The following is a 57,671-nucleotide window of genomic DNA, read 5'->3' on the forward strand; positions in this document are numbered from 1 at the left end:
TAGACACAAACTTTTATTTCTAATACATTGTGATTGGGTCAGCCAACTTTTATTTATAGCTTACAAAGTAGCTAAGGACATCCGTTTGAACACCACAAACTTGACGACATTCGTTACCGTTATGCACACTGGCAGCATCTCAGGCGCAGCCGAAAAGCTGTTTATCACTCAGCCTGCAGTCAGTAAACGTATCAAAAATTTGGAAGATGAGTTTAACATCACTTTGTTCGATACTGTCGGACGCGGTATTGTACCCACGCAAGCGGCGACCGAAATGCTGCCGCATGCCAAACGCTGGCTTGAAGATTATGAAAACTTCAAGATAAACCTGCAGCACTCCCAGCATATTGTCTCAGGTAAGCTGATCATCGGTACCAGCCATCATATTGGCCTACACCATTTAGCGCCTGTCCTCAAACACTTTATCCAAGCGTATCCTGCCGTCCAGCTAGAAGTGCATTTTGTCGATTCAGAGGCGGCACACAAAGCAGTATTAGATGGTGACTTGTCACTGGCGTTTGTCACTTTGCCACCTGTCTACGACAAGCGGCTAACCTACCATACGCTTTGGTCTGACCCTTTATACTTTATGACAGGCACTTTGTCACCATTGGCGACCAAATCCAATGTGACGCTCGAGCAGTTGGCTCGCTATCCTGCGATTTTACCGTCGGCCAATACCTTTACCAGTCAGATTACGCTGGCTGAGTTTGCCAAGCATAACCTCAAGCCTTATGCGACCATGAGCACCAACCCATTAGAGTCTATTCGTATGCTGGTCTCTGTCGGTCTTGGCTGGTCGGTACTGCCGCAGACCATGATCAGTCAAGACTTAGAGCGTATCGATATGGCGGACAATATCGAGTTACAGCGTTATTTGGGCGTGGTCATCAATCCAAAGCTGACTCAATCTAGCAGTGTGACGGCGCTATTGGATCTACTATCTCCTATCGATTAATAAAGTGATTCATACTATATAGCATCAGTCAAGGCGCATAATTCTTGTGCCTTACTACTAGCAGACACGCCATTCGCATTTGTAGTAGTCATACGTTATAATACGCTTGACGTTGTTTTTATAACAAAAATTTACCATATGAACACTGATAGTCATATATTGAACACTTCGAGTAATATATGATAGGTGTCAGTAGGTTTAATGGTTTTAAATGATTGGTTATATTGGCGACCAATATAGTTATATAACTATAGGTATATAACTGGCAAATGCGATAAAGCGAAGCATCGACTTTTTGATTTGCTCCTTATTGAATGACAATCTTTATTGACTACGCCATGTGCTATTTATGAGCGAATGATTTTGTCAATAATCGCAGTGTCATGATCTATATACCTTCGCCCTAGAGCAACGCCAATCATATAAAACTAACAGCAGATATTGAATCAAAGCCATTATGTCCTACTTAATGGCTTTTTTTGTCTTTAGATATTGTTTTGGACAACGTCTTGTAACACTTACTCTTTATAGTTAAAAATAATTACCGCCAACGCAGTTGGTTAAGGACAATTTATATGAACGGAGTTTCTAGTGGCGTGCTGATATCGCTTGCCGCCTATTTCTTAGTGATGATTGGGATTGGCATTTATGCTTACTTTAAGCAGGCCAATGACACAGAAGGCTATATGCTCGGTGGCCGTAATCTCAGCCCAGCAGTAACGGCACTCTCAGCAGGTGCCTCAGATATGTCAGGCTGGCTATTGCTTGGATTACCAGGCGCTATGTATGCCGATGGCGTGGTCAGTGCTTGGATTGCCATCGGTCTGACATTGGGTGCTTTTTTAAACTATATCATCGTGGCACCCCGCCTTCGTGTGTACACCGAAGTAGCTGACAACGCTATTACCCTACCCGATTACTTCGCCAACCGCTTTGAAGACAAGTCGCACATGCTACGTGTCATCTCAGCCGTTGTCATCATTCTATTCTTTACCGTCTATACCGCTGCAAGTCTTGTAGGGGGTGGTAAACTGTTTGAAAGCTCATTAAATCTATCTTATAGCACAGGCCTATGGGTCACCGCTGGTGTGGTCGTCATTTATACCTTGTTTGGTGGTTTCCTTGCCGTGTCGATGACGGACTTTGTACAGGGTGTCATCATGCTGTTTGCCATGGTGATCGTCCCTATCGTTGCCTTGACAGATCTGGGCGGCGTGTCAGCCACGACTGATGCCATCAGAACCATCGATCCTAGTATGCTCGATATCACAAGCGGCATGACAGCACTTGGTATCATCTCGCTACTCGCTTGGGGATTAGGCTATTTTGGTCAACCGCATATCATTGTGCGCTTTATGGCGATTCGCTCAGTGCGAGATGTTCCAACAGCGCGTAACATCGGTATGAGCTGGATGATTATCAGCCTGATCGGTGCTTGTGTGACGGGTATCGCCGGTCGCGCTTACGTACAAAGAACCGCGATGACTCTAGATGATCCTGAGACCATCTTTTTGGTATTCACGCAGTTTTTATTCCATCCATTGGTTTCAGGCTTCTTATTAGCGGCCATCTTGGCAGCGATCATGAGTACCATCTCATCTCAGCTATTGGTGGTATCAAGCTCATTGACGAAAGATGTGTATAAGCTGTTTTTTGATAAAGAAGCACCAGAGGCGCGCCAAGTACTGGTCGGCCGTATTTCTGTGATTGTCGTCGCTGTCATCGCTATCTTATTAGCGTCGAACCCAGACAGCTCAGTACTGAACCTCGTTTCTAACGCTTGGGCAGGATTTGGCGCGGCATTTGGCCCGCTCGTTATCTTTAGTCTGACATGGCGCGGTATGAACCGTAACGGTGCTGTCGCCGGTATGGTCGTCGGTGCCTTGACAGTCATCCTATGGGTCTATGGTCCATTTGAGATGAATGGCGTACCACTAAATAGTTGGTTATACGCCATCGTTCCAGGCTTTATCTTGAGCACCATTGCTATCTTTGCAGTGAGTATCATGACTGGCGGTCCAAGACCTTCGGTATCTGCCAAATATAAAGAGATGGAGCTGAATTTAAACAAATAAGTTCATAAACTATCGAACACTAAAAAACCCTCGCTATCTCGGATAGCGAGGGTTTTATTTGGCTAATACAAAACTGATAAGATACTTAGAAAGTCTTGGTTAATAATACCGTCGCTGATTTTTCATCACGATCATCATAATAACCAAAGTTACTAGAGGTCGTTTCATAGTCAAACACCAGTCTTGGAGTCAGACCAAGCACTGTGATATCGCGCTTCCAGACTTGTAGACCTAGTGAGGTGGTTTTATCCTCGCGTTTTGTACCCGGCTTACCGCCCACTGCATTATAGTAGCCCAACCATGCACCACTACCAGCTGGATAGGCATCTGCAGGATCTTCGTACTCTTTGATACCATAGCCTGCTGTCGCAAGGGTAGATATACCGTGCTTCCATTCACGCCCCCAACCGACATTGACAGAATTGCGATCGTAGCTGATGATGCTTGATTTGGGGACATCGTTTTGATAATTACCCAATCCACCATAGAAGTATTCTTTGGCATCTTTGATATAAAATGCGTTTAGGCCAAGAAACTGACCATCGGTTTCTCGGTTTTTATTGTCGTCATCCTCAAACGTTTCATTGGACAAAATACCGGTGGCCGTCAATTTCAACTTTGGTTTTACCCAGCGTGAGCCGCTGACCGTGACCCCTTTACGTAGGCTATAATCTTCTTCATCGTAATACCGCTTGGTCACAAACGGCGTGAGTGAGACATCATTTTTGGCATCATCATAACCAATACCAGCAGAAGCGGTCAGCAGATAATCGTTATAATCCGTTTCATCCCAGTAGCCTTTTAGTGAAGCATTTCCGCCTACGGTTGCATAAAAATTCTCAGGTAAATTAAAGCGCTTATTGGCACTGCCAGACACCTGAATACCGTTGGCCGTTTTTTGTTCGATTGAACGCCCCAGACTAGATTGAATAGACTTAGACGGCGCGTCATTGATATTGCTATCTCTGACATAGCTGGCAGAGACATTAAACTGCCATTTTTCTGAACTATTTATTTGAGCCAACGAGTTTTGAACTCTCGCCATCACAGGCGCTGGTAAATCAACCGACTGTAGCTTTAAAAACTGCTCTTTTGCGGCGGCATACTGCTTATCTGCTTGCATAGCAATCGCCATATTTAGGCGTACAGGGTGAAAATCTGGATCTGCTGCGAGCATCTCACGGTAAATGGCGATGGCTTGCTTGTTTTTGGCTTCACTGCGATATATTAAGGCGTCAGCGAATTTGATGAGCATGGGATCATTGGTTTTAAGTGCTTTATAATGCGGCAATACTTCTTTTACCGTGACCATATCTTGCGCGGCTAACGCATCATTTAAAAACTTACTAAACGCCGCTGGGTTGGCTTTTAACGCCGCCAAATTGTATGTCGTGGCGGCAGCAAGTTGCTGACGACTTTTGATGGCACGCTGCGCCTCTGTATCAGAAACCGCGGTAGATGGCGCTGTGGGATCTGACACTGCTGTTTGATTTTCACGTTTGAGCAGCTCAGTTGCCTGATCAAGCTCCGGCCCTATGTCTGGTGGCGTATCTTCTGCCATGACGGGGACAGAATAAGCCATCATTAGTGAAACACAGAGCGTAAGAGGTTTGAGCATATATTGATTATTCATGGGTATCCTTACCTAAGTATGATCATTAATCTTCCAAACTTAATCATCCTAAGGGATTTTAAACGTTTAAGCGAGAAAAAAAGCGTCCTAAGACGCTTTTTCGTTTGGGTTGTGCAGTCATATTCCTTTATTGCTTTTCGGCGCCAAAGGTTCCTTGAAAGGTCGTGCCTGTTCCTGGTGTGGTACCTGTTCCTGCTACATTACCAGGTTGAGCTTCTTGATAAATGCCTCCTAGGAACTTTGCACCATCACCATAAAAACCACCTGATGTCGCAATATTGTCCTTACTACCAGCGAAAGTATTTCCGGTAATATTAGCACTGATACCAATGTTTTTATTAATACCAGCAAATGTCAGCTCACCTGTCATAGAATCATTGACGAAATCCACATTAAATGTCGATGTGCCATTGACCACTGGGTCTTTGATAGCGCCTGAGCCTAAATGTAAATTGTCCATATAGGTGGCCACGCCAGCATATTGAACATTACCATCAGTTGGCATATTCTCAGTTGCTTGGCCCATAACGTAAACATTGGTATAGCGTGATTTCACCCCACTACCGATACCACTTTCTTTAACAAGATCGCCGTAGACATGGCCTATCTGCATCTGTGTGTCAAAGTTTCTATACACAGAGTCGTAATTATATTTTAAATCAATGTCACCAATGATAGATCCTACGTTTTTAAAAGTAGCAACGTTCTTATCCTTAGATTTCATGAAACCACTATCAGCATCAAAGGCGACATCATTATTTCTAACGGTTGTAATCATAGCAGGTTGCTTGAATTTGTTAGGTTTAACAATATCAAGACGGGCTGCAAACTTATCATAGCTTGGCAGATTATCTACAGCACTATCATCAACTATGTCCGGTGTCGTGTCTTCACCTTCACCCGTTGTAGTGGTAAAGGTTTGATTATCTGTCACAAACTGACGATAACCAATCGCGTCATCGGTGCCTAAGCCTGATACGCTACTGATGGTATTGCTCATCACACCTGTTATGGCTTTAGGTTCTGGTACTGGCTCTGCGCTTGGGTCCACCTTAGTAGCGCCATACGTTCCCTTTCCGCCAGAGACTTGATAGACACCGCCTAAAAGCTTGGCATCTTCTCCAAAGAAGCCGCCTTTTGTGTCAACACCATTCCAACTGCCAGCAAAACTATTACCATCAATCTCAGCTTTGATAACCTTCTCGCTAACGCTAGAGCCATCAAAGGATAACGTCCCATCGACTTGGCTATCAACAAAATCAACTTTGAATTCTGAAGTACCAATGATTGGATCTTTTCCAATGATCTCACTTTTACTATTGCCGATATAACTGGCTACACCGTTATAGTCAACTTTACCATCATTGATGCCATTGTCGATATTGTACTGTGATAGCTCTTTCATGTACTGCATATCGGTATTATCTGTACTGTTACCTTGCACATAAGTATTAGACAAGGTATCTAATCGAATACCATTATTAGAAGTCTTGAGATCGCCGTATAAATGACCAACCTGCATCTGATCATCATAGTTCTTATAAACTGAAGTATATTTAAAACGTCTGTTCAAATACCCTGCTCCTAACGAATACAGAGAGCTCTTTTTAAACCCTTCTCCGTAGTCTTCATCAGTTGCGTCTCGTAACTGGAAGCCAGTAGTGGTATTTGAATCGTAACGTCCAGACCCAGTTGCTATTAAATCAACGTTGAGCTCATCGTAGTTAGAAGAAGTATTGGTATTAATAGCACTATTGTCACTGCCCGAAATGGTATTTTGGAAACCAGAGACAGTAGCATTCGCAGCTACAACTGGGTTGTTTGGCGCTGGTGGCAATTGTTGTGCGGCGGCCAAAGCATCTTCTGCTGCTTTTGCTCTAGCCTCAGCCTCTAATTTTGCCGTTTCAGCCGCATCAGCGCGTGCATTCGCTTCTAGCTGTGCTTGTTCAGCATCGGCTGCTTGTTGCTTGGCTTCGGCTACTTTCTGTGCAGCCTCTGCTTTGGCATCACCGATGGCAGCTTGAGCTGCAGCTTCAGCTTGGATCACAGCATCTTCTGCTGCAGCTCTGGCATTCTCAGCGGCTAGTCTTGCGGCTTCTGCTGTCGCTGCGGCTTCTAGAGCAGCGGCTTCGGCAGCTTCTGCTGCGGCCGCGCGCTCTAGGGCAGCAGCAAGCAGGTCTTCACCATTACCGGCGTTTGCTAAGTTTTCTTCTGCTTTTGCTAGGGCTTCTTGTGCTTTAATAGCGTCTGCTTGCGCTTTTTCTGCAGCAGCTTGGGCAGCGTCGGCTTGCGCTTGAACACCTGCGATAGCTGCATTGGCTGCATCCGCATCTGCTTGTGCTTTTATCGCTGCTTGTTCGGCAGCAGTTTGCTGGTCGCTCTTAGCGCCATAGGTACCTTGAGCGCCATTGCCTTCGTAGACACCGCCTAGATACTGAGCATCTCCACCAAAGAATCCACCATCGGCTTTATAACCCTCTTTGCTACCTGAGAACTGATTGCCTGCAATTGTGGCTTCTAAACCAATCTTCTTATCACCAAAATCTAGATCGCCTTTTAGATTTTTGGCGACAAAGTCAGCGGTAAAGACTGATGTGCCAAATTGAATATTTTTGTCTAAACCAGTCTCGCGGTAAGTGGCATCCCCTGTATAGCCGACTTTACCTTCGGTTGGCATGTTAGCAGTTTGGGTGGCATTACCAACGACAGCCACACCATTGACAGGTAATAGGCCAGCAGCGGCACCGTCAATATGAGCCACTCTTAAGTCATCACTAAAGTCTTTGTATGTTGAGGTGTAGACAAGGTCCTGTTCACCCAGTGAAGCAGTAACCACTTTGGTGGTGTTTTCAAATGAGTTGAATCCACTAGATCCTGCTACTACTGTATCATTGTCACCACTGACTTGAAGCGCTACAGGATCAGAGACTAATCCTCTAGAGGCGATATCTGCCCGTGCTTGTACTTGCGTCTCATCCGTAATGCCAAAGTCACGAGTCGTGGTTGTCAACATACCTTGATTTAGTCCAGTGGCATCGATACTGATATGCTGCACACCGGATTTAGCAGTTTCAGGTGCGTTTTTGGTTTGAGAAGCAGCTAAGGCGTCGGCTGCTGCTTGAGTGGCTTGCTGAGCGGCTGCAATTTGCGCTTCTGCTGCGGCAGTCGCTGCGGCTTGTGCCTGCTGAGCGGCGGCCGCTTTCGCATTTGCTGCATCAAGTGCCGCTTGGCGGCGATCTACTTCTGCTTGTAGGGCTTCGGTATTGCCGCCACCTGAAGCTAGAGCATCCGCTAGTGCTTGTTCTACTTCAGCCAGTTCTTGTTGTGCAGTTACCAGCTCACTCTTGGCTTGATCCGCTTCCGCTTGAGCTGTTTCAGCCTTTTGTTTCTCAGCTTGCGCTAATGCTTGTGCTGCACTTGCTTGTTGGTTGGCTTGATCGGCTTTGGCGTTAGCAGCAGCAATCGCTGTTTCAGCTTGCGCTTTAGCGGTGTTAGCTTCAGTTATGGCTTTAGCTTCGGCGGCTTCTGCTGCATCAGCTCGTGTTTTAGCCGCTTCAGCTTCGGCCTTAGCATTTGCTGCTTGTTGCTTGGCTTCTGCTACTTTCTGATTAGCCTCTGCTTTGGCATCACCAATGGCTTTGTCGGCTGCTTGTTGCGCTTTTATAGCTGCATCTTCTGCTGCAGCTCTGGCATTCTCAGCAGCTAGTCTTGCGGCTTCTGCTGTCGCTGCGGCTTCTAGAGCAGCGGCTTCAGCAGCTTCGGCGGCATCGGCGCGTGCTATTGCATCTTTTAGGACCGCTTCACTATCACCTGCATTGTCTGCAGCTTCCTGAGCTTTAGCAGCGGCAGCTTGAGCCTTAATAGCATCTTCTTTAGCCTTATTAGCTTCAGCAGCTGACGCAGCGGCTTGCGCTTGAGCATCTTTTAGTGCTTTATTAGCAGCAGTGGCTTGCGCTTGGGCGTCTTGAGCGGCTTGTTCAGCGGCAGTTTGCTTGTCGCTCTTAGCGCCATAGGTACCTTGAGCACCGTTACCTTCATAAACACCGCCTAGATACTGAGCATCTCCACCAAAGAATCCACCTTCAGTATTGTAACCAGCATTGTCAGCAGCAGTACCTGAGAACTGGTTACCGTTGATATCAGCAGTAAGACCAATTTTACCAGCATTATCAAAGGTAAGATCGCCTTTCACATTTTTGGCAACAAAGTCAGCGGTAAAAACTGATTTACCAAATTCGATATCATTCCCAATACCCAGCTTGCGGTAAGTAGCATCCCCTGTATAGCCGACTTTGCCTTCGGTTGGCATGTTCGCAGTTTGGGTTGCATTACCAATTACGGCGACACCATTGACTGGTAGGGTTTTGTTCAACAAAGTGACTTCAGCAGATCCGTCGATGTGACCGATGCGCATGTCATCGCCGAAGTCTTTATAGGTCGAGTTGTAAGTTAAAGGAAGTGTTTGACCAATGGCGGCGACCACTATATCTGTTTTATCTTTATGGCTTTTAAAGCCATTAGCCACCTCGGTGTCACCTTCACCAGAGATAGTGACTGGCACCAATGGTAGTAAACCTGCTGTGCCATCTTCTTTTTGAGAAGCAATGTCGGCACGGGCGTCAATTGCAGATCCATCTTCATTTACTGCAAAGTCGCGGGTGGTCGTATTAAACAAGCCTAGTGTACCAGCATTGATGTTTAATGACTGAACGCCAGACTTAGTCGCTTCAGGCGCATGGTTAATATTGGCTGCTGCTAGGGCATCTTCTGCTGCTTTTTTAGCAGCCAATGCGAGTGCTGTTTGTGCTTCTGCTGCTTGTTTGGCTACTTGTGCAGCGGCTTGAGCGCTTTCTGCCTGGGCTTGTGCCTGTTGGGCGAGTTTGGCTTTGCGCTCAGCCTCTTTTTGTAGTGCGTCGGAACCACCACCATTGGCTAGCACATCTTCTAATGCTTTCTCAGCAGCTTGTTGTGCTTTAATGGCCTCTGCTTTCGCTTTTTCAGCAGCGGCCAACGTTGTTTCTGCCTTTTCTTTGGCCTCTTTGGCACTGTTCGCGGCCGCCAAAGCCGCAGCTTGCTTTTTCGCAGCCTCTGCAGCCTTTTTAGCTTCTAACTTAGCTTTTGCCTCAGCGGCTTCTTTGGCAGCTGTTTCTGATGCCAACAAATCTTGTAGCTCTTTAGCTTTGGCTTCTGCCGTATTTGCACGGGCCTCAGCAGCTTTTGCGTTAGCTTCAGCAACTTTCACTTTAGCTACGGCTTCTTTAGCTGCCGCCTCTTTAGCAGCTTTTATCTTACCTTCAGCCTCTTGTGCCGCCGCTTCAATCTTTGCAACTGCTTCTACCCTAGCGGCCTCTGCTGCGGCTTTCGCTTTTGCTGCCTCTGATCTTGCTGCATCAATCGCTTTTTGTGACGCTTCTGCCGCCTTTTGTGACTCGACACCAAATTTCATCTCAGCAGCTTTAAGTGCGTCTTCTGCAGCCTTCGTTTTGGCCTTTGCCTGTTTTAAGGCATCTTCTGCAGCTTTTGTTTTGGCTTCTGCGGCTTTGATCGCAGCCTCTGCTTGCGCATTACTGCCAGTATCAACGCCGCTACCCTCAGTTTCTGATCCTCCTGCAGTTCCACTGTCATTTTTAGGTATTGTAGGGGATGGCTTGGGCGTGGTGCTGTCTCCACCATCACTAGCGCATGATGCTAGGATTACAGTGGTTAAAATAACGACGCTAGCTTTCAGCGGCGTTTTTAGTTTTTTTGCTGTCGCTACAGCAGATATTGAATGACGGTTAAGTGACATTCGTCTTCCTCCATGAAGAATTGATAACAGTCCATTATTTATCCATACTAGGCACAACAAATATCTAGTACCACGCATAGATAAACAAATCACTTATAAAAAGTCAATAAATATATCTACAATTATGAATAATGTAACCTTTGGTTACCAATTAATTTCATACTTCTTTTAAACGATATGTTTTGAATCGGTTTTTATTTAAATTTAATGAAATACTCATTCCTGATAGACCCAATAATAGTAATTTAAATATTACATATCAACATCATTCATCATTTATTAGTTACAATATTTATAAAAACATATTAATTAAAAATATAGCAAAATCAACACTTTGGGATAAATTAAGAAAATTTTTCATATTAACCATAAATATATTATATAAAATATATAATCAATATTTTTAATAAAAAATAAGCCTATTAAGAACTCACCTATTTATTAATTTCTACCCAATTATTTTAAAAGCAGAAAATAAAATCTCTACAGGCAATAATACTAAGTTAAATTTACCGCAATACTTAAAAATTATTACCACCATTATGATTAATACGGTGTATTAGATACTTTATAAAATCAAATAAAAATATAAACCTAAGTTTACTATTAAGCAGTACTTTTATGGTTTTTATAAACAAAAAAAAGCGCCCGAAGGCGCTTTTTTTATTCTGAGCTAATAGGCTAATTTATTGCTTTTCTGCACCAAAGGTGCCTTGGAAGGTCGTACCTGTTCCAGCTTCTGTTCCTGAACCACCTGGTGCTAATGCTTCTTGGTATATACCACCTAAGAATTTAGCATCTTCGCCATAAAAACCACCTGAGGTCTGCACATTACCAGCTGTGCCAGCAAAGGTGTTACCACTAATATCAGCACTAATATCGATATTCTTATTGATATCAGCAAACGCTAAGTTACCTGTCAGAGAGTCATTAACAAAGTCTACATCGAAGTTTGAAACACCATTAACGTTTACACCTGGACGTGGGTTTAGATCATTAAAATGCAAGTTCTCCATATAGGTAGCATTACCTGTATATTGAACAATTCCATCGCCACCGTTATCCATGTTAAACTGAGCTAAGTCTTTCATATACGCCATGTCTTCAGCAGCAGTCAGTTTACCCTGTACATAAACACTAGATACACGTGCAGAACGACCTAAGATTGAATCTGCCTCACCATATATATGACCGATCTGCATTTGACGATCGAAGTTCTTATAAACAGATTTATAAGGCAGTGTCAAGTTAGTAGAAATAGGCTTTACGACACTGACAGTAGCTGAGCCATTATACTCTTTGAAACCATTCGTATTATCAGCATAAGCGCCATCATTAGCGGAGGCAATTGTTGCGGTAACTGAGTTACTCACTGTATCAGGCTTTGTTAAGTCAGCACGAGCAGTTAAGGTATCAAAGTCAGTAAAGTTGTCGCCGTCTCTAGTGTTAGTAAAGGTGTCGCTTCTGTCATCACTTGCTTTATTATCTTTATCGTCCCAGAATGATCTGAAACCAATCGCAGTACCGTTCGATAACGTAAAGCTCTGCAGTCCTGTCATTTCAGTATCTGCCGCTACATCTGGATTGGTAGGTGCTACTGGCTCTGGTTCAGGAGTAGGTTCTGGTTCAGGAGTAGGCTCTGGCTCAGGAGTAGGCTCTGGCTCAGGAGTAGGCTCTGGCTCAGGAGTAGGTTCTGGCTCAGGAGTAGGCTCTGGCTCAGGAGTAGGCTCTGGCTCAGGAGTAGGCTCTGGCTCAGGAGTAGGCTCTGGTTCAGGAGTAGGCTCTGGCTCAGGAGTAGGCTCTGGTTCAGGAGTAGGCTCTGGTTCAGGAGTAGGCTCTGGCTCTGGTTCTGGCGTTACGTCTTGGTTCTTCTCAGCACCATAAGTACCTTGAGCACCATTACCTTCATAGATACCACCGATGTACTCAGCGTCACCGCCGTAAAATCCACCTTCAGTATTGTAGCCATTATTATCTTCGGCACTACCTGAGAACTGGTTGCCATTGATGCCAGCAGTTAAATCAATTTTACCTGCATTAGCAAAAGTCAGAGCCCCTTCTAGGTTTTTTGCAACGAAGTCAGCTGTAAATACTGAAGTACCAAACTCAATATCTTTGTCTAATCCCAATTCACGATAAGTTGCATCACCTGTATAGTTAACTGTGCCATCTGTCGGCATATTGTCAACCTGAGTGGCATTTCCCGTCACAATGACACCATTTACTGGCAATGTTGAATTTAAGAGCGCAACTTCTGCTTTACCATCAATATGACCAATACGCATCTCATCGCCAAAATCTTTATATGTTGACGTGTAATCTAACGGTAAAGTTTGGCCAAGGCTAGCTACAACGATCTCTGTGCTATCCTCATGGGTTTTAAAGCCGTTTTGAGTATCAGTATCGTTTGCTCCTGACGTATTGATAGCAACCTTTGGTAATAAACCAGGTTGGTCTGGCGTATTGGGGTTTTGTGAAGCTATATCCGCGCGAGCATCAACAGTAGAGCCATCTTCATTGATATCAAACTCACGAGTGGTTTTATTAAATACCCCGAGTGACCCAGCATTGATATTTAGCGATTGAACACCTGTTCTATCCGCTTCCGGTGTCGGTGTCGGTGTCGGTGTAGGTGTAGGTGTAGGTTCTGGCTCTGGCTCTGGTTCAGGAGTAGGCTCTGGTTCAGGAGTAGGCTCTGGCGCAGGAATGGTTGGACTGCTACCATCAAAGATATCACTCATATTATAAGAGTCACTACCACTACTTCCGCAGGCTGCTAAGATGACAGAGGTCAACATAACTACACTGGCTTTTAAAGGGGTTTTTAACTTGTTTGCTGATAGGTCAGCTGAGATTGAATGACGATTAGGTGACATTCTTCTTCCTCCATGGATGATTGATAGATAGTCCTTTACCTATTCGTACGACATATGATGGGTCTGTACGATATATAGATAATCAAATTTAGTTTGCAAAGTCAATTTGTTGCAGCGAGTACCTGCTGATAAAACATGACGCAAACGTTCATTTATTAAAAATTAAATACATGTATCGACGTGATCAGGCTTATCTGGCTCATAAGCTAGATAAGCCGTTATAGTTAGATTTCAGATAGTGAGATATCACAATTTATTGGCTCTGATAAGACAGTTTGACACCAGCAATATAACCATCGTTGTCTTCAGCTTTGCTGACGATACTACCGTTAGGTAGTTGTCCAGTCGCATCGCCAAACTTCAGATATTTACCACCCACAGATACCGCCCATTCAGGAGTGACATTGTATTTCACGCCACCACCGATACTATAGAACCCTTCAATAGTACCAAGCGAGCTCACCGGATCACCAGCACCAGAGTCATAACCAACCACGACCGAACCCGCCAGCTTTTCATTGAAACGTTTGGCTAGACCCACGTCGACTTTCCATTGGTCTTTGTCATAAGACAATAATGGCAAGCCTTCTGGAACAGCAGCCTTAGAGTAAGCATTGTATAATGGTGGTACGATGGTAAAATCACTCCATGGTACCCAGCGTACATCTAATGTACCTAATAGCTGATACTTTTCACTTAGACCTGTTTGAATATTTAAGTTCACAGACTCAGGCGTTGTGACTGTCGCATCAGTGGTGGCGTATTCGCCAACAGACTGACCTAACTCAGAATTTGGATCAATCCCAAGTTTGCCTAGTGCAATATCTCGTAGAGGTGACCCTAATAGAGGTATTCTCTCTCCCACTGGGGTTTTATGGTCAATCTCTGAGCGATACGTTAAGGCAGCATTTAAGGCGATTTCAGGCTTGCTATACGCCAAGCCTGCTACCCAACCATAGTCAGTGTCACTATTCACATTAGCATCGTAGCCTGTCAACGGACCGTATGCTTGACCGCGCAAGTGCACATCTGCTTTTACCTTTTGCATCACAGGACCGCCATAGACTTGAAAGCCATTGGACTTATAACCGATCAAACCTGTCCAGGATTCAGAGTGCACACTGACGTTGGTATTTTTGTCGTAATCTGGGTCTAGTACCGAAGAGTTGATAACTTCGTTTGGAACGGATGTCCCAGTTGACGAGTCGGCAATAGTATCCTTACCTGCTTGAGAGACAAACGTGCTATCGCCAGAGTACTCTACTTCTGCACCAAATGGTTCGTCATAAAACACACCAATACTGAAGTTCTCATTGATGTCGGTTTTGACGCCATAGCGCATAAAACTATATGTATCTGGAGTTGCATTACCAGTTGACTTACCTTTTCTATAAGCCTCTTCTGTCGAAGTAATGCCATTATTAATATCACCAGTTGGAGTAGTGATAGCACCAGCATTATCATGGGCTGAAACATCAGTATCAATGTAAGCGTAATCAATCTCGGCATAAGTACCAGGATTAAAAAAGCCTTTGATGTCTTGACCAGAACGGTCGAGGCCAGCAGCTTGCGTCAATGAAGCAGCCGATAGCGTGATCAGAGCGAGGGTAAGTTTAGAGATAGGAAAATTTTGAGACACTTAGATATCCTCCATGAATAAAATAACTGGCAAGTAGCTCGGATACTATACAGACTAGTGACCTGTACTAGTAACGTCAGCCGATGCTATGCAATCCTTTGCCAAACGACTTAACTGTCGAAAGTAACGATGATTTACGCAACCTTACTTTCGTTGTTATCAGACATTACCGCTATGTAAGACAACGTAACTGATTTCAGTATCATAATTAAACTTCTATACTATAGCAATACTCTTTTAGAGATTTTACAAAGATGCATTTATGTTAATAGAATATTCACCACTGTTTCATTGAGCCAATAATGTGGCATTTTTTACCTCACAAACGCTTTCTTATCGTCTATATGCCATCTTATATGATTCACTATATCTCATTGATTATAAAAGATATATTTTATAAAAATTTTTTTGTAAAAAAAGTCAGCGGTTTTAGGCCGTCATTTTTATAAAGAATAGCAAAACAAAGTATTAAAACAATCGTTCACTGACTGATAAGTATTAACTAGCTATTTGACATTATGATTAAGCAGAAATCTCATCTATGGTCGACTCTAAATAAAAGAATCATATGTTTATTCACCAGTAAGGTTAACCATATTATTTGTTTTTGCCAAAAAAAAGCGACCCATAATGGATCGCTTTTTTAGCATTTATCTCAGTTTAAAACTCAACTGATTTAGTGCTTATTTTGCTTGATAAGACAGCTTCACACCCAGCGCAAAACCGTCGTTGTCTTCAAACTTGCTAACAACTTGCTTTGATGGAATTTGACCATCAGCATCGCCGAACCGTAGGTATTTACCACCTGCAGACACCGCCCAGTTTTCTGTGATGTCGTATTTACCACCTAGACCGACACTATAATAGCCTTCGATAGGGCCTAGTGAAGTGACAGGGTTGCCAGCGCCACTGTCCCAACCAACGGTACCACTAACGGCAAACTTTGGTGCTAGACGTTTGGCAAGACCTAACTCTACCTGCCACTGGTCTTTATCATAGCTTACTAATGCCAAGCCTTTATCATCTTTCGTAGCAACTTTACTCACATCGTTGTATAACGACGGTACGATAGCAAAGTCGCTCCACGGTACCCAGCGCACTTTAGCAGTGGCTAATGTGGTTGGATTGATACCCGTTTGGAAATCAAAGTTAACTGACTCTGGTGTGTTAATTTCGATATCAGCATGTCTAGTCGTTGATAATGGAACGCCGATAGTGGCACCAGCAGCGGTGGCCAAAGGGAAAGATTCAAACGCTTTTGCGCTATGCTTGATCTCAGAGCGATATGTCAACGCCGCTTTTAGCGCAATCTCAGGCTTGCTATATGCCATACCAGCAATCCAACCATAGTCTTGGTCATTGCTAATATGCGTGGTATAGCCTTTTGCTGAGCTGTATGCATCGCCACGCAGCTTCACGTCCGCTCTTACACGCTGAGCAACGGGACCACCATATGCTTGGAACTCTTTGTTTTGACCAAACTTCATTCCAAGAATACCCGTGATACTTTCGGTACGTACTTCAACTTGTGTCTCTTCGCCTGCAACTGCTGCTAGACCTTTAGCGGCTTCTAGACCGATTAGCTGAGCCTGTGCCTCTTTTAGTTGCTCAGCTGTCAAACCGCCTGGGTTACCTGGCGCGAGCGCGCCTTGCAACTGCGGTATCAACACATCATCAACATAATCTTCGGTAACATTAGGGTTGCCTGTAAAATCTTGGATGATAGCATCGGCATCAGTATTGGTAATGAAGTCATTTTTACCAGTATAGTCGGCTGCGGCGCCAAATGGCTCATCATATAAGACACCGATACTAAAGGTGTCATTGATATCTGTTTTTACGCCATAACGGAAAAAGTCGTAATCTTCTGCGATGTCATCAATTTTATTGCCTGATGAGTCTTTACCACTTACATCGGCGTCGATATAAGTATAGACGGTCTCTGCATAAGTGCCATCTTGTAAGAATGCGGTGATGTCTTGACCTGAACGATCAAGACCAGCAGCACTAGCAGCGCTAGCGACAGATAGAGCAGCAACAGCTACTGCGAGAGTTTTTAAATGAAAAGTTGCGCGCATTGTATATCTCCAAACATCCGCATTGTTTCACTACTTAACCCGACTTTTATGAGTAAGCAGCATCCGAGGGTGAAGATAGTAAAGATTTTGGCACACGAAAACAACTGCAAAAACACATTATTTCTTGTTTATGACTAAACAGTATCTTCATCTAATAATGTGCATATAAAATAATCAAACAAAAAATATCCAGTCCTGCATCAGATATTGGATTAGAAATCAGTAATGTGGCGGTCTATCTTCCATCACATCAAATGGGGCAATACCACTCTCTGAGTCTTGATTTTCTATTTGCTTATAAATGAGCTGTAACTGACGCTGCAATGTATGAATATCCCTATCTTGTCGCGTGATGACGTCATTTAACCTTTCGACAGTGACCTCAAGATGCGCTAGGCTCGTTTGTAAATCGATTACTTGGGCTTGCAAGTCATCTTGCATACCAAACCCGTCCTCTTTATCTTTGAATTGATTCATGTTGTTCTCTAAATAATGGTAAGTAGAAGGTCAAATAGACTCGGCAGCAGCATATTTGCAGCAGCGTCAATAGTAGCCAGTCACCTTTGATAACAGGCATTAAATCGCCGCCACTATGCAAAGTAATAAATAGTGTTGATAAAACCACTTACGCGCACTACAGTGATGTGGTGGCATGTTATACTGCTGGCAATTTTGCAACAACCCCTACCTCACTATTATATAAGCTTAAGATACTCTATGGCACTGATACATCTAAAAGACATTCACTTAGCCTTTGGCGTCGCCCCCATTCTCGATGGTATTGATTTTTCGATCAATGCAGGCGAGCGTGTGTGCTTAATCGGCCGCAATGGCGAAGGTAAATCTACTCTATTTAAACTGATCAATGGCTCGCTGCAGCCAGATAGTGGTGAGATCATCACCAATAGTAGCATGCGCGTTGCGATGCTCGAGCAAGACGTCCCCGAGTCGAGCGGACGCATACTTGATATCGTCATGGGCGGTAGCCGCCGCACAGCTGAGCTGCTGATCAATTATAATAAGCAAGTGGAGATGTGCGCCAATGGCGACATGGACGCTTGCGAGCACATGGCGACCTTGCAGCATGATATCGACGCCGTCCATGGCTGGGACTTAGAGCGCGATGCCACCCGTCTAATTACCACCATGGGGCTTGACCCAGAGGACGACCTCTCCTCGCTATCTGGAGGCCGTAAGCGCCGCGTTTTGCTCGCGCGTGCGCTGGTCACCAAACCTGACGTATTGTTATTAGATGAGCCGACCAACCATCTAGACGTTGATAGTATTGAGTGGTTAGAGCGCTTCTTGCTTGATTGGCAAGGACTGACTTTGTTATTTGTCACGCACGATAGAGCATTCGTTGATAAACTTGCGACTCGTATTGTAGAGCTTGACCGTGGCCAATTGACCAGCTATGACGTCACCCAAGGCGCCAAAGGCTACGCTCGTTATCAAGAGCTAAAAGAGCAGCAGCTACTTGCTGAGGAAAAAAACAATGCCAATTTTGATAAAAAACTGGCGCAAGAAGAAGTGTGGATTCGTCAAGGCATCAAAGCCCGTCGTACCCGTAACGAAGGCCGCGTCCGTGAGCTAAAAGCCCTGCGCGAAGAGCGAAAAAACCGCCGCGAGCAAGTCGGCAACGTCAACATCACCATGGGTGAAGGCGAAAAAAGCGGCAAGCTGGTCTGTAAAGTCAAAAACCTGCACCTTGAATATGAGGGTAATGTACTGGTTGACAACTTTACGACCACTATTATGCGCGGCGACAAAATCGGTATTGTCGGCCCTAACGGCGCAGGCAAAACCACATTAATCAAAGCCCTACTCGATATGTCGGATGACGAGGTCACCAAGACCGGCAGCGTCACGCTTGGCACCAATTTGCAAATTGCCTTTTTTGATCAGCTGCGTGATCAGCTCGACCTTGAGGCAAGCGTCGCGCAAAACGTCTCAGAAGGCTCGGATTTTGTCGAAGTGGGCGGCCGAAAAACCCATATCATGAGCTATTTGCAAGACTTCTTATTTGCGCCGGAGCGCGCGCGTACACCTGTCAAAGCTTTATCGGGTGGTGAGCGCAACCGCGTATTACTTGCCAAGCAATTATTAAAACCTGCCAACATATTAGTACTTGATGAGCCGACCAACGATTTGGATATGGCCACCCTTGAGCTATTAGAAGAGTCGGTCAGCAGCTTTAACGGCACCATCTTGCTGATCAGTCATGACCGCTCATTTATGGACAATGTGGTCACCTCCACTTGGGTATTTGACACGGATGAAAATGGCAATGGCATCGTCAAAAAGTATGTTGGCGGTTATCAAGAGTACTTGATACAAAAAAACCGCGAGGAAGCCGCGCGCGCCGCAAAAGCACCCGTTAGCAATACTAAAGCGTCAAAATCAGCCAATAAAGCTGACGCTGGAAAGCCAAATAAAGCCGCCAAAAAGCTCAACTTCAATGAGCAGCGCGAGCTAGATAGCTTACCCAAAGAAATCGCGGCGCTAGAAGCCGAACAAAAAACGCTAGAAGACAAGCTGGCTGATGGTTCATGGTTTACCACCGACTTTGATGCCGCGACGGCCGCCAGTGAGCGCTTGTTGGCTATCGAAGAGGAGATGATGAGCAAGCTTGAACGCTGGAGTGAGCTTGAAGGCTAATCGCCTAAAGACGCGTTTAGGATAATAAAAGATCACCGCTTTTGTCGCTAAAGTGGTGATTGTTGATTGACGATGAGAGACATAACGCTTAAGTACTGAAAGTTAGTGAACATTGCCTGAATTTCAAGTATCATTCGCTATTGTTGAATATCCTTATTGATTATAAGGTCATCACGTGACCATCGTTTGCAAAACCGTTGAAGCGCCTTTGCGTCCTTTATCGAAACAAAACGGATGTTAGACGTTGATAATCCAGCTTTTTTGTATGGGTTACCCTGTTCAACCTTATACTGTGTTCTCTCAAGGTTGCTTTATTTTTAACGCAATAATTTATTTTATCACCGAAATAGCTTAGAATAGCAACAATTAGCAAAATTAGGCACAGCTAAAGTGGCTTGATATTGTATATTTTCTAAGCCACAAACCCAGTGTGGGATAATCCCATTTCATTCACCTGGAGGAAGTATTAATGAGCCAAGCCGAAGGCGTTAACGTACAACGCCGTAGAGTTCTTATTGCCTCAACTGCCGCAATTGGTGCAGCTGGGGTAGCTGCTGTGGCAACACCTTTTGTCCGCTCTTGGTACCCAAGCGCCAAAGCTGAGGCTGCAGGGGCTGCAGTCACCCAAGACATCAGCTCTATTGAAGCGGGACAGATGATTGTCGTCAAATATCGCGGTAAACCGATCTTTGTGGTAAAACGTACCGAAGACATGTTGAGCACGCTTGAGTCAGTTAAGCCATTACTATCTGACCCTAATTCAGAAGCATCGCTACAACCAGAGTATTGCCAAAACCCAGAGCGTTCTTTGACACCAGAAGTCTTGGTGGTCGAAGGCGTGTGTACGCATTTAGGCTGTGCACCGAACTACCGTCCTGATGTGGGCGCAACCGATTTGGGTGGTAACGACTGGTACGGCGGCTTTTTTTGCCCCTGTCACGGATCAAAATATGACTTAGCAGGCCGTGTCTATAGTGGCGTTCCTGCACCGCTGAATTTACCTGTTCCAGAATATAGCATGGAAGGTACCATCTTGACGGTTGGGGAGGCTTAATATGAGTATGGGTAAAAAGTTAATGCATTGGGTGGACGCGCGTTTCCCAGCGACTGAAACCTATGAATACCACATGTCAAAGTACTATGCACCAAAGAACTTTAACTTTTGGTACTTCTTTGGCGTATTGTCAATGGTCGTATTGGTCAACCAGTTGGTGACCGGTATTTGGCTGACGATGATGTACAACCCTAGTGCCGAGGGCGCATTTGCGTCTGTAGAATACATCATGCGTGATGTCAAAGGCGGTTGGCTCATCCGTTATATGCACTCGACTGGCGCCTCAGCGTTCTTTGTCGTGGTGTATTTGCATATGTTTAGAGCACTGCTCTACGGCTCATATCAAAAACCTCGTGAGCTTATTTGGCTCATCGGCATGGGCATCTATTTGGCTCTTATGGCCGAAGGTTTCTTTGGATACCTACTCCCTTGGGGCAACATGTCATTTTGGGGTGCTCAGGTTATCTTAAACCTTCCTGCAGCGCTGCCGGTAATTGGTGACGGTCTTGCTGAGTGGGTACGTGGTGACTATATCATCTCAGGTATCACCCTAAACCGCTTCTTTGCGCTACACGTTGTCGCTATTCCATTGGTCCTTGTGGGCTTGGTCTTCATGCACATTGTCGCATTGCACCATGTAGGTTCTAACAACCCTGATGGTATCGATATTAAGAAGCTAAAAGACAAAAATGGCGTACCATTAGACGGTATCGAATTCCATCCATACTACACTGTGCATGATATGGTGGGTATCGTAGTATTCTTTATCTGTTTCTTTGCGGTGGTGTTCTTCTTCCCTGAAGGCGGCGGTTATTTCCTTGAGCCACCTAACTTTGAAGCAGCGAACTCACTGAAAACACCAGCACACATTGCACCAGTATGGTACTACACACCGTTCTATGCCATCTTGCGTGCGGTTCCAAGTAAGCTGGGCGGGGTCATCGCCATGGGTGCGGCCATCGCTGTACTATTCTTGATACCGTGGCTCGACAGATCACCTGTACGCTCAATACGCTACAAAGGTATCTTGTCTAAGATTGCACTAACTGTCTTTGCTATTAGCTTTATCGTACTTGGCTATTTAGGTGCAACACCTGCGACGCCAACTGCGACTATTATGGCTCGTGTCTTCACGATTCTATATTTCTTGTTCTTCTTGTTGATGCCGTTTTACACTGCCATCGAGAAGTGTAAACAGCCACCAGAACGCGTTACCGGAGGTCACTAATGAGCACGCTAATCAAATCCCTAGCTGGTCTAGGCTTAGGCGCGGCATTGAGTTTGACTGCTGGTAGTGCGCTGGCAGCAGGCGGCGGATGTGGTACTTTTACCAATGCCGACGGCGTGGTAGAACATTTGGCTTGTAGTGAAGCCCCCATTGACTTTACCAATAAAGGCTCGCTACAAAACGGTGCAAAAATCTTTATGAACTACTGTGCTGGTTGTCATTCTGCACAGTACGTTCGTCATTCACGCATCGCCAAAGACTTGGATATTCCACCTGAGCTGGTCGAAAAATACCTAATGGTCACCACCGATCAAATCGGTGACCATATCACAGCGGAGATTGACCCTGAGGTTCAAGCCGCATGGTTTGGTGCGGCGCCACCAGACCTGTCGCTTGAAACCAGACTACGCGGTGATGACTGGGTTTATACTTATCTATTGTCATTTTATGAAGATCCAAGCCGTCCTTGGGGCTCAAACAACTTAGTGCTGGCAAACGCGGCGATGCCGCACGTATTGCATAACATGCAAGAAGAGCTTAGTGCTGAAGAGTTTGAATCTGAAGTTGGTGACTTGGTCAACTTTATGGCGTGGATGGCAGAACCTGCCCGTCATGACCGTCAAGTGATTGGCTTCTTTGTAATTTTATTCTTGTTAGTATTACTGATCCCAGTTTACTTACTCAATAAAGAGTTCTGGAAAGACGTAAAGTAACAGCATCATAAACATAGCCTATCGCTATAAAAAATTGGTCATAATAGACACAAAAAGGCACTACTTGGGTAGTGCCTTTTTTCATTTTGCCGCACCGTATTTTGTACGTGCTACTATATAGTTTGATCCAAGTAAATCAGATACATGGCTATCAAGTCGCTCAATGAAACGTTTTTATATCGAATCGAGGATAGCGTAGATAATAGAGACTGATAAGATAATAAAGACTGACAATAGAACAAACACCTATCCATACGGCATCCACCCATCACGCTTACGTACACCGGCTTGATAATCAGCTCTACTTTGTTTACGATGACACCCTTTACTATGAACATTAGGCTTTCATGATTGATGCAAACGACATTCCAAGTAGTCAGCTAATCTTATATGCTGATGACGGCTACGACAGTCATGTGGTGCGGCTATTACTTGAAGAAAAAAAGCTCGATTATTATTTGTCACGTTTGCACTCTGAGCGCCCCGAGGACTTGACTGAGCTAAACCCTTATCATACCCTGCCTGTGTTGCAGCAGCGTGATATTGCCCTTTATGAAATCAACGTGATTTTTGAATACTTAGAAGAGCGCTACCATACCAATAAGCTGCTCCCTGAAGCCCCGCAAGAGCGCGCACAGTTTCGCCAATTGGCATGGCGCATCCAGCATGATTGGCTGGTGCTCGGCAAGCAGCTACTGACACATCCTGATAGTTTTAATAAAGCGAAAGCTGTCATTGCCAAAAAACAGCTCAGTGATTCTTTAATCACGCTTGCGCCTTTGTTTGCGCATAAGCCTTATTTTATGGCAGATGACTTTGGCTGGTGTGACGTGTTATTAGCGCCTTTACTGTGGCGACTAGAAGACATGGGCATAGCGCTACCGCGTGCGATCAGTCGGCCTTTATTGGACTATCAGCAGCGTATCTTTGAGCGCGAGAGCTTCCAAAGAAGTGTGCGCTAATTAGACAACGCTCGATGTCTGTCTTAGAATAAAAAGTGTAAAAAGGATAAAAACCAAACAGACAGTAACAACGCAAAGATCAGTCCCGCCATACTTGTCTGTTGCAAACAATGTATTATTTAAAATAGTAGACTGTTGTCAAAGATGACCGTTTATCTCATAACCCATATTTAGTATAGGAAATCATTAGATGAGCGATACCACTTCTCTCACCCCAACTCGTCCATATATGGTACGCGCCCTTTATCAATGGATAGAGGACAATGCGCTGACGCCCTATCTGATGGTCGATGCGACGGCCAAAAACGTTCAGGTACCAACCGAACATGTACAAGATGGCCGTATTGTGCTCAATATTGCCAGCCGTGCGACAGGCAATATGCGCATGGACAATGACTATATCCAGTTCAGCGCTCGTTTTGGTGGCGTTTCACAAGAGATTTGGGTGCCATTGACGGCGGTGATGGGTATCTATGCCAAAGAAAACTCGCAAGGCATGTTTTTTGATCCAAACGAGTATGACAATTATGTGCCAGAAGAGCAGTACACGACGCCCAAGGCGGACAAGCCTAAACCCAAACGCGATAACAAAGCGGGTCTAAAAGTCTTAAAGTAACAAAAACCTCTAACACCTTAGTTTTTAGCCCACAAAAAAGCCAGTCGTATGAACCATGACTGGCTTTTTGCTTATTTAACACTCTATAACTTTACTCTATAAGGCTAAAGACCTAAGCTAGCGCCAAACAGCAATAACTGAGCGGCTGCCGACTACGTTCTTGGCAGCGTGACACCGCGTTGACCTTGGTACTTGCCGCCACGGTCTTTATAGCTGGTTTCACAAACATCATCGCTATCACTTTGGAAAAACAGCATCTGTGCAACCCCTTCACCTGCATAAATGCGCGCAGGTAGATTGGTGGTATTACTAAACTCAAGCGTTACATGCCCTTCCCACTCAGGCTCAAGTGGTGTGACGTTGACGATGATGCCGCAGCGTGCATAAGTAGATTTACCAAGACAAATAGTCAGGACATCGCGTGGTATACGAAAGTACTCAACGGTACGCGCCAGCGCAAATGAGTTGGGCGGAATGATGCACTCATCACCAACGATATCGATAAAGCTTTTATCATCGAAGTTTTTGGGATCGACCACCACAGAGTGTACATTGGTAAAAACTTTAAACTCAGGGGCACAGCGTACATCGTATCCGTAGCTTGATGTGCCGTAGCTGACCAAACGCTCGCCTGCATCGTTGAAACGTACTTGACCCGCCTCAAATGGCTCAATCATGCCATGTTCTTCAGCCATTTTGCGAATCCAGCGGTCAGATTTGATAGACATTTTTGTTCCTTAACAAATAATAATATAGGGGTTGGGCGCTGACGATAACGCATCAATGCTCCAGAGGCTGTCATGATTGTCACCCTCTAAGAGACACGCTTCGTATATTGGTAGCGGTGATTATACGGAATTGAGCGCTGAATTTATAGAGCTGTCACTATTTATCATGCAAACCATTTAATAGCCAAACCCTTAACACCCAAACTACTTGACAACCAAACTTTTAACATCCGAGTCAACCGAGTCACTTTATAAAAAGCAGGCAGGACCTCTAGGCTACCATTTGGCAAAATGGTCTTCTGCCAATCCCATGACATGATCAAGCCTGATGACGGTATCGCCCAGCCGTATCTCCCCACTATACCAGCCAAGCCATTGCTCAAAAATACTGGCCAGTACGCCAAAGTTATCGGTTTTTTGATAGACAGTCATGGGCGTAAAGGTCAAATCAATATCGACATTGCTCCAGCCAAGGTTTTGATGATAAACACGCCAAGTACTTGGCACAGCTGCCTGCAAGGCCTTACGTACAAACATCACAGGCGGTAGATAATATATCTGCCCATCTAGCCAGCAGGCATTTTCGCTCATACCTGTTTCATTGACACCCATCGATAAGTTCAATAAAAAATGGCGACCATCGGGCAAATAGTGATTGATACATGTCCAAAACCAATTGGTCTCGCGGCGCATATAGCCCAGCGTCCAATCTAGATTGGCAGTTGCAGACGCATCAAAGTCTATTTGCTTGGTTTGGCTGCCATCTGTAACCGCAGCGATATTAAATATTGATGCTTCTTTGATGCACATGTGTCCCATGACTGCTGTCAGTGGCTCTTTTTGTGTGTATGTCCAGCCGCGCCTGCCCGTTGGGGTGCAGATCGCAAGTGGCTGCGCTTGCCGCTGTAGCATCGCATCAAGCGTAATGTGTTTACTATCCAATGCTACTGCGATTTGTGAAGGCGTAAAATCCAATGTTACGGTCAGCTTATTATGGGTAAATGCCATTCGCCCTTGATAGCAATCACCTATTAGCTGCGTCTGCCGCGTCAAAGGCTGCAAAGCTTCACAAACCTCTAGCTCATCAGTCTCATCGTTATAAAGATAAACAAAGGCACTGGTGGCAAGTTTGATGGTCGCCAGTGCCAAACAGATGCGATAAGGCGGCTGGATAATTTGGATAAAGCAAAATTGATTGGCTTTGAGATCTTTTCGCCAGTTTGGCAGCGTCTTTTGCGAGATCAGATGACTGTGGTAGTCAAGATAATTGATACTTTTGACTTGCGTAAACACCCCAAAAGTGGGCTGTCCCTCTTGGATAAGCTGTTCAATAACTGGTCTTGCACCCACAGGTGAGTGCGGCTGATTTTGTGCGTTAGGGCTGGGGTTTTGGTTCATAAGTGAGGTATCCTAACCAAATTTTATCGTGAGACTACCTGTCCTTGGTAGCCAACGGTGGTGCTTACGACGCTTCTTTTTGCTTGTCTTGCAGACACCCAAATGGCTTCTCTTATCACCTTAATCTCTATATCGGTCAAACCATCTGTCAGCTTTTGTGTCACATCAGTAGCGGCTATCGCGCTCATCCATAAAAAGTGCCGAGGAAACTTTTTTAATAACTCAGCCAACACTGCTGAAAACTTATTAAAATCAGCGATCACCATGCGGCGATTGCTAAATTCGGCGTTGATTTGATACCGTTTGCTACTACCGTCTTTGTAATAGCAAACAGCAATTATTTGATTGTTTGAAAGCTCAATCACATATATCGGCGGGCGCAACAGTTTTAATAACACATACTGCTTGGGAATATCGTCTAAATGACGCCGATAAATCGATATGCTCACCATACTTCCTTGCTGTAAACCACGTTCTTTATGGAAAAATACGCTTAGGCTATTTTACTATTATTCGAGTAGCGCGCAAAACCTATCAAAAAATTCGCTTATCATCGACTGGTTTGGCAAATTTTGCAATGTTGGCTTCGATGTTTTTGGCAATGCTCAAATAATAAGAGGCAAACTCATCGTCAGCCAAGACGCTTGGCACCCCTTTGTCCACTTGGGCGCGGATACCACTGGCAAGTGGCAACTGGCCTAGTAGCGGCACCTGATATTGCTCTGCGATAAACTCGCCGCCACCGCTGCCAAAGATGGCCTCGGTATGGTTGCAGTTACTACAAGTATGCAGCGCCATGTTTTCCACCACACCCAGTACGGGGATATTGGTTTTGTTAAACATCTCAACGCCCTTTTGCGCATCCATCAAGGCCACATGCTGCGGTGTTGTCACAATCACCGCCCCTGTGACAGGAATACGCTGCGCCAATGTCAGCTGAATATCACCTGTACCTGGTGGCATATCAATCACCAAATAGTCCAATTGTGGCCAGTTGGTTTGATTGTATAGCTGCATCAGGGCGCCCGTGGCCTTGGGGCCGCGCCACGCGACAGGAGTGTTGTCACTATCGAGCAAGCTACCTATCGATAGCATGGCTATACTGTGCGCTTCGACAGGCACAAACTGCTCGTTTTCTAGCTCAGGCTTGATATCCGCCACACCCAGCATCGTTGGCATACTAGGGCCGTAGATATCGGCATCTAGCACGCCCACACGGTTGCCAAGCTTTTGTAATGCCAAAGCAATATTGACTGTCGTCGTTGATTTACCGACGCCGCCTTTGCCTGAGGCCACCACAATAATATGACGAATACGTGGGTGCGCCGCCAGCGATGCTTGCGTCGGCGCAGCCTTAGTAATTGGTGGCTCGCTGCTTGTCGGTTCTTGCTCTGCTTGGGTAGCAGGTTTGGCGTGAGTGGCCATGGCATCTGTCGTCTTTGGCATCGATTTGGGCGGCGCTTTGGGCAAGCTTGCACCAGCACCTTTAACATCGGCTGGTAGGCGCACATTCATATGAATGGTTCTGATACCATGCGGATGCAGCAGTTGACCCAGCTCCTGTTGTATCTGTTCAGGGTTACTGTCTTTGGGTAAGCGCAAATCTAAGGTGAGCACTTGCCCGTCGCGCTCAAGCCCCGTCACCATCGTGGCAATGCTAACGGTGCCGACTTCATAGCCGAGCAAGACTTTATCAACTGCGCTATCACGCTCGGCGCGCTGCTGCGGTGTTTCGGCTTTGGATTTTTTTTTCATAAAATTAAACATGGCTATCATGACTACCTATTTTGCAAGTGGGCCGGTAGGACAACTCGAGCAATACCGTCGTCGCGCTGGTCAATAATACATCATCAGCTTTTTTGTCTACCCTTATTATCCGACAGTGTAGCTCAATTGACGCTATAAAAAAACCACAATGCCAGTGGGAACACGCGCGCCGACGATACCTATGGCAAAAACCAATTCAACCGATCGCCAAAAACTTCGAAGCGATCAATAAATAGATCAGCACTCCCGACGCATCACACACTGAAGTGATCAAAGGCGCACTGGCGGCGGCAGGGTCAAAGCCTAATTTGTTCAGCACAAATGGCAAGCTCATGCCGATCACACAACCAATCATCACCACCGACATCATGCTAAGCGCCAGCACCAGCGACACCACGGCATCACCGCGAATATAACCAATGATAGAGATCGCCACCGCCATGGTCGCACCGAGCATCAACGCCACCAGAGCCTCACGACCAAGCAAGGAAAACCAATCGCGCATCACCACATCGCCCGTGGCCAGCGCCCGTACCATCAAGGTTGCAGACTGCGAGCCGGCGTTGCCACCACTATCGACCAATAGCGGCAAAAAAAACACCAGCACTAAATTGGCGGCAATCACCTCTTCAAAATTTGCAATACTCAAACCAGATAGCAAGTTGCCAAACACCAAAAACACCAGCCAAAACACCCGTTTGCGGTAGAGCATACGGATACTGACGTCTTTTAGTTTACCGACCATGGTCGAGACACCACCCGACTTATGAAAATCGTCGGTGGCTTCATCATTGACCACATCGATCGCATCATCATGAGTGACGATCCCAACCAGAGCGCCACTGTCATCGGTAATGGGCAAGGCGATCAAATCATAACGCGCGATGGTTTTGGCGACGTCCTCTTGGTCATCATGGACATTACACGACACCACGCTACTCATCATCAGATCGGCGATACGCTGCTCAGGCGATGCCAAAATCAATACACGTAAGGACACCACGCCCAACAGCTTGCGCGCCGCATCGATGACATAAGCATGATAAATGGTCTCAGCATCCGGCGCCTCTAAGCGTAGCGCGGCCAGTGCCTCAGCGACACTCATCTGAGCGCTCAAGGTAGCATAATCTGAGGTCATCAGCGCCCCAGCGGTACTCTCTTCATAGGCGGAGAGTCTGCGAATGTCTTCGCGCTCTGCCTGTGCCAATGCTGGTAGCAGGGCATCACGCTGCGCTTGATTGAGACGCTTATATAAATCGGTACGCTCATCAGCGGGCATCTCGCCGACTATCTTTGCTAGGCTGGCCCGCGGGAACACCTGCGCCATGGCGACTTGAATATCAGGCGCTAAGTAGGCAAACACTGTCGCACGATTGGGCAGACGCTGTAGTAATGGCCACGCAAGTGTAGGTGTCATTAATGCCAGTACATCAGCGCTATCGATAGGTCGCAGGTCTTGCAACTGCTGTACCGACTCATCAAATTGCTGCTGTGCGACAGCGTCGCTTAACTTGGCTGCAAACGTTTCTGCAAAATCTTTCTCATTCATCATTGTCACTCCGTCATCATTGTCACTCCGTGCAGCGCGAAGTCAGGCAACAGGTGCTCATAAAAAAGAGCCAATACAATTGGCTCAAGTCAACATAAAATCAAATCCTAATGGATTGGTCTTTTATTAGCAAGCTGATGATAGTCAAACGCCTCAAATAGCCAGCAAACCACAATCACGGTCAGTGTTGCCAAAGTTGATACCACAAACAAACATGGATGGTATCAATTTATATAAAAGCGCCATAAACCCGCGACTGGCTCAGTTTGGATTTTATTAATTCATAAACCAACCATGGCTGGCGACGATGGATTGTCCAGTAAAGACATTGCTTGGGAATGCTGCTAAAAACAAAGCCAGCTGGGCAATATCATCGACTGTGGTAAACGCTTTATCGACGGTATTGACCAGCATAATGTCATTTACCACTGACTCTTCACTGATGCCTTTTTCGGTGGCTTGTTCGGGGATTTGTTTTTCGACCAGTGGGGTTTTGACAAACCCTTGGCATAGGTTTCGGCGATATCGCGTCCGATACCACTTGCGGCGCCTGTGACTAAGGCCACTTTGCCTGTCAAATCTTGTTGTAATTGGGTCGCCATATGCGATCATCCTTTATCAGTTGGCTGTGTTCAGTCCTTGTTGGCCGCCGTTATTGCACAATGCTCACTGGGGTTTTTTCTTGTAGCTCCTCAAAGCTGACACCCTCTGCCAATTCCACCAGCTTTAGGCCATCATGGGTGACGTCTAATACCGCAAGCTCGGTGATGATACGGTCGACCACGCCTTTGCCTGTCAAGGGTAGCACGCATTCTGCAAGGATTTTTGGCTCGCCGTGTTTGTTGACTTGCTCCATCAGCACAATCACCCGCTGCACACCGGCCACCAAATCCATCGCGCCGCCCATGCCTTTAACCATTTTTTTGGGAATCATCCAGTTGGCCAAATCCCCTTTTTCTGACACTTCCATCGCGCCGAGTATCGCCAGATTGACATGACCACCTCGAATCATCGCAAACGACTCTGAGCTACTAAAATAACTGGCGCCCGGCTCTGCGGTGACGGTTTGCTTGCCCGCATTAATCAAATCGGCATCGACATTCTCCTCCGTTGGAAACTCGCCAATACCTAATAGGCCGTTTTCAGACTGTAGCCAGACATCCACCCCTTCAGGAATATAGTTGGCCACGAGGGTCGGTAGTCCAATGCCCAAGTTTACATAATAGCCGTCTTGCAACTCTTGTGCGGCACGCTGTGCCATCTGCTCTCTTGTCCATGCCATGGTGATTTCCTTATTTTTATAACCACTCCAAGAAATATGATTAGCGGCATCAAACTCGCTTAGTCTACAAAATGTAGCACTTAGGGTTATCTTACTTGCTGCTCAATTTTTAGAAGTAGTATTACAATATTCTATTATTAACGTCATTTTTAAAAGGTTTGGGTAAAACCACTAACTAAGCACTCTTGGCGGCTTTAGTGGTGGTTTTTTCGATACGTTTTTCAGGGTTATCATTTAAGACGATACGTTGCACAAAGATACCGGGCAGATGTACGTCATCAGGGTCAAGAGTGCCGGTCTCGACGATTTCTTCGACCTCAACGATGGTCACTTTGCCCGCCATTGCACAATCCGGGTTGAAGTTACGAGCGGTTTTATTAAAGAGTAAATTGCCCGCCTTATCGGCCTTTTGCGCTTTAATCAATGCCACATCGGCGCGCAGTGAATGCTCTAACACATAAGTACGACCGTCAAACTCACGGGTTTCTTTGCCTTCAGCGACCAGCGTACCAACGCCTGTGGCGGTATAAAATGCAGGAATGCCTGCACCGCCTGAGCGCAGTTTTTCGGCCAAGGTGCCTTGCGGCGTTAGCTCAACTTCAAGCTCACCTGCCAAGTATTGACGCTCAAACTCTTTGTTTTCGCCGACGTAAGATGAAATCATTTTTTTAATTTGACGGGTTTGTAGTAGTAATCCTAAACCGAAGTCATCGACACCGGCGTTGTTACTGATGCAGGTCAAATCCTTAACTCCGCTATCACGCAATGCTTCGATCAACGCTTCAGGAATACCGCACAGACCAAACCCGCCAATAGCAAGCGTCTGCCCATCGCTGACGATGCCTTTTAGCGCCTCTTCGGCACTACTATATACTTTTGAGCGACTCATACTTATCTCCTTGCAAGTCTGTTTTTGTTATTAACGTCCATTATCTATCATGATTTATTTATTGTGCCAATCAATAGCGCATTGACTGTTTTAAATTTAAATCAATACATTTTATATCGATATATCATATATCAAATACTTATGCTAAGTTAACATATAATTCTCGTAGCGAGAAGACAATAACACTAAGAACGAATGAGACAGTACAGTAGCGAGGTATGAGGCAAGTCAATATCATATTATTCTAAGATTAATATTTGATAAAAAATCAAAAATTACATATTTTGATTAATTTTATTGACCTATGTACCCAAGCGCTTGATTCCAGCAGCGATTGCGCTTGGCTCCTTTACCTTTACCATGACAGCACTACCAGGCACGCCAGCCATTCAAAACGCTATCCCAATCCCATACTACAATACCAACGTTTTTGCCGCACCGATACTGGGTATCATCGGCGGTACCATTATGTTTGTCTGTGGCTGGCTATAGCTACAGACACGCGCCAAAAAAGCCAATGCCGCAGGTGAAGGCTATGGTCAATTATCATCTCATTGGTCGTTGCTTGTACGGTTTTGATTCCGCTGATCGCAGTGGTCGCTATCATCATCTTGGGGACGATGTTTGGTTCTTTTTGATCGCACCGCTCGCCTTGCCTTAACGCACCTCACTCTACAACCGTTTTATTTTCGATTGATGATAACCACGAACACCACCCACTCAGCCCGCGCTCGGTGGGTTTTTTATGTCAAAGCGATGCTGGTTTTTTATAAAGATTCAGCCATCACTTAGTGTTAATTACTAAGGAATATCACAAATTTGGCCGAATTACGGTATCATAGGCACACTTTTTAGACTTTTGCTTATTTTAGAAGTTTTTAGCCTTGATAACGTCATCATCATACCTTTATAAACAGCGTGTGACGTTTGATAACCAACCCATTTATACAAAAATATAGGTGATAAAAGTGCGTGAGATTTTAGTAACCAGTGCGCTGCCCTACGCCAATGGCTACATCCATTTGGGGCACCTTGTAGAATACATTCAGACAGACATCTGGGTACGTGCCATGAAGGCGCAAGGCCATCAGGTCACTTATGTCTGTGCCGATGACGCGCACGGTACAGCCATCATGCTCAAAGCAGAAGCCAATGGCGTCACGCCAGAAGAGCAAATCGCCTCGGTCAAAGCCTCACACGAAGCAGACTTTGCAAAGTTTTTGATTGAATTTGACAACTACCACAGCACCCACTCAGAAGAAAACAAACATTTCTCAGAGCTGATTTATCGTCGTCTAAATAACGCCGGCCACATCAGCACAAAGGATGTCGAGCAATTGTTTGATCCCGAAAAACAGTTGTTTTTGGCCGATCGATTTGTCAAGGGAGAGTGCCCAGAATGCGCTAGCCCAGACCAATATGGTGATAACTGTGAAGTCTGCGGCACCACCTATGATGCCACCGAGCTAAAAAACCCCTATTCGACGTTGTCGGATGCCACGCCGGTACTCAAAACCTCAAAGCATTATTTCTTTGATTTGCCAGAATTTGAGCAGTTTTTAAAAGACTGGACCCGCAGTGATGAGCGCTTGCAAGTTTCGGTCGCCAATAAGCTGCAAGAATGGTTTGAAGCGGGTCTCACCAGTTGGGATATCTCTCGCGATGCGCCGTATTTTGGTTTTCAGATACCCGATACCCCAAGCGATGAGCCAGACAAATACTTTTATGTATGGCTCGATGCGCCAGTGGGCTACATGGCCAGCTTTAAAAACCTATGCGACAAACGCGAAGGCAGCGATCAGGCGCTCGATTTTGACCGCTATTGGGCACAGGAAAATGAGCATAAAACCGAGGTGTATCACTTCATCGGTAAAGACATCGTGTATTTCCATGCACTGTTTTGGCCTGCCATGCTAGCCGGTAGTGAATTCCGCACGCCAACGGGCGTTTTTGCTCATGGTTTCTTAATGGTCAATGGCGAAAAAATGAGTAAGTCACGCGGCACCTTTATCAAAGCTGAGACTTATGCCGAGCACTTGCACCCAGAGTATCTGCGTTATTACTTCGCCAGTAAGCTGTCGGATAAGGTCGAGGACATCAACCTTGATTTAGAAGATTTTATGCAAAAGGTCAACTCTGACTTGGTAGGTAAAGTGGTCAATATCGCCAGTCGCAGCGCCGGTTTTATCGTCAAAAAATACGACGGGATGCTCTCAGAGGTCTGCGCTGAGCCTGAGTTGTTAGAAGACATCACCAAAACGGGCGATGAGATTGCTGCTGCTTATGAAAACCGCGAGTTCTCCCGTGCCATGCGCCTTATCATGCAGTGTGCGGACAAGGCCAACGAGTATATCGATGGCAAAAAACCATGGTCACTTGCCAAGCAAGAAGGCACTGAACAAGAGGTGCAAGACGTCTGCTCGGTGGCGATCAACATCTTCCGTCAGCTCATGGTTTATCTTGCGCCAGTATTGCCTGAGCTGACCGCCAATGCCAAAACGTTTTTGAATATTGAAGACTTAAGCTTTGCCAGCCGCAATGAGTGGCTACTGGGTAATAAAATCAATAAATTCAAGCCACTGATGCAGCGTATCGAAGAGAAAGACGTCACCGCCATGATCGAAGACTCCAAAGCATCGCTAACCCAGAGTGAAGCGCCAGCGGCTGATCAGCCGGCTTCTGCCGCAGACGAAGCAAGCGAGTCAGACGACTATATCGGTATCGAGGACTTTGCCAAGGTTGAGATGAAAGTGGCGCACGTGGTCGCGTGCAACCATGTCGAAGGCGCAGACAAACTATTGCAATTTACCCTAGATGTCGGTGAAGAGTCTCCGCGCAACGTGTTTAGCGGCATTCGTAAGTTTTATGAGCCTGAGCAATTACAAGGCAAAAAAGTGATCTGCGTCACCAATCTGGCGCCGCGCAAGATGAAGTTTGGTGTCTCAGAAGGCATGGTACTCTCAACCGGTCATCCAAAGACAGGGCTTACGGTCGTCACCTTGCCAGATGACTGCGTGATTGGCGATACATTAGCGTAAAGTCGGTTTTGAGCGTGATACTCTTTGTACCTTTATGATTTTTTTGTTTCAAAAAAGACGTCCAAGTGACGTCTTTTTTGCGTTTTTGCCGATAAAAGCTGAGAAACCCCATCGTCAATATATCTGGCGAGATGACTCATGACGAACTCGCCTTAATTTTTTATTGCGATAACTTACATTACTGTCATAATATGGACGTAATAATCATGGATTGATTACTTTTATGTTCGCCCGTTATCTCAGCATGTACATAATATTGACTCGGGTAACCTGCACTTCTTTAACCGACGAGCCAGAATAACATGACCTTTGCTACTACTTTACGCTTTAGCCTATATGGTGCCGCCATGAGCGCTGCCCTTGGGCTACTGGGCTGCTCAGACGCCACCGACACCGCCGCCGATAGCGCTGGTACTGATGCCGACAAACCTGCCAAGACCTTGGCCATCACCCAGATCGTCGAACATCCATCGCTAGATGAGATGCGCCGCGGTATCATTGATGAGCTGGCTGATAATGGCTACATCGAAGGTCAAAACCTCACAGTAAACTTCCAAAGTGCGCAGGGTAATACTGCCACCGCAGGGCAAATCGCCAAACAGTTTGCCGGCGACAACCCTGATGCCATCGTCGCCATATCGACGCCCTCGGCACAGTCAGTGGTGGCCTCTACCAAAACCGTCCCTGTGATTTATACCGCCATCTCAGACCCTGTGGCTGCAAAACTCATCGATGCCAATGACGTGCCTATCCAGTCAAACGTCACTGGCCTATCAAGTGAGCTGCCTATCGAGCCGCAACTGGACAATATCAAAAAAATCGTCCCCGATGCCAAAACCATCGGCTATGTCTATAGCCCAGGTGAAGTCAACTCTGTGGTGGTGCTCGATCAGCTCAAAAAAGCCGCGCCAAATTACGGCCTTACCATCTTAGATGTCACGGCCAATCGCCCAACCGATGTCGCCATGGCAACGCGCAGCCTCTCAGGTCGTGCCGATGTCATTTATACCTCGCTTGACAACAACGTGGTATCCGCCTTTGAAGCCATGGCAGGCGCAGCCAACGAGCTGGATATTCCGGTGATTGCTTCGGACGAGTTTAGCGTACGACGCGGCGCGACCGCCGCACTTGGGGTCAATGATTATGATTTTGGTCGTACCACAGGCAAGATGGTCTATCGCGTGCTAAATGGTGAAGCCGTGAGCGCCATCAAGCCTGAGGTCATGAATACCTTAACCTTGTACGCCAGTCCAAAGCATGCCGCTGAGCAAGGCGTAAGCTTGAGTGAGGATTTGCTAAAAAACGCCATCAATATCGACAAAAAGGCACAAGCCACTGCACAGTAGTCATAGGGCGTGTGATGCAGTAATTGTATGACACAGTCAACTGACGTTATCCTTTACCCATTTATTGAATAATGTACGGACACATTATTATTTTCAGGAGTGAGAGCTATGTTTTATCAAAACCGTTTTGGTCATTTCAACTTCAGTAAGGCACTGTTATTAGGCGGCGTTTGTACTGCGATCTTAACTGGCTGTAATCAGACAGCCCAAGATACCGATAGTGCTGACGGTACGGCAGACAGTACCGCCACGCAAATGAAAACGGTCGCCATTACCGCCATTGTCGAGCATCCTGCCTTAGATGACGTACGTAAAGGCGTGATCGACGAGCTCGATGAAGCAGGTTTTAAAGACGGTGAAAACCTAACGGTTAACTTTCAAAGCGCACAAGGCAATACGGCAACAGCCGGACAGATCGCCAAGCAGTTTGTCGCGGATGAGCCAGACGCTATCGTCGCGATCGCCACCCCATCCGCTCAGTCTGTTGCGGCAGCGACCAGCACCATTCCGATGGTGTTTTCGGCTGTGACTGACCCTATCGCCGCCAAGCTAGTACCGAAACTTGATGGCTCAGGCACCAACGTCACTGGCGCATCAGATGCACTACCCTATGAGCCGCAAATCGAGCTGATGCGTCAGATCATCCCAGACCTAAAAAACGTCGGTTACGTCTATAGCCCAGGTGAAGTCAACTCAACCATCATCCTAAAAAACCTAAAAGAAAAGCTGACCCCTCAAGGCATTAATGTGCATGAAGCGCCAGCACAGCGTAGTAACGACATCGCCATGGCCGCCCGCAGTCTTGAGGGTAAGGTGGATATGATCTACACCTCAACCGATAACAACGTGGTGTCGGCTTATGAGTCGCTATACCAAATCGCCAAAGAAAGTAAGATTCCGCTGATTGCCTCAGACACCAGCTCAGTCGAGCGCGGTGCGGTGGCGGCGTTGGGCGTCAACTACTACGATCTTGGCCGCGAAACTGGCAAAATCGTTGTGCGTATCTTAAATGGTGAAAAAGCCGGCGCTATCCCTGTCTATACGCCGCAAGCGCTAGATTTGTATGTCAGTCCAAAACATGCGACTGAAGAAGGCATTACTTTGTCACAAGCGGTTATCGATAACGCCAAAGAAGTGATAGAATAACGGCCTTTTATTTTTAACGTCACATAGCAGCGTCTATCTATCAGCAAAACCACCAAACAGACAGCGAGCGCTATTCATGGCTGGCTGTCGTTGGTTTTGTCCGATGGGGCTATATAATTAAAACCAAGGTAGCTTATGATCGTTATTCATCGTGATATGTTTTGGTTTACCCTAACCGCAGATTGTTTAATCTGTTAAATTCACCGCTTAGCTGTTTGGCGTTTATATGAGTGTGGCAATCGCCGCGCATTTATGTGACTCTCTCGCGCCGGACACTTGGTTATGACTTACTGATCTCTTATGTCTTTAATTGCTTTTTTTGGTGCGCTTGAAAGCGGTCTGATTTATGGCCTTGTTGCACTTGGCGTCCTGATCTCATTTCGTACGCTCGACTTTCCTGATCTGACGGCTGATGGCAGCTTTCCGCTCGGCGGTGCTGTCGCTGGTATCTCTATCGTCGCTGGTATCAACCCATGGCTTGCTTGCGCGTTTGGTATGCTCGCAGGATCAGTCGCAGGTATCGTCACGGCATGGCTCCACGTCAAGCTGGGTATCTTGCAGCTACTTGCCAGTATCTTGGTGATGGTCGCGCTATACTCTGTCAACTTGCGCATTATGGGTGCGCCAAACTTACCGCTCCTTGGTGAGACCACTGTATTTAGCAGCTTGGTAACTGATGGCAACGGCTATTGGATGCGCTGCTTGATCATTGGGGTGGTGATCTTAGTGGCCAAGCTGTTTTTAGATTGGTTTTATAACACTGAAACTGGCTTGTCGATGCGTGCCACAGGCTCCAACCTACGGATGGCACAAGCCCAAGGTATCAATACCTCATGGATGACCATCATCGGTATGGCCATATCCAATGGTCTAATCGCACTGGCAGGTGCTTTGTTTGTACAAACACAAGGCGGCGCGGACATCTCTATCGGTATCGGTACCATTGTCATTGGTCTAGCAGCCGTCATCATCGGTGAGACCATCATTCCTGCCAAGCGTATCTGGCTGATTACCTTTGCTGTTATCGTCGGGGCGGTACTATATAAGCTGTTTATTCAGGTGGCGCTATCGAGCGATACACTACGTAGCATCGGCTTTGGTCCGCAGGATTTAAACCTAATCACTGCCCTACTGGTGGTACTGGCACTGGTACTACCAAAAGCCAAAACCAAGTTTTTATCTCGCAAGGCTCGCGCTTAATAATGGGTAAAGTAGCAATACAAGCTTTAAGTGACTGTCTTAAAGTGACAATAAGGAATAACGACTATGATGCAAGCCACAGATTTGCGGTTAACCTTTAACCCAGGCACCCCTATCGAAAATCCGGCGCTACGCGGCATCAATCTCAACATTGCAGATGGTGAGTTTGTGACGGTGATTGGTACCAATGGTGCTGGTAAATCCACGTTTTTGAATGCTGTCAGTGGTACCACACGTGTCGATAGTGGCTCAATCTTACTCAATGGTATTGATGTCACCAAAAAAACCGCGCATCAGCGCGCGCACTGGGTCGCTCGCGTGTTTCAAGACCCGATGGCGGGCACCTGCGAGGCGCTCACTATCGAAGAAAACATGGCACTGGCGTACAAACGTGGCGGCAAGCGTGGGTTGAGCTTTGCCTTAAACCAAAATAACCGTGATTTGTTTCGCGAAAAGCTGTCCGTACTTAAACTGGGATTAGAAAACCGCTTAACTGACCGCATGGGATTGCTATCAGGCGGTCAACGTCAGGCAGTTAGCCTCCTGATGGCCTCGCTCCAGCCTTCCAAAATCTTATTACTAGATGAACATACGGCCGCGCTTGACCCGAAGACAGCAGCGTTTGTCTTGGAGCTGACTGATAAGATCGTCACAGACAATAGCCTCACGACGATGATGGTCACCCACTCTATGCAGCAGGCGCTGGCGCACGGCACGCGCACGGTGATGCTACATCAAGGCCAAGTGGTCTTAGATGTTGCAGGAGACACTCGTCGCGGCATGACTGTCCATGACCTGCTCGATATGTTCGAGCAAACCCGTGGTGAAAAGGTCGAAGACGATAGCTTAATTTTGAGCTAAGTCATTGATATTATGCACAGTGCTTATTTAAAAACAGGTCCCCGATAGCTGGTAAATATACCGCAAGATGAGTCACCAGTAAGGATATGCCCTAAGTGTCAAGCAGCACCAGCTTTTGAATCAATTCACTGACATGCTGCGCTTGCATCTTTTTCATCACCTGTGAGCGGTGCACCTCGACTGTGCGCACGGCAATATCTAAGTGGTCGGCGATGACTTTATTGATATTACCTTGTAGCAGCTCATCGGCTACCAGCTTTTCTTTATCCGTCAGCTGAGCATACAGCTTGCGTATCTCGTACAGTTTGGCACGCTTGATGGTCAATGATTGCGCCTGTGCCAACGCTTGCTGTAGACGCTGACTGCCTATGGGTTTTTCTAGATAGTCGGCCGCGCCCTGTTTGAGCATATTTACCGCATCAGCAATCTCGCCATTACCTGTCAAAGCGATGAGCGCCATAGGGCTATCATGATTATTCAGATACGCCTGTAGCGCCTGCCCGCTCATCTCCGGCATCATCAAATCACTGATGATGACAGCGGGACGATAGATATCTACCTGCTGCAAAAACGCTAACGCACTCGGCCATCCTTGCGCTTGCACCCCCAAACTCCCAAGTAAAAACTCACAAGAGAGGCGCACGCTTTCTTCATCATCGATGATATGAACGACAAGGGACTCAGCGCTGGTTTTTGGTACATGGTCAGATGACATCATAGGCGTATCTTGACCGTGCTCAGAGATGTGTGTCAAAGGGGAAAAAATCATATAAACCTCTTTGGCCCAATTGAGTGATGATAAATGATGGTGTTTTTAAATGTAGGTTGCGCAGCATCGAAGGCATGCAGCACACATAAAACTTATACCCATCACGCTTCACAATTTATAACTGTTTTTTTCAACTGGCTATATTACTGCCCGTTGTTTTTATCAAGTACAGACAGCGGCAAATAAAAAGAGACTTGCGCGCCTATCGTATTTGCTGGCGGCTGGCCTAGATGCGCGGGTAGCGACTGCAGTTTACCCTGTAAGGTGCGCCGAAAGCGATAGGTCTGAGCGTTTGCCACAAGATATTTATAGAGCTCTGCGGCCACTTTGATATTACTTAGCGCTATCTGTGCCTCTATGGACTTACACAGCCGCTGACAAATCATCAGACCCAGCCCCAGACCGTCCGCTTTGCTCGACTGCGCGGCATAATATCCAGATGCAGCTTCGTGCTGATGAGACTGAGCCAATTGCCGCGCATCAAATCCTCCTGCGTCGTCACTGACATGCAGCGCCAGCCACTTTTTGTCATCGCGGCTATCTATCTGACAGCGTAACGAGATATTTGTCGCACCTTGCTGGGCGGCATTGCTCATGGTATTGATAAGCAGTTGCTCTAAGAGCAGATGCGGCAGGGTCAGGCCTTTATAGTCGGTTATCAGCCAAAAATCGATACCGCTCGCTTTATCACCCAATAATAAAACACACTGCCGATAGGTCGCTCTGATGTCGACCCTCACGTCATCGGCGGCGCTCCGCTGCGAGCGTCCCGCCCAGCTGCGGATATTGTTGACGATCGCTGCGACACGTTTGGTCTCATGGACGATCTGCTCTAAGGCATTTTGTGTCATTTTATTGTTTGTCTCTTTATTATTTATTTCTGTCTTAGTCTTATTCTGATACCGTATCAGCAGTCCTTGTGCGTAGTTTTGGATAGTTGCCAGCGGCTGATTGATTTCATGGGCGATGGCACCGCTCATCTCACCAATGACCGCAAAACGCTCTGATTGACGCAGCTGCTCATCATAGTCACGAATGAGACGGTTTTGCGTCAGTATTTTTTGGCGTCGACGCCATGCCAGCCAACTCATCCAGCCATAGTTGATGGTCGATATCAGGATAATAAACACCAGCACGGCGACTCCCAGCCGATGCGCTTGTATCCAGTCGAGCAAATGAGCGCTGAACGGTTTTTGGGCTGGATGACGCTGCATCTCATACAAGACACGCTCAGCCTCCATACTAGACTCTGGAGGCAGCCAGCGCAGCCCTGCCGTAGACATTTGCTCTGCTGGCGGCGGGGCAAATACCTGCTGACTGACTTGCCGTACCAATGCCGCAGGTGCTTGCTCAGTGGCGGCCAGCGTCCAGTTGGGATAGATCGCTGTAGAAGACTGGCAGTTTGATGCGGTCGCGACTGGATGCAGTAGACGATATTGTTTGGCATGTATTTTCCCTTGCCGCGTCATCTCCTCCATCAAGCATAGCGGCACGATGGCAGCATCGACCCTGCCATGGGCCAAAGCCTGCAAACTCCGCTCAATCGGATAGCCGGTGAACTGTATATGATAATGACTGGGCGTGATGCCGTTTTGCTGTAGTAAATGCGCGCCCAGCAAATATCCACCAAACGCATCGGCATCAACTGCGGCCACCGTACGGCGCTGTAAATCTGACAAACGATAGATATTGCTATCGGCTGCCACCCATAAGGCACTGGCGACCGCTTCCATCGCGCTGGGCTGTTGCTGCGCTATCGGCTCAGGTATTTGGCGAAACTGCTGAGCCAAGCTAACCGTCGCCTGCGATGCACGTTGGGTGAGCGTATGTGCCCGAAAGCCTTGCACCTTATCATCGACCGACAGCGCCTGCTCAGACAACACTGTCGGCGCCTGCAACGTAGCCAGCCAGCGCCATTTGGTGGTATTCATTTTTATAAACTGAACTTGCGGACCCAGCACAAATGCAAACTGTTTGGCTTGTATTTGCTGTTGCCAGTTTTCTAATGCCAACGGCACTAATATCACCGTGTCCTCGGCGAGCTGCCGATTGATATCATCTAGCCATGGCTGCCAGCGATCTTGCGCGGCTCTCTCGCCTTGCGGCGCCAGCACTCCCACATAATACGTCTGCGCAAATGCTGTCGCGACACCTACCCCACTATATAACGTCATTACAATCAGTAAGACGGCACCAACAGACGCATGCCACGTCGCCTTATTTTTAGAGCCTTTATACATCGTGCTCACTTCCCACTGGACCTATCAGTCGATATTATAAACCAAAACCCCCAATTATAATGTGGTTTTCCACAATATCGCCAGTGCCGCGCCTGCCCTATACTTAATCATCATAGTACGACCTTTAAATCGTCATGCGCACCGTATGCAATCCTAGGGCATGGTGTGCTGGACACAGCTATCTTATGGAGGGTGGACGGATGAAAAACAAAAAGTGGCCACTGATTATCTTAATCATCGGTATTATCGGGCTGGTCATTGCCTTTATTATTGGACAATTATTGCCAAATATGCGCACCAGCACGAGCAATATTGAGGTCGATATCACCGATCCGGCCTTAATAAAAAAAGGCGCGTACATCGCCCGTACCGCAGACTGTGTCGCTTGTCATACGACGCTTGACGGCGAGACTTATGCAGGCGGTCTCCCGATGCTGACGCCACTTGGGGCGATTTACTCAACCAACATCACCCCAGACAAAGACACGGGCATTGGCAATTATAGTTTTGATGATTTCAAAAATGCGGTCAAACACGGGGTACGCCATGATAACAAAGCCTTGTATCCTGCGATGCCCTACCCGTCTTATCAGCTGATGCCAGATGAGGACGTGGCCGCAATGTATGCGTTTTTTATGTCTGATGTCAAACCCGTTCAGCAAGCCAACCTAAAAAGCGAGCTACCACCAGTGGCTAATTGGCGCTGGCCCCTAGCCTACTGGCAGGTGTTATTTGATCGCAAGCGTGAGTTTGTCCCTGAGACGGACGATGCGCTCTTGACCCGTGGTCAGTATTTAATCGAAGGCCCTGGACATTGCGGCTCTTGTCACACTAGCCGCGGTATCGGCTTTCAAGAGGTCGCGCTCAGTAACGCGGACTCCAACAAATATCTAAGCGGCGCGGTCATCGATGGCTGGCGTGCCAAAAGCATACGCGGCGAGCATCGCGGACTTGGCACGTGGACAGTAGCAGAATTAAACGACTTCTTTAAGACTGGCCGTACCGACACCACTGCTGCCTTTGGTGCCATGGCCGAAGTGGTCGAGCACAGCACCCAATACATGACTGACAACGATATCAACGCCATGTCGTCCTACCTCAAAACCCTAAGCCCTGCACCAAACAAAGAAGAAACCTTGCCGAATAAAGCAGACACCACCACGCAAAAACTGCTAGATGGCAACTATGACTCACGCGGCGCAATCCTCTACGCAGAGTATTGTCAAGTGTGCCACCGCGCCGATGGTCAAGGTGTGGCGCGTATCTTTCCCGCCCTTGATGGTAATAGCGCGGTGTATTCTAAAAACGCGGACTCCGTCCTACAAATCACCTTAAGCGGCGGCCGGATGCCCAAGACCCCTTATGACCGTATGGCATTTACCATGCCTGAGTTTTCTAACTTAAGCGATGCGGATGTGGCCGAGGTGGTCAACTATGTCCGCAACAGCTGGACCAACCAAGCGCCCAAAATCGACGTCAATGACGTAGTAAAAATGCGCGCTTTTCTCGCCAAAAAACCAAAAACCAGTACCGATATCGCCCCAGACCTAAGCATTGACGCTGCAGAAAAAGGAGCAAACCAATGACCCATTTACTATTCATATTGCCGCGCGCCGCGGTTTATGCCGTCTTAGGTGTCATCAGTATAGGCGCCTTCAGTGGCTGCTCCAATCCTACCCCTGCTGAGCGCAATGCGCCTGAATTTAACACGATCACAGCCGACGATGCCAACGAAGACATCGGCACATATATACTGCCGCAAGACACTGCCATCTTATATGAGCCAAATGCTGAGGAAATATTTTATGGCAAGCGGCTCCTTAACGAAACCAAGCGCCTGCTACCAGAGCACGTCGGCGCGCAGATGAACTGTAATAGCTGCCATATATCACAAGGCAAAGTCCCGCTTGGCGACCCCTATATCAACAGCTATAACACCTACCCACGGGTGATGCCGCGTGCTGGCAAAGAAATCGATCTAGAAGCCCGTATCAATGGCTGTTTTCAGCGCTCAATGAATGGCAAACCTTTAGACCGTGAGTCACCTGAGATGCAGGCGATGATGGCTTATATGAAATGGCTGTCACAAAACACGCCAAAAGAGCACAAAGTCGATATCAAAAACGCAGGCGCTGTCGATACCTCATTGACACCGGACCCTATACGCGGCGAGCAAATCTATCAAGCACAATGCGCGACTTGCCATGGCGACAATGGCGAAGGGCTCAAAGACAGTCGCGGTGACATCGTTTTTCCGCCATTATGGGGCGATGAGTCCTTTAATATCGGCGCAGGCATGGCTCGCACCTATAAAGCTGCCGCCTTTATTAAATACAACATGCCCATGGGCATTCAGACCAAAGGGCTATGGGGCCACGGCAATGTCCTAAGCGATCAAGATGCTGTCGACGTGGCGCATTTCTTTACCCATCAGCCGCGCCCTGATTTTGCAGGCAAAGTCAATGACTGGCCCAGTGGTAAAAAACCCAAAGACGCACGCTACTGATCGCCTTAAACGCGGCGTTCTCCGTGGTTGTCTTTAGCTGTTGATAAAGCCGCCCTAACAGAGCATGCCTTCAAGAAAATTGATGTTTCTTGAAGGTTTTTTGTTATCTATGGTTACTACTGCTACACACGGTACAGCGGGCATTATATAGTGATGAAACATCACCATTATGTCGCCATTTATCGATGAGGTCTGTCATGCGCAAAATTCCTGTTTACTCCCACCCTGCTGCAGGTTGGCCTGCGCTGATCTCCTCGACACGCAAAATGATGGATTATCAAACTTTTTTACGCGGTAGTGTCAGCGTCCTAAAAAGCAATCAGCCTCAAGGCGGATTTGACTGCCCAGGCTGCGCGTGGCCAGACCATAAGTCACATAAGCGCATCGACGTCTGCGAAAACGGCATCAAAGTCATTGCCAGCGAAACCATGACGAAAAAGGCGGATGCACAATTTTTTGCGCGGCATACCGTCACCGAGCTGCAAGGCTGGTCGGGCTATGAGCTTGAACATAGTGGTCGTTTGTCAGAACCGATGTACTATGATGCCGCACAAGATCGCTATGTACCGATTTCTTGGGAGGCCGCTTATCAGTGTATCGCTGAGCAATTAGGTCAACTTGACTCACCAGATGAGGCGTTATTTTATACCTCAGGGCGCGTGACCAACGAGCCGGCTTTTATGTATCAGCTGTTTGTTCGCAGCTTTGGCACCAATAATTTGCCTGACTGCTCAAACATGTGCCATGAGCCGACCTCAGTGATGCTCGGTAAACAGCTAGGCGTCGGCAAAGCGACAGTCATGCTAGAGGATTTTGAGCAAGCCAAGCTCATATTGATGTTTGGTCAAAACCCTGCCACCAACCATCCGCGCATGCTCGAGATGCTCGCTCATGCCCATGAACAAGGCTGCCAAATCCTCTCGATAAATCCCATGCGCGAGCAAGGCTTGAGTAAGTTTCGAAACCCACAAAAACCCACGCATATGGCCGCCGGTCAAAGTGATGATATGGTCGATGAAGTCGTGCAAATCCAAATCGGCGGCGATGCAGCGCTGCTGACCGGCATTGCCAAATGGCTGATTGAGAATAATAAAATTAATACCGATTTTATTACAACGCATACCTCAGGGTTCGAGCCATTAAAACAATGGCTGACCGAGCAATCTTGGACGGATATCGAGCAAGGCTGCGGTATCGCTCAGACAGAGATTATCAGGCTTGCTAAGTTGGTCGCCGATAGTCCAGCGACCATTTGCACATGGGGCATGGGCATCACTCAGCATGTACAAGGCGATGACAATGTTGCGATGATTACCAACCTATTATTATTGATGGGTATGATTGGCATTGAGGGCGCAGGCGCCTCCCCTGTTCGTGGTCACTCCAACGTTCAGGGCGATCGTACCATGGGTATCCATGAACGCCCGAGTAAAACCTTATTAGACAGTCTAGAGCGCGTCTTTGAGCGTCCTATGCCAAAAGAGCATGGCTATGATGTCGTCACAGGCGCCAAAGCCCTTATCGAAGGTGAATTAAAAGTGTTTATGGGTATGGGAGGCAATTACGCGGTCGCCGCACCTGACACCAGCGCTATCGAGCAAGCACTCACCACCACACAGCTCAATATATTTGTGGGCACCAAGCTCAATGAAACCATGCTCTACCCCGGGGCGCACAACCTAATACTGCCTTGTCTGGGTCGTACTGAGCGTATCCTGACAACAAAAGGTGAGCAGTTTGCAACGATTGAAGATTCAATGTGTCAGATTGTCCCGACGCAAGGCACCCTAACACCAGTCAGCGACGCGCTCAAATCCGAGGCGCAGATCGTCGCCGATATCGCCACGCATTTGCTCAAGGCTGATACCGACATTCCTTGGCAGGCGATGAGTGCCGACTTCAATCTCATTCGCGACTATATCTCCCAAGCGATTGACGGCTTTGAGAACTTCAACACGCGCATTCGGGCAGCCGAGCGCGGTTTTCATTTATACCACCCAGCGCGCCACCGCGTGTGGAATACAGACAGTGGTAAAGCACAGTTTATCGTGCCGCAATACCCCATCACTTATGTCGCAGCCCAAATGGCCGACACCGCCGCTGCCTTAAATGATGGCTTAAACCCCTCTGGCAATGACAACGACCAAGGGATCGAACAAAAAATTTGGCAATTGACCAGTGTCCGTAGTCACGATCAATTTAACACCATGATTTTTGGCTATAACGATCGCTATCGCCAGAACAACCGCCGCGACGTGCTATTTATGCATCCAGACGAGATGAGCCGCCTAGGCTGGCAAAAAGGAGATCAGGTGATGGTATCGCGGCACGCCAGCAGCTCAAGCCACACAGCGTATAAAAACAAGCCGCGCGTACTAGGGCCGCTCATATTGACTGAGATGGATATCGCCGCCAATGCCGTCGCCGCTTATTATCCTGAATGTAACGACCTATTTGATTTGGATACCCATGCGCCAAACTCGCACATACCTGCCTACAAGTCGACGACCGTGATCTTAGAGCGTGTGAATACAAGTGTTCAGACAGCCGAACCTGTATAAGTGGTGATGATCACTGAAAGTAATTTTGAGCAAAGTGAGTCCTCTAGCAAAATGGCTATGATGGCAGAGACAACTGAAACTAGAGTGATTATGACTGAGATATCTGAGGATAATGATAATGGCGCAGCCGAGACAATGCTCGCTCGCAAACATTTAGTGCAGAAGCATTATTATCCATCGGACAAGACTCATGGAGCTGATATACCTCAAAGCTGTATTGAGTCTCAAACCACCAGTTTGGCAGTAGAGGCAGCGGTATCAATCGTTATTAATGGGATTCATTATGCGGTACTGATGGCCAGCCCTTACCAACTAGAGTACTTGGCTGTTGGGTTCTTATTTAGCGAGGGCTTGATTCAGCACAGTCATGAGTTGCTTGATTGGGAAGTGACACATCTTACGGATATTGCCATCTACCAAAAGTTTGCTCAATCCTTAAACGATGGGGATCTTGAATCCGCCTCCATTGAGCAACGCTTAGAGCAATTTCAAGATTATGATATCTATGTCGTAGAGCTGGTGCTAAACCAGCGATGCCATCAGCGCATCCAAGCCCAAAAGCGCCAACTGGCGGGGCGTACAGGCTGCGGTATGTGCGGTATCACGGGGCTGACACAGGCATTGCCCGACTTGAGCCACTACTCACGAGCAAACATACATGGTTCTAAGGCAACCGTGCCAAGCCTTGACTATCTATTAGCACTACGTCAGCAAGTAGATGCCGCACAGCATACACACCAACTGACAGGAGCTGTGCATGCAGCAGCGACGATATACGATCAGCAGTTGTACTTGTTTGAGGACGTAGGCCGTCACAATGCACTCGACAAATTAATCGGTTGGCAACTGCGACAAAAAGTAGAGGTTGATTGCGTACTCATGACCTCACGATTATCGATTGAGTTGGTACAAAAATCGATTCGGGGGCGTATCCCTTGGCTCGTTGGCATGTCTGCGCCCACCAGTACGGCCGTACGGGTCGCCCAGCGCTATGGTTTGGGGCTGGCTGGGTTTTTGCGTGACAATAGAGTCACCTATTACACTGGCATTTGATGAGTATTGCCTAACCACATTTTCTAAATCCTGTCGTTATCACCGATTCGTTTACTTTGATACCCTCACATTGATCATTTAATACTGCCACCATTCAATACGTTAGCCTTATTGATACCCTCACAAACACCTTTTCATAAACCCCATTTGTCAATGCTATTTTTCTTGAGGTCTGCCTCTGCCTTTTGGTCATTTATGACAGATAACTGACCGATGGATTTGAGCTTCACGGCAGAATAGGGTACCCTTAGTGCACGAGTATGTTACACATAGTTAACATAGCTGTAGTTTTATTTATAAATACCGAGCCTATGGTGCGACGCATCAGGGCTGTAGCGTGTTTGATACCTTAACTACAGGTAATGCGTCAATTACCTAATCATGGGCAAAAATTCGCTCATGCTTGGGTATATTTCAGCCGGCTATACATAATATTAGCCGATAAAGCTGTCTACACTTAGCACTGTCATCAGCAGATGGCTGAGTGCTTATCCATAATTTTGCTGTAGATACCTGCCTTGTCAGCGCTCTATAGCAGCCAGCTACTATCAAGTATGACCACTTGACAGCGTGATGGACTATCCATCAACAGACGCATGCTGATGACTGCCCTGCGATTTTTGTGAGACGTGGCTCACTGTTGCATGTGATTTTTTCAAATGACGTACAACAGTGAGTGACCGGCATGATGTCAATGGACAGTTGTCATTTACAGGTTGCAGGTACTCTTAAAACACCAAGTGCGCCAGCGTGCTGCATTTGGGTCGGCGCTGACCGCTTTTTATGACGGTCAATTGTTAGCACTGTGTGATGCCTCTACATAAGACTTTTATGGGCTTTATTATATTCTTAACAGTTTTGGATAAAGTTATACTATTAAACTTTTATTTATGTAAAATAATCGCGAGGTATGAATTTGAAAACTGAGTCACTGTTCCAATTTTCATCGTTAACCATTATTTTATTATTGTTAGCGTTTTATGGCGGCACGTATTTGTTGTCATTGCTGATCAAAAAAGACAAAGAAACCACTTCAGGATTTATGGTGGCAGGCCACGGCGTCGGCTTTGGCATGGGTGCTGCTAGTATGACCGCTACTTGGATTTGGGCGGCATCGTTTTATGCGGCGGCGACCTCTGGCTACAAGTATGGCGTATCAGGGCCGATACATTACGGCTTTTGGGGCGCGCTGATGATCTTATTCATCTACCCTTTTGGTATGCGCTTTCGTGAGCTTGCACCCGATGGTCATACCTTAGGTGAGCTTATCCACGCCCGCCATGGCTCATCAAGCCAATTAATTTTAGCCATATCCAACCTTATGGGCAGCTTAATTAGCTTGATGGTCAACTTTACTGCAGCTGGGGCGTTGGTGTCGGTATTATCGCCATTATCGTTTCAGACCGGTGTACTTATCGCGGGTATCGGAGTGCTAAGCTACACCCTAACCTCAGGGTTTCGCGCTTCCGTCTTTACAGACTTTGCGCAATTGGTCGCTTTGATGGCCATCGGTATTGTCATTATTCCAGCGGTACTGTTTGCGATGGGTGGGCCACAAGTCATGGTCGATGGTCTCTCTAACCTCACGCTTGAACAGCAGGATTTCTTTTCATCCGAAGCGTTTTTTCAGCAAGGAGCGCCCTATTTTGTCGCTGTGCTTGCTTATGCGATTGGTAACCAAACCATCACGCAGCGCTTGTTTGCGATCGATAAGACTAAGATTAAACAGACCTTTATTACCGCTACGGTCGGCTATGCTGGTATCGTCATCGGTCTTGGTATGATCGGATTGATGGCTTTGACCATCGGTATCGAGCCGCTAAATGGCGATATGAATAATCTGATTCCGCAAATGGTCAGCACTTACTTGCACCCTGTATTTATCGCCTTGTTCTTTATCTTGGTCATTGGCTCATTGTCATCGACTGCTGATTCGGATTTGTCGGCCTTATCGACCATTATGATGGCGGATGTGTATGGCAAAAACATTGCCAAAGGCCGCGTCAAGCCTAAAACGATGATGCTCGTTGGTCGTAGCACGATGATTATCGCCACCGCTGCCGGACTGATCTTTGCCAGCTTTAAGCTAGATATCTTGGTGATGTTGGTCTTTGTAGGGGCGCTGTGGGGCGCGATTGTTTTTCCGGTCATCGCCAGTGTGTTTTGGAACCGCGTGACCAATACCGCCTTTACCTCGGCGGTCATCGTCGGCCTGCTGCTATTCTGTGTGGTACGCTTTGAGCTGCTACCGATGACAGGCTTTACTGCCCTTTTCTTTGAAATACTGGCCAGTGTGGGCGCCGCAGTCGTGATTGGACTGATGGTCTTTGGCTTTTTGGGTCGTAAAATCGGCATGGTAGCGGCAGCGATCACGCTAATACTGATGCTCATTTTTGCCACAGGCTTCTTACGTCAGTACATGGTACTACTGGCCTCACTAACGGCCTATGGTGCCAGCACCATCGTTTGTATCATCGTTAGCCTCATGGGTGATGAACATTTTGATTTTGCTTTAATCAATCAACGTGTCGGCGATTATGATAAAAAAGCCAAGGCATCGACCTCTGAGCTTTCATAAACACAGGTAGCGAGCACCGCTTGCGGGTTTGGCAGTTCAGTTGGTCAATATGTGACCAACTGCACAGGCAACCCTTCATAAATACTATAAGGAGATATCATGGACAACGTCTTTATCTACGGCTTATATATTTTAATTTGGCCAGCCATTACGCTCGGCGTGCTGGTATTGATTTGTACCGCGACTTATCGCGATATCAAACGAGCCAAACGTAATAACGAAGAGATATTATAAAAGTACATACTCAATGATCAGTACTCTCATCAGTGAGTCCGGCTCACTGATGAGCCTGAATACGCAAAAAACTCATAAAAAAGCACTAAAATCAGCACAAGTGAGCATATAAGCTATTTTTAGCCAAAAAATGACTTGTAATTTAAATTATTTTTGCTAATATAGTCCACCTTGATTGGCTGGATGGCAGAGTGGTCATGCAGCGGACTGCAACTCCGTTAACGCCGGTTCGATTCCGACTCCAGCCTCCAATTATTTATTAACGTTATGTTAATTTAGGCTTGCATTATCAGCATAACCGCTTATAATAGCCACCACTTATCTTACCAGCGAAAAGCACTATCAACGCTTTTTAATGTATAGATAAAACAAGTTTTGCCCGGGTGGTGAAATTGGTAGACACAAGGGATTTAAAATCCCTCGCTCTAACGAGCGTGCCGGTTCAAGTCCGGCTCCGGGTACCATTATAGAAGTACAAAAAACCGCAAATCATAACGATTTGCGGTTTTTTTGCATTTGTGTCAAATACATAAGCTACAGAATTGATAAAAAATCGAGCAGACCTATTATCGGAGCACATTCTGGCACCTATGGATCTGCCGATTACTGCTTCACACGGCTTACAAATAGCAATGAGCAGCCTTAATAACACTCACCAAAGCGGTGCTAATGACGTGACGTAATAAGCGCGGTGTCAGTAGACAACACTGCGTTGACTAAGACAAAATACGCTATTCGTCGAGCATGTCGGTCATACCCTGATTTTATACTAGAAGATAAACCACACTCTGCTGCTCTGCATTATCGGCAAAATCCTACTTTGGCTTAGACTGCTCATCACATTATGTCAACGGTGGTAGCGCCATATCCAAATTGGACATTGAGACAGGGCAAATATGTGTGGGAGATGATGCCAAAAGGGGCAGATAAAGGCTCGGCCACCCTCACGCTGTTGCAGCACTTCCAAGCAGATAAGCCGATTTTTTCGATATTTATTAGAGATAATATCACTGATGAAATGGGATTCGCTGCGGTACAAGGAAACCTAGAGTCTCAACCGTCTCTAAAGAACAGCGCCACTCCTAGCCCATTCATCAAAAACCACCTAACAGATCGCCCTGCTCCCTCAATAACAGGCATAGGTATCAAAAAGTCGGTAGCTTGGTATGCGTAACCGTATTGGCTTATTTTTACACATTTCCTTTGGTTTTTTGGCAGCCGCTGCAACAAAGCACCGAGCTGATTTATCACCTCGCGCACTACGACCTACTTGGCACGCAGGCCATGCAAGACAAAACCAAGGCAACGGTCGTCTGTCAGCCAGCCATGTCAAAATCATGTCATAAAAAAAGCCAGCCACCTAAGTGACTGACTTTCTTTAAAATGTTTGGTGGAGATGGCGGAAACTAAACTACAAGCATAAGTTACTGATAATAAAAGCTATTAATATTTTAAAAATGAGCAATACCAACCATAATACCAACAATCGTTTTTGATAACGCCCTTTTTTGGCTGTTTGCTGCTTCACTCAATATTATTTTGTAATTATTTTCACTGTTTGCCGTTTCAACATTTCTCGACACGGTAGGGCGGTGTAATTGTTCATAACTTTGCAAGCGGTGACCGCTGCCATCTGCATATTTTTACGACCGCGTAATTAAAAGTTTAGGGGTTGCTTTTTGTTTGCATGGGGTTGAATTGTGGAATGCTGCACGCACTCAATAAATGCGCTTAAATGCGTGCGTTTTTAATGCGTTTCTGTGCATCTGCTAATTCCCACCATTGGGGGTTATCTGCTCAATAGGTTTTTGAAAGATATAAAAAGGCGTTTACCTGTCCGAAAAGTCGCTTATGCTGCCTCGTGTTACTTGTCTTGAAACTACCCCATCACGGGCAGAATATGCCCCATGCGCGTACTGTTCCATAAACTAGCCCCTCTTACGATGTCCGAAAAGTCCCTTACGATACCTGTGCATAAAGTCCCTTTTATGGACTCAAAGAATTACCCTTAGTCGATTTGGAACAGTCCGAAAACAGTCCTTTTTATGGAGTCCAAAAACTACCCCAGTCCTTTTAAAGCACTCCGAAAAACTAACCCTTTATGGACTCCAAAAACCCTGTAATTGGTGTCTGCCTCGCGTGCGCGCGCGATACTTGTCCGTTAATTAGCTAAGCCCTTATACTGCATAGCTTTGTGACATTGGCAATGATGATTGATTACCTTGCAAAATGTTAGCATTTGTCAACATTAGGCGGCGTGTGATTTGGTTTTGAATAACAAGTTTTGACAAGTTGGCGGCTATATTAATCGGTTTTGAATGTTAAGTTTTATTAGGTTCTAACGTGTCCGAAAACCTTAGTTTCTTTACACTATAAAAAGGGTTTGGCAGTGATCGCCTAACGTGTCCGAAAAGTCGCACCTCATTAAGTGATAGGCTCAGATTTGAGCGCATCTATTTTACTTTGACGGCTCTATGCTGTTTTAGTGAGGCTGCCACGCTGTAGGCTAATGATGGTCATGCTTTGCGCTAACCCGTCCTCCATTGGGGGTTATGCAATCCGTATCGCTAAGTAAAGGTAATCATGCTTTTAAACCTTAACATTTATTAACATGCTGGCAGTCGGCAAACTGATTTGTCACAGATATTTGAGCCATTGGCGCGGGCTGTCATGGGTAGATGGTCGGATTTGAAATCTAAGCAAGGGTGTATCTTTACACTATAAAAAAGGCAGACGATCACGCCTGCCAATATAGTTTTATACCTGTAAAAAGTCGCTAAAGTTGCTAAAGTTCCGCTAAGCCTTATCAGCTATAGCCTGTAGCTTAGATTGCACCTGCTAAGGTTCTGCTAAAGTTGCTAAAGTTCCGCTAAAGTTAGCCATTCTTAGCTAAAGTTTAGCAAGTTTAGCAATGCTTAGCAGCGCACTACCTAAAGTTAAGCCCTTGACGGCCAAGGGCTAGATGAAGTTTAGCAAGTTTAGCAGCTTTTTAGGGTAGCTAAGTTATAGCTAAGGTTAGCTATTCATCAGTAATTAGCTTCGGATTAATACACACTAAACGCCTGCGCCCCTCACTTTCTAAGCGAACGTGCCCCATACTTTCTAAATCATCAAGTAAGCTATTAAGTTTCTTACCTCTTAGGGCATTAGGTGCATTCTGTGATACAAACGACTTATTCAAAGTAGGCGGCTTCTTGCCCCTCGCCTTATCCACCAGCCAGCTGCTTAGCTTCTCACTGTCGTTCTGCTCACCTGTGGGGGTGGCATCAAGGTAGCGTAGGCGCTCGCTGGTTGAGTATTCTACAAGCATAAAAGCGCGGGCAATATCATCAGTGGTTATCACCTTGCGCCCCTCAAAGAATGCCATTAATGACGCTATACGGCTGGCATTCTCTGCCATACGTGAAGCATACGCTTTTAGATACTCTAATGCCTGCCCCTGTGCTTGGCGGTTCTCTATCGCCTGCATGTGCTTATAAAAGGTCTGCTCTGCACCCTCTGCCCATTGCATTTTTATGCGCTGTGGTGTGCCTGTGCTGTCGTTTGGTAGATGGGCTGGCAATGGGTCAAGTAAGCTCTGACAGCGTGACCAGTAGGCGATTAAATCAGGATTATCATACGGGCTGTCATTCCTGCGCTTTTCATCGTCCCATACTCGATGACCGCGCAAGTCCTCAGGGCAAGCAATCAAGGCACGGGCTAAAAAGCCTTGCCCATTCATCAAAGGATCAGTTAATGCTTGCTCTAATACTACCCGTTGACCTTGTAGCAGTAGCGTCATGCGTACGTTGTGGGCATCGGTTTGCGGTGTGGCATAGGCAGACTTTTGCGAGCGTAAACGGGACACTTCACCATCGCTATATAGCTTGGTAATGGCAGATAAGGCGCTGCCAGCGGTATCACCTGTCATGGTGTGACCGTTAAAAAACTGCCCTGCCTCGTCTGTTGTCCATGATGCGTTATTCATCTCACCACTGATAAACCTATCGAGTATCGGCTCTATGGTTGCATCATCAAACAAGTTCTTAGGGTTTTGCGGTTTTGGGTTATCCTCTAAGAATTGGGCTAATTCTTTACTCTTTAACCCTGCCTTTTCACTGTCCCATGCTGCTATATCGTCTAGGTAGTTGCCGTATTGCTGGCGTTCATACTCTTTGATCTTAAAGTGAGTTAAGCCCATCGCTTGCGTTTTGCCGCTACCGCTTTCGCCCTCTGTGATTAGAATAAGGCTGGCGGGCATGTGACCGTGCCCCATCGGTGCATCAATGAAGCGTTGCCCCATGTGTGCCAGTGCCCCTAAAACGCATTGCCCTGCCATAGCAAGCGGTACTTGTGCATAATATGCCACTAACTCAATAACCCGTCTTAGCAGTCCTGTGAATGCGTTAATAGGGTATGGTGTCGGCTTGCTTGGATCATTGGCTAAGGGTTCAGGCTCGCCCCATATCTCAGCTTGTAGATCGAGTATGGTTGTATCATCAAGGGTTAATATCTCTCTATAGCTAAGCTCACCATATTCTAAATGCTCTAAGAGAGTTCTAGCGCCAGTAATAACCCCTTTGACGTTTGCACCTTTGAACGGCTGACACGCTTTGTCTTTCTCGTCTAAGGTGGTAAAGATAGTCACGGGATAGGCTTCGGCAAAATGGCTGACCATGCCATTAAATAGCAGCTTATCAAGGCTCACCAGTAGCGTGACGTTATCAGCTATGAGGTAGTAAGCCAGCTTTACAACGTCCTCTAATGGGTCATCAACCGCTATAATCTCATTACCACTGTCTAACGTACCAACGATGAAAGCTGACGGCTGCATACGGTCAATGATAATCGGCTTTTGAGTGCTGTTAGGTGTGACACTGGCAAGCGTGACGGGTTGATCTTGATTGTTGTTTAATACTAGCCCTATCGTGTTCTCTGTCAGCTCTCTCTTACCTGTATCAAAGCCCGTGGTTATGGTAATATCGCTATCAAGGTGCAATAGCCTGTCTTGTATGCCTAACTGCTCACATAGGTTATAAAGATTAAGCAATATATTGTCATCTGCCAGCCCTTGCCGTGTGGCTGCATTAAAACGACCTATCATGTCTAAGCCTGCGCTCAATGCGCGGGCTTTTTCATGGCTGTTTGTTGGTGTGGTGGTCATCTGTTCCCCCTTGCCTGCGACTGTTTAGGCTGGCGCGTGGCTCTGTACTTCTTGTAGTAGCTTTTGCGCTTGGCATACTTACGGCTTTGCTTTGGTGGGTAGCGTTTCATTGGCTGCCCTCCCTGCCGTAACGGGTCATTGCTAGGGTTTCTTTGATTGCGCTTGCTTGTCTTTGTAATAAGTCGTCCCACGTTACCGTGGTATCGTGCGTTAATCGCGCCATTGATATAGCGGTGTTAGTGTCTATTTTTTCGTAATGAATGAGGGCTAAGAGTTTGCCAATATCGCTTATGACAGTAGCAGCACCTTCAATGTCACAGACAATACCTGATAAATCAAAAGCTGATATTAAAACCGCTTCTTTATCGTCTGCCTCGGTGGTGTCGATAACTTTACGCTGGCTGGTTTGGCTGCCATTGTATAGCGTGGCTATTGCTTGGCGGTTGGCTTTGGTGTCGTGGAATAATGACGGGGCGGCATCATTGCGGCTTACCTTGCCGTCATTGCGGTAATGGTATGTTTTGCCGTTGGCGGTAAAGCCCAAACAATCATACTCTTTATCATTGAATAGCTGATAAGTACCACTGCCCACAGATGGGCATAGAACGCTATCACCTGCCTTGAATGTGGCTGGTGTGTGGTTGGTAGTGGTTTGGGTGTTTGAGGTCGTACGGATTGAATTAGGCATTATGATGCCCTCCTTGCGTTGTTTTTTGAGTATGTGCCACGCTATACGATGAAAGTATAGGGTGACGGGTCTTACTCTCGGTCACGCAAGCAACCGCCCCGCATATTCGCCTTTCGGCTGTTTTATTTTGCAGCGTCAACCCGTCATAGTCGGTCGGTGAGGTGTTCACCTTAGATATGATGGTTTGCCCCCTTGTGGCGCATGTGTGCGCTTGTGGGGCTATGCTTGAATGGATAGGGACAGCTTGAGAGGCTGCGCTATTATCAGGCACAAAAAAAGCCAATGAATAACGGTCTGGCTTACCGCTTGCGTGTTTTCTTGAGAGGTCTATATAGTAACCGCTGCTATCATCACTTGCAATCGGTTTTGGCTGTACTTGCTGGCAAGCTACCAATGAGAGTAGCAAGCCAATACCTA

Annotated in this window: 41 protein-coding genes, 2 tRNA genes and 1 pseudogene (1 of these 44 only partly in view); 24 read left to right on the forward strand and 20 right to left on the reverse strand. The window is 46.6% G+C overall.

Features of this window, described 5'->3' with window-relative positions:
• Positions 1–85 precede the first annotated feature (85 nt).
• Positions 86–958 (forward strand): LysR family transcriptional regulator, encoded by an 873-nt coding sequence (locus ACNFVB_RS08965; RefSeq protein WP_075101606.1) that lies wholly within the window; start codon positions 86–88, stop codon positions 956–958.
• A gap of 575 nt (positions 959–1,533) precedes the next feature.
• Positions 1,534–3,033, forward strand: a complete 1,500-nt coding sequence (gene putP / locus ACNFVB_RS08970) for a sodium/proline symporter PutP (RefSeq protein ID WP_289056333.1) — start codon at positions 1,534–1,536, stop codon at positions 3,031–3,033.
• 85 nt (positions 3,034–3,118) lie between these two features.
• Here the strand turns inward: putP and ACNFVB_RS08975 are convergent, their stop codons facing one another.
• The 6 genes from ACNFVB_RS08975 to ACNFVB_RS09000 form a co-directional block, all read right to left on the reverse strand.
• On the reverse strand, positions 3,119–4,666 hold the full coding sequence (locus ACNFVB_RS08975) for a porin family protein (protein ID WP_198336406.1): 1,548 nt from the start codon (positions 4,664–4,666) through the stop codon (positions 3,119–3,121).
• A 127-nt stretch (positions 4,667–4,793) separates the two neighbouring features.
• Entirely contained in the window at positions 4,794–10,454 is a 5,661-nt protein-coding gene (locus tag ACNFVB_RS08980) for a transferrin-binding protein-like solute binding protein (protein WP_430737264.1), read from the reverse strand.
• A 686-nt stretch (positions 10,455–11,140) separates the two neighbouring features.
• The gene (locus ACNFVB_RS08985; RefSeq protein WP_430737265.1) at positions 11,141–13,252 is read right to left on the reverse strand and encodes a transferrin-binding protein-like solute binding protein; all 2,112 of its coding nucleotides are present in this window, start codon (positions 13,250–13,252) and stop codon (positions 11,141–11,143) included.
• A gap of 331 nt (positions 13,253–13,583) precedes the next feature.
• On the reverse strand, positions 13,584–14,969 hold the full coding sequence (locus ACNFVB_RS08990; RefSeq protein WP_430737266.1) for an OmpP1/FadL family transporter: 1,386 nt from the start codon (positions 14,967–14,969) through the stop codon (positions 13,584–13,586).
• A 683-nt stretch (positions 14,970–15,652) separates the two neighbouring features.
• Complete coding sequence (locus ACNFVB_RS08995) at positions 15,653–17,047, reverse strand: outer membrane protein transport protein (protein WP_430737267.1); 1,395 nt, start codon at positions 17,045–17,047, stop codon at positions 15,653–15,655.
• Between the two features lie 219 nt (positions 17,048–17,266).
• Entirely contained in the window at positions 17,267–17,524 is a 258-nt protein-coding gene (locus tag ACNFVB_RS09000) for a SlyX family protein (protein WP_430737268.1), read from the reverse strand.
• A gap of 240 nt (positions 17,525–17,764) precedes the next feature.
• Here ACNFVB_RS09000 and ACNFVB_RS09005 point away from each other — a divergent pair, with 240 nt between their 5' ends.
• The 6 genes from ACNFVB_RS09005 to ACNFVB_RS09030 all read left to right on the forward strand — a co-directional run bounded on the left by ACNFVB_RS09005 (position 17,765) and on the right by ACNFVB_RS09030 (position 24,278).
• Positions 17,765–19,705, forward strand: a complete 1,941-nt coding sequence (locus tag ACNFVB_RS09005; RefSeq protein ID WP_430737269.1) for an ATP-binding cassette domain-containing protein — start codon at positions 17,765–17,767, stop codon at positions 19,703–19,705.
• A 469-nt stretch (positions 19,706–20,174) separates the two neighbouring features.
• Positions 20,175–20,759, forward strand: coding sequence for a ubiquinol-cytochrome c reductase iron-sulfur subunit (gene petA / locus ACNFVB_RS09010; protein ID WP_274631504.1), 585 nt, complete (start codon positions 20,175–20,177; stop codon positions 20,757–20,759).
• Between the two features lie 22 nt (positions 20,760–20,781).
• Positions 20,782–21,987 carry a cytochrome b gene (locus ACNFVB_RS09015; RefSeq protein WP_198336410.1) on the forward strand — a complete coding sequence of 402 codons (1,206 nt, stop codon included), beginning with the start codon at positions 20,782–20,784 and terminating at the stop codon, positions 21,985–21,987.
• On the forward strand, positions 21,987–22,700 hold the full coding sequence (locus ACNFVB_RS09020; protein ID WP_198336400.1) for a cytochrome c1: 714 nt from the start codon (positions 21,987–21,989) through the stop codon (positions 22,698–22,700). Before ACNFVB_RS09015 ends, ACNFVB_RS09020 begins: the two co-directional genes overlap by 1 nt.
• 347 nt (positions 22,701–23,047) lie before the next feature.
• Positions 23,048–23,662 carry a glutathione S-transferase N-terminal domain-containing protein gene (locus tag ACNFVB_RS09025; protein ID WP_192993004.1) on the forward strand — a complete coding sequence of 205 codons (615 nt, stop codon included), beginning with the start codon at positions 23,048–23,050 and terminating at the stop codon, positions 23,660–23,662.
• A 190-nt stretch (positions 23,663–23,852) separates the two neighbouring features.
• A complete protein-coding gene (locus tag ACNFVB_RS09030; protein ID WP_430737270.1) occupies positions 23,853–24,278 on the forward strand; it encodes a ClpXP protease specificity-enhancing factor in 426 nt (141 codons plus the stop codon).
• Between the two features lie 152 nt (positions 24,279–24,430).
• Here ACNFVB_RS09030 and dcd read toward each other — a convergent pair whose 3' ends face one another.
• The 9 genes and pseudogenes from dcd to ACNFVB_RS09075 form a co-directional block, all read right to left on the reverse strand.
• Complete coding sequence (gene dcd, locus ACNFVB_RS09035; RefSeq protein ID WP_075101619.1) at positions 24,431–25,006, reverse strand: dCTP deaminase; 576 nt, start codon at positions 25,004–25,006, stop codon at positions 24,431–24,433.
• A gap of 276 nt (positions 25,007–25,282) precedes the next feature.
• A complete protein-coding gene (locus ACNFVB_RS09040; RefSeq protein ID WP_430737271.1) occupies positions 25,283–26,404 on the reverse strand; it encodes a DUF2804 domain-containing protein in 1,122 nt (373 codons plus the stop codon).
• A 23-nt stretch (positions 26,405–26,427) separates the two neighbouring features.
• Entirely contained in the window at positions 26,428–26,853 is a 426-nt protein-coding gene (locus ACNFVB_RS09045; RefSeq protein ID WP_192993001.1) for a hypothetical protein, read from the reverse strand.
• 85 nt (positions 26,854–26,938) lie between these two features.
• Positions 26,939–28,171: an iron-sulfur cluster carrier protein ApbC gene (gene apbC / locus ACNFVB_RS09050; protein WP_430737272.1), complete on the reverse strand. Its 1,233-nt coding sequence runs from the start codon at positions 28,169–28,171 to the stop codon at positions 26,939–26,941.
• A 196-nt stretch (positions 28,172–28,367) separates the two neighbouring features.
• On the reverse strand, positions 28,368–29,720 hold the full coding sequence (mgtE, locus tag ACNFVB_RS09055; protein WP_430738512.1) for a magnesium transporter: 1,353 nt from the start codon (positions 29,718–29,720) through the stop codon (positions 28,368–28,370).
• A gap of 276 nt (positions 29,721–29,996) precedes the next feature.
• A complete protein-coding gene (locus ACNFVB_RS09060) occupies positions 29,997–30,149 on the reverse strand; it encodes a hypothetical protein (protein WP_430737273.1) in 153 nt (50 codons plus the stop codon).
• A 74-nt stretch (positions 30,150–30,223) separates the two neighbouring features.
• Positions 30,224–30,322: pseudogene (locus tag ACNFVB_RS09065) on the reverse strand (3-hydroxybutyrate dehydrogenase); the annotation flags it as partial.
• A gap of 50 nt (positions 30,323–30,372) precedes the next feature.
• Positions 30,373–31,002 (reverse strand): CoA transferase subunit B, encoded by a 630-nt coding sequence (locus ACNFVB_RS09070; RefSeq protein WP_288996896.1) that lies wholly within the window; start codon positions 31,000–31,002, stop codon positions 30,373–30,375.
• A gap of 175 nt (positions 31,003–31,177) precedes the next feature.
• A complete protein-coding gene (locus ACNFVB_RS09075) occupies positions 31,178–31,891 on the reverse strand; it encodes a CoA transferase subunit A (protein WP_288996895.1) in 714 nt (237 codons plus the stop codon).
• A gap of 297 nt (positions 31,892–32,188) precedes the next feature.
• Here ACNFVB_RS09075 and ACNFVB_RS09080 point away from each other — a divergent pair, with 297 nt between their 5' ends.
• From ACNFVB_RS09080 to ACNFVB_RS09110, 7 genes are all read left to right on the forward strand, one after another.
• A complete protein-coding gene (locus ACNFVB_RS09080; protein WP_288996893.1) occupies positions 32,189–32,383 on the forward strand; it encodes a hypothetical protein in 195 nt (64 codons plus the stop codon).
• Positions 32,384–32,426: 43 nt separating this feature from the next.
• Entirely contained in the window at positions 32,427–32,552 is a 126-nt protein-coding gene (locus ACNFVB_RS09085) for a hypothetical protein (protein ID WP_430737274.1), read from the forward strand.
• Positions 32,553–32,859: 307 nt separating this feature from the next.
• Positions 32,860–34,929: a methionine--tRNA ligase gene (gene metG / locus ACNFVB_RS09090; RefSeq protein WP_430737275.1), complete on the forward strand. Its 2,070-nt coding sequence runs from the start codon at positions 32,860–32,862 to the stop codon at positions 34,927–34,929.
• Between the two features lie 302 nt (positions 34,930–35,231).
• Entirely contained in the window at positions 35,232–36,275 is a 1,044-nt protein-coding gene (locus tag ACNFVB_RS09095) for an ABC transporter substrate-binding protein (RefSeq protein WP_348549730.1), read from the forward strand.
• A gap of 108 nt (positions 36,276–36,383) precedes the next feature.
• Entirely contained in the window at positions 36,384–37,421 is a 1,038-nt protein-coding gene (locus ACNFVB_RS09100; protein ID WP_430737276.1) for an ABC transporter substrate-binding protein, read from the forward strand.
• A gap of 300 nt (positions 37,422–37,721) precedes the next feature.
• Positions 37,722–38,621, forward strand: coding sequence for an ABC transporter permease (locus ACNFVB_RS09105; protein WP_289000677.1), 900 nt, complete (start codon positions 37,722–37,724; stop codon positions 38,619–38,621).
• 66 nt (positions 38,622–38,687) lie between these two features.
• Positions 38,688–39,482 carry an ABC transporter ATP-binding protein gene (locus ACNFVB_RS09110; RefSeq protein WP_100749770.1) on the forward strand — a complete coding sequence of 265 codons (795 nt, stop codon included), beginning with the start codon at positions 38,688–38,690 and terminating at the stop codon, positions 39,480–39,482.
• A 91-nt stretch (positions 39,483–39,573) separates the two neighbouring features.
• Here the strand turns inward: ACNFVB_RS09110 and ACNFVB_RS09115 are convergent, their stop codons facing one another.
• Positions 39,574–40,251 carry a response regulator transcription factor gene (locus ACNFVB_RS09115; protein ID WP_430737277.1) on the reverse strand — a complete coding sequence of 226 codons (678 nt, stop codon included), beginning with the start codon at positions 40,249–40,251 and terminating at the stop codon, positions 39,574–39,576.
• A gap of 143 nt (positions 40,252–40,394) precedes the next feature.
• Entirely contained in the window at positions 40,395–42,491 is a 2,097-nt protein-coding gene (locus ACNFVB_RS09120) for a PhnD/SsuA/transferrin family substrate-binding protein (protein ID WP_430738513.1), read from the reverse strand.
• A gap of 200 nt (positions 42,492–42,691) precedes the next feature.
• Between ACNFVB_RS09120 and ACNFVB_RS09125 the strand changes: the two genes are divergently transcribed.
• From ACNFVB_RS09125 to ACNFVB_RS09165, 9 genes are all read left to right on the forward strand, one after another.
• Positions 42,692–44,077, forward strand: a complete 1,386-nt coding sequence (locus ACNFVB_RS09125) for a cytochrome c (protein WP_288996885.1) — start codon at positions 42,692–42,694, stop codon at positions 44,075–44,077.
• A complete protein-coding gene (locus ACNFVB_RS09130; protein WP_288996883.1) occupies positions 44,074–44,997 on the forward strand; it encodes a c-type cytochrome in 924 nt (307 codons plus the stop codon). Before ACNFVB_RS09125 ends, ACNFVB_RS09130 begins: the two co-directional genes overlap by 4 nt.
• 197 nt (positions 44,998–45,194) lie before the next feature.
• Complete coding sequence (locus ACNFVB_RS09135) at positions 45,195–47,558, forward strand: FdhF/YdeP family oxidoreductase (RefSeq protein WP_430737278.1); 2,364 nt, start codon at positions 45,195–45,197, stop codon at positions 47,556–47,558.
• A gap of 90 nt (positions 47,559–47,648) precedes the next feature.
• A complete protein-coding gene (locus ACNFVB_RS09140) occupies positions 47,649–48,611 on the forward strand; it encodes a formate dehydrogenase accessory sulfurtransferase FdhD (protein ID WP_430737279.1) in 963 nt (320 codons plus the stop codon).
• A 910-nt stretch (positions 48,612–49,521) separates the two neighbouring features.
• The gene (locus ACNFVB_RS09145; protein WP_430737280.1) at positions 49,522–51,189 is read left to right on the forward strand and encodes a sodium:solute symporter family protein; all 1,668 of its coding nucleotides are present in this window, start codon (positions 49,522–49,524) and stop codon (positions 51,187–51,189) included.
• 99 nt (positions 51,190–51,288) lie between these two features.
• The gene (locus tag ACNFVB_RS09150) at positions 51,289–51,423 is read left to right on the forward strand and encodes a putative transporter small subunit (RefSeq protein WP_208855952.1); all 135 of its coding nucleotides are present in this window, start codon (positions 51,289–51,291) and stop codon (positions 51,421–51,423) included.
• A 177-nt stretch (positions 51,424–51,600) separates the two neighbouring features.
• A tRNA-Cys gene (locus ACNFVB_RS09155) sits at positions 51,601–51,674 on the forward strand.
• 126 nt (positions 51,675–51,800) lie between these two features.
• Positions 51,801–51,887 (forward strand) — tRNA-Leu (locus ACNFVB_RS09160).
• A 380-nt stretch (positions 51,888–52,267) separates the two neighbouring features.
• Entirely contained in the window at positions 52,268–52,597 is a 330-nt protein-coding gene (locus tag ACNFVB_RS09165; protein WP_430737281.1) for a hypothetical protein, read from the forward strand.
• A 1,845-nt stretch (positions 52,598–54,442) separates the two neighbouring features.
• Here ACNFVB_RS09165 and ACNFVB_RS09170 read toward each other — a convergent pair.
• From ACNFVB_RS09170 to ACNFVB_RS09180, 3 genes are all read right to left on the reverse strand, one after another.
• Positions 54,443–56,566 (reverse strand): DUF3987 domain-containing protein, encoded by a 2,124-nt coding sequence (locus ACNFVB_RS09170; RefSeq protein ID WP_430737282.1) that lies wholly within the window; start codon positions 56,564–56,566, stop codon positions 54,443–54,445.
• A 106-nt stretch (positions 56,567–56,672) separates the two neighbouring features.
• On the reverse strand, positions 56,673–57,254 hold the full coding sequence (locus ACNFVB_RS09175) for a hypothetical protein (protein WP_430737283.1): 582 nt from the start codon (positions 57,252–57,254) through the stop codon (positions 56,673–56,675).
• Positions 57,247–57,671 carry the 3' portion of a hypothetical protein gene (locus ACNFVB_RS09180; protein ID WP_430737284.1) on the reverse strand. It continues 115 nt past the right edge of the window, so 425 of the gene's 540 nt are visible here — the last part of the coding sequence; its start codon lies beyond the right edge, outside the window; the stop codon is at positions 57,247–57,249. The genes ACNFVB_RS09175 and ACNFVB_RS09180 overlap by 8 nt, the downstream gene beginning before the upstream one ends.

The sequence above is a fragment of the Psychrobacter sp. VH5 genome (assembly GCF_050572635.1).
Taxonomy (GTDB): domain Bacteria; phylum Pseudomonadota; class Gammaproteobacteria; order Pseudomonadales; family Moraxellaceae; genus Psychrobacter; species Psychrobacter celer.

Coding starts and splice junctions, on each gene's coding strand:
- putP (WP_289056333.1), top strand. CDS start 1,534: ATGAACGGAGTTTCTAGTGGCGTGCTGATATCGCTTGCCGCCTATTTC.
- ACNFVB_RS08975 (WP_198336406.1), bottom strand. CDS start 4,666: ATGAATAATCAATATATGCTCAAACCTCTTACGCTCTGTGTTTCACTA.
- ACNFVB_RS08980 (WP_430737264.1), bottom strand. CDS start 10,454: ATGTCACTTAACCGTCATTCAATATCTGCTGTAGCGACAGCAAAAAAA.
- ACNFVB_RS08985 (WP_430737265.1), bottom strand. CDS start 13,252: ATGTTGACCTCTGTCATCTTAGCAGCCTGCGGAAGTAGTGGTAGTGAC.
- ACNFVB_RS08995 (WP_430737267.1), bottom strand. CDS start 17,047: ATGCGCGCAACTTTTCATTTAAAAACTCTCGCAGTAGCTGTTGCTGCT.
- ACNFVB_RS09000 (WP_430737268.1), bottom strand. CDS start 17,524: ATGAATCAATTCAAAGATAAAGAGGACGGGTTTGGTATGCAAGATGAC.
- ACNFVB_RS09005 (WP_430737269.1), top strand. CDS start 17,765: ATGGCACTGATACATCTAAAAGACATTCACTTAGCCTTTGGCGTCGCC.
- petA (WP_274631504.1), top strand. CDS start 20,175: ATGAGCCAAGCCGAAGGCGTTAACGTACAACGCCGTAGAGTTCTTATT.
- ACNFVB_RS09015 (WP_198336410.1), top strand. CDS start 20,782: ATGCATTGGGTGGACGCGCGTTTCCCAGCGACTGAAACCTATGAATAC.
- ACNFVB_RS09020 (WP_198336400.1), top strand. CDS start 21,987: ATGAGCACGCTAATCAAATCCCTAGCTGGTCTAGGCTTAGGCGCGGCA.
- ACNFVB_RS09025 (WP_192993004.1), top strand. CDS start 23,048: ATGATTGATGCAAACGACATTCCAAGTAGTCAGCTAATCTTATATGCT.
- ACNFVB_RS09030 (WP_430737270.1), top strand. CDS start 23,853: ATGAGCGATACCACTTCTCTCACCCCAACTCGTCCATATATGGTACGC.
- dcd (WP_075101619.1), bottom strand. CDS start 25,006: ATGTCTATCAAATCTGACCGCTGGATTCGCAAAATGGCTGAAGAACAT.
- ACNFVB_RS09040 (WP_430737271.1), bottom strand. CDS start 26,404: ATGAACCAAAACCCCAGCCCTAACGCACAAAATCAGCCGCACTCACCT.
- apbC (WP_430737272.1), bottom strand. CDS start 28,171: ATGTTTAATTTTATGAAAAAAAAATCCAAAGCCGAAACACCGCAGCAG.
- mgtE (WP_430738512.1), bottom strand. CDS start 29,720: ATGAATGAGAAAGATTTTGCAGAAACGTTTGCAGCCAAGTTAAGCGAC.
- ACNFVB_RS09070 (WP_288996896.1), bottom strand. CDS start 31,002: ATGGCATGGACAAGAGAGCAGATGGCACAGCGTGCCGCACAAGAGTTG.
- ACNFVB_RS09075 (WP_288996895.1), bottom strand. CDS start 31,891: ATGAGTCGCTCAAAAGTATATAGTAGTGCCGAAGAGGCGCTAAAAGGC.
- ACNFVB_RS09085 (WP_430737274.1), top strand. CDS start 32,427: ATGGTCAATTATCATCTCATTGGTCGTTGCTTGTACGGTTTTGATTCC.
- ACNFVB_RS09095 (WP_348549730.1), top strand. CDS start 35,232: ATGACCTTTGCTACTACTTTACGCTTTAGCCTATATGGTGCCGCCATG.
- ACNFVB_RS09100 (WP_430737276.1), top strand. CDS start 36,384: ATGTTTTATCAAAACCGTTTTGGTCATTTCAACTTCAGTAAGGCACTG.
- ACNFVB_RS09105 (WP_289000677.1), top strand. CDS start 37,722: ATGTCTTTAATTGCTTTTTTTGGTGCGCTTGAAAGCGGTCTGATTTAT.
- ACNFVB_RS09110 (WP_100749770.1), top strand. CDS start 38,688: ATGATGCAAGCCACAGATTTGCGGTTAACCTTTAACCCAGGCACCCCT.
- ACNFVB_RS09115 (WP_430737277.1), bottom strand. CDS start 40,251: ATGATTTTTTCCCCTTTGACACACATCTCTGAGCACGGTCAAGATACG.
- ACNFVB_RS09120 (WP_430738513.1), bottom strand. CDS start 42,491: ATGTATAAAGGCTCTAAAAATAAGGCGACGTGGCATGCGTCTGTTGGT.
- ACNFVB_RS09125 (WP_288996885.1), top strand. CDS start 42,692: ATGAAAAACAAAAAGTGGCCACTGATTATCTTAATCATCGGTATTATC.
- ACNFVB_RS09130 (WP_288996883.1), top strand. CDS start 44,074: ATGACCCATTTACTATTCATATTGCCGCGCGCCGCGGTTTATGCCGTC.
- ACNFVB_RS09135 (WP_430737278.1), top strand. CDS start 45,195: ATGCGCAAAATTCCTGTTTACTCCCACCCTGCTGCAGGTTGGCCTGCG.
- ACNFVB_RS09140 (WP_430737279.1), top strand. CDS start 47,649: ATGACTGAGATATCTGAGGATAATGATAATGGCGCAGCCGAGACAATG.
- ACNFVB_RS09145 (WP_430737280.1), top strand. CDS start 49,522: ATGAATTTGAAAACTGAGTCACTGTTCCAATTTTCATCGTTAACCATT.
- ACNFVB_RS09150 (WP_208855952.1), top strand. CDS start 51,289: ATGGACAACGTCTTTATCTACGGCTTATATATTTTAATTTGGCCAGCC.
- ACNFVB_RS09165 (WP_430737281.1), top strand. CDS start 52,268: ATGTCAACGGTGGTAGCGCCATATCCAAATTGGACATTGAGACAGGGC.
- ACNFVB_RS09170 (WP_430737282.1), bottom strand. CDS start 56,566: ATGACCACCACACCAACAAACAGCCATGAAAAAGCCCGCGCATTGAGC.
- ACNFVB_RS09175 (WP_430737283.1), bottom strand. CDS start 57,254: ATGCCTAATTCAATCCGTACGACCTCAAACACCCAAACCACTACCAAC.